Raw genomic sequence first — 57,671 nt, 5'->3', positions numbered from 1 at the left:
CTACGGACTGTCCGAGCTGTCCCGGCAGACCGGCCGGACCGCCGACGCGAAGAGGTTCCTGGACCGCTCGGGCAACTGGACGAACGTCTTCGACGCCAACGCCACCCAGCAGGGCGGCTACATCCGCGACCGGAAGGCCGACGGCACCTGGGCCGGCACCTTCACGCCGGGCACCGGCAGCGGTTTCGTCGAGGGGACCAGCGCGCGCTACACCTGGATGGTGTACTCGGACGTGGCGGGCCTCGCCGGCGCGATGGGCGGTGACGACCAGGCGGTGAAGCGGCTGGACGCCTTCTTCCGCACACCGGACGGGAAGTTCGACTTCTCGGCGAAGGACGACACACGCTACGACGCGACCAACGAGCCGGACATCAACGCCCCTTACCTGTACGACTACCTGGGCGCCCCCTACAAGACGCAGGAGACGGTCCGCGCGGAGCTGGACCAGCTCTGGACCGACACCCCTGGCGGCATCCCCGGCAACGACGACGCGGGGACGATGTCCTCCTGGTACGTCTTCTCGGCTCTCGGCATGTACCCGCAGAATCCCAGCCGGGCCGATCTGACGCTGACCGCACCGCTGTTCCCGCACGCCGTGGTGCACACCGGGCACGGAAAATCGATCACGGTCGACGCGCCCGCCGCCTCCGCGGACAACTCCTACATCCACGGTCTGAAGGTCAACGGCCGCACCTCCACCAAGCCGTGGGTGCCCGCCTCGCTCGTCACGCACGGCGGCAGGCTGGACTACACCCTCGGCTCCGCGGCGGACACCTCCTGGGGCGCGGCGAAGGCCGACGCCCCGCCGTCCTTCCCCGGCGGCGGTCTGAAGTACTTCACCGGCGCCACTCCGGACCAGCTGAAGATCGAGCCGGGCTCCGGAAGCGTGGAGACCACCGTCAAGGTGCAGAGCATAGAGACGAAGGCCACCACGGTGCATTGGACGGCGAAAGCTCCGGCCGGTGTCACGGTGACTCCGGCGGAGGGCGATTTCACCGTCCCGGCGCGCGGTTCGGTGAGCGCCGCGCTCAAGGTGTCGGCCGCAGCGGACACGGCGGAGGGCCACTACACGGTCCCGGTGACGCTCAAGTCATCCACGGGTGAGGAGCTCCCGAAGACCTCGGCCTCCGTGACCGTGGCCGAGAAGAACAGCATGCTGTGGAACCGCAACAGCACGGCCATTTCCGCCGACGACGAGAACCCGCAGGCCAACTTCGACGGCGAGGGCTGGAGCTACTCGGCCAAGGCGCTCGCCGCGGCGGGCGCGGAACCGGGCAGAACGGTCTCGTCCGGCGGCTTCGACTTCGGCTGGCCCGAGGTGGCGGCGGGCGACCCGGACAACATCGAGGTGGCCGGTACCGAACCGCAGGTGCTGAACGTTCCCCCGGCCTCCGGTGACACGAAGCTCAGCCTGCTGGGCAGCGCGGCCGAGGGTTCGGCCTCCGGGCAGGCGACGCTGACGTACACCGACGGCACCACGCAGCAGGCGGAGATCGGCTTCAGCGACTGGACGCTGGGCGGCGGCGCTCAGAAGCCGTCGTTCGGCAACACCGTCGCGGTGCACACCGCGTACCGCGACGTCCAGGGCGGCGGCACGGACCCGGTGGGCACCGAGATCTTCGCCACCGCCCCGATCGCGCTCCAGGCCGGCAAGCAACTGGCGAGCGTGACCCTGCCGTCCACCACGCAGGGCGGAGTGATCCACGTGTTCGCGGTGGCCACGGCCTGACGCACCCGGCACCGGAACGGGCCGTCGCGGCAAGGGGTTCCCTTGCCGCGACGGCCCGTTCGTGGTGATCAGACGAGGTCGAACCGGTCCAGGTTCATGACCTTGTCCCACGCGGCGACGAAGTCCTTCACGAACTTCTCCTTCGCGTCGTCGCTCGCGTAGACCTCCGCGACGGCGCGCAGCTCCGAGTTCGACCCGAAGACGAGGTCGGCGCGGCTGCCGGTCCACTTCACCGCACCGGTGGCGTCGCGGCCCTCGAAGGTGGTGGCGTCCTCGGACGTCGGCTTCCACGTCGTCCCGAGGTCGAGCAGGTTGACGAAGAAGTCGTTGGTGAGCACCCCGGGGGTGTCGGTGAGGACGCCGAGCGAGGACTGCTGGTAGTTGGCACCGAGGACCCGGAGACCGCCGACGAGGACCGTCAGCTCGGGGGCGGTCAGCGTGAGCAGGTTCGCCCGGTCGAGCAGCAGGTACTCGGCCGGCAGCCGGTTGCCCTTGCCGAGGTAGTTGCGGAACCCGTCGGCGGCCGGCTCCAGCTCGACGAAGGACTCCACGTCGGTCTGCTCCTGCGACGCGTCGACGCGGCCCGGAGTGAAGGGGACCTCGATGTCGAAGCCGGCGTCCTTGGCCGCCTTCTCGACGCCCGCGGCACCCGCGATCACGACGAGGTCGGCGAGCGAGACCTGCTTTCCGCCGGACTGCGCGGAGTTGAAGGTCTCCTGGACGCTCTCCAGGAGGCGGATCACCAGCGCCAGCTGGTCCGGCTCGTTGACCGCCCAGCCGTTCTGCGGCTCCAGACGGATGCGTGCACCGTTGGCGCCGCCGCGCTTGTCGCTGCCGCGGAAGGAGGAGGCCGACGCCCAGGCGGCGGAGACGAGCTCCGACACCTTCAGGCCGGAATCGAGGATCTGCGCCTTGAGCGAGGCGACGTCAGAGGCGTCGACGGTCTCGTACGTCCTGGCGGGGAGCGGGTCCTGCCACACCAGCGTCTCGGCCGGGACCTCCGGGCCGAGGTAGCGCACGACCGGGCCCATGTCGCGGTGGGTCAGCTTGAACCAGGCGCGGGCGAAGGCGTCGGCGAACTGCTCGGGGTTCTGGTGGAAGCGCCGCGAGATCTCCTCGTACGCCGGGTCGAACCGGAGCGAGAGGTCGGTCGTGAGCATGGTCGGCGCGTGGGTCTTCGACGCGTCGAACGCGTCGGGGACGGTACCCGCGCCGCCGCCGTCCTTCGGCCGCCACTGGTGGGCGCCGGCCGGGCTCTTGAACAGCTCCCACTCGTACCCGAAGAGGATGTCGAAGAAGCTGTTGTCCCAGGCGGTCGGGGTGTCCGTCCAGATGCCCTCCAGACCACTGGTGATCGCGTCGGCGCCCTTGCCGGTGCCGTACGTGCTCTGCCAGCCGAGGCCCTGCTGCTCCAGCGGGGCGGCCTCCGGGTCGGGGCCGACGTTGTCCGCCGGGCCAGCGCCGTGGGTCTTGCCGAAGGTGTGGCCGCCCGCGATCAGGGCGACCGTCTCCTCGTCGTTCATCGCCATCCGGCGGAACGTCTCGCGGATGTCGCGGGCCGCGGCGATGGGGTCCGGGGTGCCGTTCGGGCCTTCGGGGTTGACGTAGATGAGGCCCATCTGGACGGCGCCGAGCGGGTTCTCCAGCTCGCGGTCGCCGGTGTAGCGCTCGTCACCGAGCCAGGTGGTCTCGGGGCCCCAGTAGACGTCCTCGTCGGGCTCCCACACGTCCGCGCGGCCGCCGCCGAAGCCGAAGGTCTTGAAGCCCATCGACTCCAGGGCGACGTTTCCGGTGAGCACGATGAGGTCGGCCCAGGAGAGGTTCTTGCCGTACTTCTTCTTGACCGGCCACAGCAGTCGGCGGGCCTTGTCGAGGCTCGCGTTGTCCGGCCAGCTGTTGAGCGGTGCGAACCGCTGCTGGCCGGCTCCGGCGCCGCCGCGTCCGTCGCTGATCCGGTAGGTACCGGCGCTGTGCCAGGCCATCCGGATCATGAAGGGGCCGTAGTTGCCGAAGTCGGCGGGCCACCAGTCCTGCGAGGTGGTGAGCACCTCGGCGATGTCCCGCTTCACGGCCGGGAGGTCGAGGCTCTTGAAGGCCTCCGCGTAGTCGAAGTCCTCACCGAGGGGGTTCGCCACGGCGGGGTTCTTGGCGAGGATCTTCAGGTTGAGCCGCTCCGGCCACCACTGGCGGTTTCCGCCGCCCTGGGTCGGGTGCGGCGCGCGACCGTGCGCGACCGGGCAACCGGACACCTCCTCGGGCTTCGGGTCGGTGACGATCGCGTCGTGGTTCTCAGTCATGGAAATCCTTCCGGACGGGGCGGATCACATTGCTTTGGAACTGAGGGTGGTGGAACCGAGGGTGGCGATGGATCCGGGTGTGATGGCCCTGATGGCACTGAGCGTGGTGGCCACGGCGGTGACGGGCTCGCGGGGCGATCGCGGCGGCGCGCGCGTACCGGCGCCCCGAAGGCGATCGCCTCCCGATGGAGGCGGTCACGGTCCGGATGCCGGCGTGAGCGCACCCGTCTCCTGAAGCCACGCACTTTCCCCTGCTGTTGACCTGACCCTTGGCTGTCAGCCGGAACCGATCCTACGATGGACCTAGTCCAAGTCAATACGACAGACGGGTCTGCGCGAATCATTCGCCGGACGACGCACAGTTAGGCTGGTGGGGCATGAGTGACCTGCTGACACGACTCCGTGAACGCGGCTGGCGCATGACCGCTCAGCGCCGGGTGGTCGCAGAGGTCCTCGCGGGCGAGCACGTCCACTTCACGGCCGACGAGGTGCTCGTGCGCGCCGTCGCCCGGCTGCCGGAGATATCCCGCGCCACTGTCTACAACACCCTCGGTGAGCTGGTGGCGCTGGGCGAGGTGGTCGAGGTGGGCACCGACGGCCGGGCCAGGCGCTACGACCCGAACGCCCACCACCCGCACCAGCATCTGGTGTGTTCCGCGTGCGGCACCATCCGGGACGTACACCCCGACGCCGACCCGCTGGCCGGGCTGCCGGACTCCGAACGGTTCGGCTTCACCGTCTCCGAGGTCGAGGTGACGTACCGGGGACTGTGCCCCGACTGCGTCGACGGATGACTCGCACCCGCACGCACCCCAATAGCACGAACATTGAGGTTTAGTCAACTCCCGCATCGCACCCCCTGCGCTACCGGCTGGTGGAGTGGCCACCTCGCGAACGGACCGCCATTGGCGGTCCGTTCGTTTTTCTAAGCTGGTTTCATTTTTGATCGAGTTTGACCACCGAAGCGATTAGGTCGCCTTGCGAGTGACCTCAATACGACAAACACCAAGCAGTTTTGCTCTTCATGCGGTGATCGCGCACGCCGTCACTCCTAGATGCTGCATGGTAGGCAATCCAAGCCGCCGCTCGAAGGGTTCATCTTCATGTCCGCCCCCTCAACTTCGGACCCTTCGGACCCTTCACCGGAGCCTAATTCCAGCTTCGAACCAATTTCCGAACCTAACCTCAATCTCGAACTCTCTCGCCAGTTGCACTCGATCGAGGCAGAGTTGACCAAGCTACGGAAGCAGCAGCGCCTCGGCCAGGCCGCACGAATGGTCAGCCTTCTCGTTGCCGCGCGAGAAGCACTCAATGGAACCGACGGCGAAGTCTGGGCCGTGATGGCGAGGTCGGCACGGCAATTCGCGAAACTGTTCGACTTGTTCGATGAGTGAAGAGGTGTGTGATGAGCGACCATCAGACTTCCGGGCCCTTTAGGTCTCCCGTTTCTATAGAACGTCAGAATACCTGGGTGGAAGCCGCTCTGGCGACCCCGCATGTGAAGTCACCCCGCGCCGCCCTGCAGAACGCGGCTGCATTCCTCGTCGACCCAGAGCACACCCTGAGCGAGCCGGACGTCCACGGTGTTCGCACCCTGAGGGAGGGGGCCCTGCGGACCGTACGCACGGATGCGGGCGAAATGCTCGTAGTCGAAGTACAGATGCACGGAGTGGCGGGGGTCGTATGGGAGCACAACGAACGGATCAGCTCCCTCTGGCACTCAACGGCGGACCCCGCGGTCGTCGGCGCGACCAAACGCTCCCTCACCAGGGTCCGCCCCTGGCCTCGCGAAAATGTCGAGGAAGGTGATCAGCCGTACGCGGCCCTGCTCAGCGACTCCCCCAATCGACAGTGGCTGACCTCGAACACGGAAGAGGCCTCCGACGAACTGGACCGCCGCGACGGCCTTCGTTCATACGACTTGAAGGAAGATCTGGTCCTCAATGGCCAGCAGGAACCGGGCATGTACATCCCTCAACGGTTCTGCCTCGTTGAACAGCCCCAGCTCAATTCCGAGGGCGCGCCGGTACATCCCGCTGAATACGTGGGCTGGATGGCAGTTCGAGGAAATAATCGAACGAAACGACGTCAGGACATCTTTGGGCTGACATCGGCCGAGGTTCTCACCGGTGTTCCTGCAAGCAAGCTCGGTCTGCCCGGTGACGAGGTCTTCTTCGACCCGCAGTTCTGGCTGGAGAAACTTTCCGACCGGCTCAACCAGGAATGGGCCGAAGCCCGGCTCGCGGGTGATGACGAGGCCACGGCGATCCGCGCGACCAACGTGGCGGTGGTGACCGCTCACCTGGTCCTCGGCACACCGACCCCTGAACGCCTCTATCGCATTGTGCAGATGAGCAATCGCCGCGATCACGTGCATCCACCGCTGGAGTTCGTACCAAATGACCGGGGACGGGCCTTGGGGCGCAGCGTGCTCGGAATGTATGTGGCGCGCGGTGTTCTCGACGAGAAGGAATCACAGGTTCTGTCCGGCCTGGCTCCAGTCAGCGAACTGAGTGCTGCCGCCGAGGACGCCACGGTCTCGGAGCTGCGGGATCTCCGCTCCATGATGATCCTGCGAGAACTCTTTCCGACCGATCCACATAAAAAACTGCTGATCCGCCGGGCGCTCAGTGAGTCGCCTCCCTCGCAGCTGAGCAGCCCCGAGATCAACCGGCGTGCCCGCGCCTGGTCCGCACTGACGTCGGAGAGCTACCCGGACCCGTGGAATCCCCGTATCGCCGAGGTGTTCAATGCCGGGGCCGTCCGGGCCGGATTGGAGTTCTCCGGGCGCCCGCTCCGGGAACTGCTGAACGTAGCGGACAAGGACGACGACGCGTTCGAAGAGCTGGTCGCCTACCGGGCGGCCCACTGGCTGGCCGCTTTCGACATCATCGACGCCGACCGGGGCTCGCTCGCCGGCCAGAAGACGGACGACGACGACGGCGCCAAGGCGGCACGGGTCCGGCGCACGGTGAAGAACCATCTCAATGCCCTGCGGAGCAACCGGGTCATGGCCGTGGCCGTGCTGCGCGAGCTGGCGAGGGCCATGGACGAGGGAGACCGCAGGCCCGTCCGGGTCAGCCGTTCCGGGGCGCTGTTGATCGAGGAGATGAGCACGGCCTGGTTCGACAGGGAGTTCCCAAAGGATTCCGGCAAGCGCCGGCCCAAGGTGCCCGCCCCCAGGCAGAGCGGGAACGGCTCTGCCGCAGCGCGGAACGAGCCCGGCGGCGCCGGGGCCTCCACCCCGTTGTTTTCCCCGCACGGGTGGCCCGAGCAGCCCGGGGCCGCCCTGCCCACCCCCGTCCCGTCCCCGTCGGCCGGGGCGAGCACCGCACCGGCCGTGGGGGTGTCGGCCGGGATCGGGGCGACGGTGTCCGGCGCGGCCGTACCGTCCACGGCAGCCGGTTCCGGCCCCTGGCCCGCCGAGCCCACCTTCGAGGAGCAGGTGGACGCGGCGGTGGACCTGACCCGACAGCTGCTGGAGCTGGCGGAACGGGTGGAGGCATCGCTCACCGCGGTGTCGGCCGCGGCGGCGAAGGCCTCGGTCGACCGGCCCCTGGCCGGGAAGGCCGGGGGCGAAGCCGCCCGGAATCTGGCACGGACGCTGCCTTCGGTCCGCACGATGCGGGACACCGTGGAGGACCTGGGCGGGCGCACCGGGCAGTACGGGGCGTAGGGGCGGGGGCAGGCTTCGGTCCCGGCGCCGACATGAAAGCGACTGGACGGGATCAAGCCGGTCCCCGGCACCCGCCACCGCTCAGGAGAACGAGATGTCCGGTTTGTAGAGGTCGAGCCACAGCGCCAGGTCCAGAGTGCGTTCCAGACCGCGCCGGGACGCCTGGGTGATCTGCGGTACGTCGTGCTGCGCCGCGCGTGTGAGCCGGTCGCGGTCGACGAGGTCGAAGACGGGGTGCGAGGGCCGGGCCAGCAGATCCTTGGCGTGTCCCTGCAACGCGAGCGCGTATTTGGGGTCCTGGGTGGACGGATAGGGGCTCTTGACCCGGTCGTAGACCGACTTCGGCAGCACGTCGGCCGTGGCCTCGCGGAGCAGGGACTTCTCCCTGCCGTCGAAGGACTTCAGCGACCAGGGCGTGTTGTAGACGTACTCGACGAGGCGGTGGTCGCAGAAGGGCACGCGCACTTCGAGTCCGACCGCCATGCTCGCCCGGTCCTTCCGGTCGAGCAGGACGCGCACGAAGCGGGTCAGGTGCAGATGACAGATCTTGCGCATCCTGAACTCGAAGTCGCTCTCCCCGTCGAGGCGTTGTATCCCGGCGACCGCCGTTGCGTAGCTGTCCTGGATGTACGACGGGATGTCGAGGGCCGCCGTCAGATCGGGCCTCAGCACATCGGAGTCGTCCCCGAAATGCTGGGCGAAGCGCACAAGCCAGGGAAACGTGTCGGCGCGTCGCGCCTCCTCGTCGAAGAACTGCAGGTATCCGCCGAAGACCTCGTCGGCCGACTCCCCGGAGAGTGCGACGGTCGAGTGCTCCCGGATGGACCGGAACAGGAGGTACAGCGAGGCGTCCATGTCGCCGAAGCCCATCGGGATGTCCCGGGCCCGGATCACCTGGGCCCGCACCTCGGGGTCGGCCAGTGCGTGCGAGTCCAGCACGATGTCCCGGTGATCGGTGCCCGATGACCGTGCGACGTCGTGCACGTACGGCGTGTCCGGGGTGCCGCGCAGCTCGTCGGCGACGAAGTTGTCCGCCTGGCCGACGAAGTCGACCGCGAAGCTGCGCACCGTCTCGCCGTTCTCGGCCAGTTGGCGGGCGGCTATCGCCGTCATGGCGGAGGAGTCGAGCCCGCCGGAGAGCAGGGTGCAGCGCGGCACGTCCGAGACCATCTGGCGTCGCACGATGTCATCGAGGAGCGAGCGCACATGGGCGATGGACTCGTCCTTGCCGTCGGTGTGCGGTCGGGTCTCCAGCTGCCAGTAGACGTGCCGGCGCAGCCCGTTGCGGTCGACGGTGACGACGGTGCCGGGCTCGACCTCGCGCATCCCCTCCCACACCGCGTGGCCGGGTGTCTTGACGAAGGCGAAGAGCTCGCGCAGTCCGTCGAGACCGACGCGGGCGCGGGACAGCGGGTTGGCCAGGATCGCCTTGGGTTCGGAGCCGAACAGGACGCCGTCCGGGGTCTCGTAGTAGTAGAAGGGCTTGATGCCCATCCGGTCGCGGATCATGACGAGCTTGTCGAGGCGGCCGTCCCACAGCGCGAACGCGTACATGCCGTTGAGGCGCTCGGCGACCGCCTCGCCCCACTCCAGGTACCCGCGCAGCACGACCTCGGTGTCGGAGTCGGTGGTGAACCGGTGCCCGCGTCCGGCCAGTTCGCGTCGCAGCTCGGTGAAGTTGTACGTCTCCCCCGAGTAGACGAGGGCGACGGTGCCCTGCGGAGTGTCGGCCGTCATCGGCTGGCGCCCGCCGGGCAGGTCGATGATGGCCAGCCGGCGATGCCCGAGGGCGGCCGGGCCGTTGATCCAGCTGCCGCGGTCGTCGGGGCCGCGGCAGGACATCGTCTCCGTCATCGCGTCCAGAGTCGCGGACTCACTGTGCAGGTCGCGTTCGAAGGAGACCCAGCCGGTGATGCCACACATGCGCTACCTCCTGCGTGCTGTCGTCGACCGGGGCCCGGGAACCACAGCTGAACAGCGGATTCGAGGCCTGCGCCACTCCCGGCCGAACTAGATGTACTGCGCAGTTACGTAACGAGAGTGCGTCGCGCCATTGCATACGGTCAACGTGGCCGTAACACGGCCGGGACCGCCACCCGCACGCTTTCGGCCGCCCGCCGCACGAACCCGCGTCGCGCCGTCCGGGGCAAGCCGCACCGCAGCGGCCCGGACAGGCGGCGAGGAGAAGACGGAGCAACACATTCCGGCCATGGGCAAAGACTTACCCATGGTCGCGAAGCACTCGCCCGTCAGCGATTGCGGGACGGCCTCAGTCCTGCCAGTAGAACAACAGGGTGTCGACGCCGACGGGTTCACGCTCCCCGAAGTAGTAGACGCACAGCCCGGTGACCCGGATCGCACCGGTGGTCTCGTCGATCCAGCGGAAGCCGGCCGATTCGACCGCGTCGCGGGCGGCGGCATCGGTGCCGGACCCCGTGACGAACCGCCCGAGGGTGCTGACCCACACCTCGCTCCCGCCGCACTCGATCACGTGATAGGTCCCACCTCCCTGGTGGTGGTACTCGCCGCACGGGACAGGAGGTCCGGGCGCCTGCCCGGCCGCCGTCAACGCAGCTATCACCCGGCTGAGTCGCCCGTCCTGATCCGGGGGCACGGGCGGCTCGGCGCACAGCGCCTCCACGCGCCAGCGGGGATCGCTCTGCCGTTCGCAGCGCCCCGCGTACTCGTGCACGATCGCACCGCGGAGTTCCTCGTCCAGTCCGTCCACCTCGACCCGGGGGCTCCCCAGCGCCTCGTACGCGGCCCGGGTCTCGTCCACGTCGCCGGTGAGGCGGTGCAAGGCGTACGCGGCCCAGAGCGCGGCGTCCTCCGTCGGCGCCTCGCCCAAATAGCCGCGGAGCCGTACCGGATCGGACAGGAGCGACTGGGCCAGGTACGCGACGCCACGATCGGGGTCCGCCAGCGCGTCGGTCACATCCGCTCCCGCACGATGCCGCATCCGGACGCGAAAGGCGCGGTCCTCCGGCCGCACGACACCGATATCGGCGAGGATCGCCTCGGCCCCGTACCGCGTGACCAACTCGTCCAGCCCGTCCTCCCCGGCTGCCCGCCAACGCGCCCACGGAGAGGCCGCGAGCGTCACCAGCTCGGGCGCGGCCGAACGGTCACCGAACACGCCACGCGCCTTGAGGATCGCCTCCGGCACGCCGTACGAACGCTCGTGCCGACGGTCCTCGTGCCTCAGCCAGGGCAGCAGCTCCGACGCCCGGTCCGTGAGGAGGCCGAGCAGCGCGACGCGTACCTCGGCCACGTCTTCCGGGTCGCATACGCGCGCGATCAGCTCGGCTGCGTACCGTTCCGGCACCCGCCCGGCGAGCGCGAGAACGCAGGATCTGCGCCGCCACCACGGGTGCGCGGGGTCAGCCACGTACCGGGCGAGTTCACCGGCGTCGAACTCGCTCAGGCCGACAGTGTCGGCACGCCCAGCGGACGGCACCAGCGTCTCGATGTTTCGCATGTGCGGATGCTACTGACGGCCGCCGGGGGGAAGTTCGGGGCGGGGTTCTCTCCTGACCTCCGTCCTGGGCAGTCTCGTCGCCCCCGCAGCGGCGCACAGGCAGAGGCCGAGGACCCACCAGAAGGTGTCGCCGAACGCGGCGGGGATGTCCGGGGCGCGGGCCGACAGCCGGTTCTGGAGGACCACCGCGAGGGCCGCGGTGCCGATCGAGCCGCCGACCGTGTTGAGCAGGTTGAGCGCGCCGGAGGCACGGGGAAGATGTTCGGGCTCGATGCGGCTGTAGACGATGTTCATCACGGGTGCGCCGACCATCGCCATGCCGAAGCCACGGACCGCCAGGGCCATGACGATCACGCCGTCCGGCGGGCCGTGGTGGAGCTGGGTGAAGGGGGCGGTGCCGACGAGGATCAGGACGATGCCGGTGACCACGAGGGTTCTTGGCGCGACCTTGCTGATCGTTCGGGTGACCAGTACGGAGCCGGCCGCCGCGCCGATCCCCTGTGGGGCGAGGAGCAGGCCCGCCTCCCAGGCCGACATGCCGCGGCCGGTCTGGAAGTAGAGCGGCAGCAGGAACATCGTGCCGAAGACCGACGCGCCCAGGACGAGCAGGGAGAGGGCGGCGGCGCCGAAGGGGGGCCGGGTGAACAGGCGGGGGTCGACCAGTGGGGTGCCACGGGTCCGCAGGCCGTGCGCGGTGAAGCCGGCCAGCATCGCCAGGCCCGCGACGACGCCCGCGGTGGCCGGGGCGGTGCGGCCGTGGGCGACCTCGGTCAGGCCGAACACCAGGACGGCCAGGCCGGGCGAGAGCAGCAGGGCTCCTCGCAGGTCGAACGGCGTCCGCCGGTTCGCCGGCGGCACCGCCGGCACGTAGCGGCGGGCCAGCAGGGCGGCGGCCAGGCCGATCGGCAGGTTGACCAGGAACAGCCACGGCCAGGGCGCCACCGAGAGGATGGAGCCGCCGGCCAGCGGGCCGAAGACCGGTGACAGCAGCGGGACGACCGCGACGACGCTGATCACCCGCCCGGTGCGGCCCGGCCCCGCGACGCGGGCCAGCAGCGCCTGTCCGGTCGCGGGCAGCAGCCCGCCGCCGAGGCCCTGGATCACCCGGAACACGATCAGGCTGGTGACCGACCAGGCCGACGCGCAGAGCACGGAGCCGAGCAGGAAGACGCCCACGGCGGCGAGCCAGGTCCGCCGGCCGCCGTACCGGTCGGCCAGCCAGCCGGACGCGGGCACGGCGGCGACCACGGCCAGCAGATAGCCGGTGGTGACCCACTGGATCTCGGCGACGGAGACGTCGAACTCGTCGGTGAGGCGGTCGATTCCGACGCTGACGATCGTGGCGTCCAGTGTGGCCATGAAGGTGCCGAGCACCAGGATGAACGCGATCCGCAGCAGTTCCCGGTCGACCCGCTCCCCCGGCGGTGCGGCGTTCGCGCTCATCGGTCCTCCAGCAGGGCGAGGACGTCGTCGTCGAGGCGCTCGTCCATGTCCCTGAGCAGGTCGAGCAGTTCCTCCGCGAGTCCGGGGGCGGCGATCCGGCGGGCGAGTACCCCGGTCCAGCCGTCGCCGTCCGGCATGACGGTCAGGGTGACCGGGTGATGGGTGGCCTCGCGGAAGCGGGTTCCGACGACGGTGAGCCCTGGGGCGGGTTCGCGGAGGCGGTCCGGGTCGACGGGGTAGTTCTCGAACACCACCATGCTGTCGAACAGCCGGCGCCGTCCCGTCAGCCGCTCCAGCTCCGGCAGGGGTACGTGGTGGTGCTCGATCAGCTCCCGCTGCCGGGACTGGAGCCGGGTGAGGGTCTGTGCGAGGGTGCCGTCGAGCCGGGCCCGTACCGGCACGGTGTTGGCCAGCAGTCCGATGATCTCCTCGACCCCCTCCAGTTCCGGCGGGCGGCAGGACACCATGGCGCCGAAACAGACGTCCTGGTGGCCGGACCGGCGGGCGAGCAGCACCGACCAGGCGCCCTGCACCAGGGTGTTCGGGGTGAGGCCGCGCCGGGCCGCGAGGCGGGTGAGGCGGGCCACCAGATCCGCGTCGAACTCGATGGCCTCGGGTTCCTGCCGGGCCGGGCCGGGTTCGCCGCCGCCCAGGTAGTCGCCCTCGGGCAGTCCGTCCAGTTCGGCCGCCCACGCGCCGAGGTCGGGTTCGTGCTCGGCGCTCCAGCGCAGGTAGCCGGCGAACGGCACGGGGGCGGGCAGCTCCGGGGCCCCGCCGCGCAGCCTCGCCGTGTACAGGGCGAACAGTTCGGTGAGGATGCGCGGGGCCGACCAGCCGTCGGAGAGCACGTGATGGCTGGTCAGGACCAGCTCCGCGCGTTCGGGGCCGCACCGGATCACGGTCAGCCGCAGGAGCGGGCCGTGGGCGAGGTCGAACGGCTCGGCCAGATCGGCCGCCAGCACCTGATCGGCGGGCCCGTCCGCCAGCCGGAAGTCCGGCCGGGGCGATCGCGGGATCACCGCCAGATCGGCGGGGAACACGGCGGCCAGGTTCGGGTGGCGGCCCAGCAGGTCGGTGCCCGCTGCGCGCAGCGCGTCGGTGTCGAGCGGGCCGGCGAGGGAGAACGCCGACTGCACGGTGTACGGGTCGGGGCGCTCGGTACGCGAGTGCCGCAGCATCACCTCCTGCAACGGAGTCAGCGGCTGTACGTCGGCGGCCGGGCGGTCCTGGTCGAGTGCGCTGAGCTCGGGGGCGGCGGCGACGCGCAGGAGCGCGTCCCGGATGTGCCCGGCCAGGGCCTCGGTCTCGGCGGTGGTGAACAGCGCGGAGGGCCAGGTGATCCGGATCCCCAGCGCGTCGTCGCGTACCAGGGCGTTGACCATCAGGCTGTACGGCAGGGGCATGGTGTCGGAGCCGTTCGAGCCGAGCGGGTCGGCGTCCGGGGGCGCCTGCCAGGGCGTCTCCCGGTCCGGGGCTCCGGGGTAGCGTCCGAGGTAGTTCCAGGCGATCTCCGGTGCCACCGGGTCCAGCAGGCCCGCGGCGGTGAGGATGCCGTGGCCGAGGCCGTCGCCCTGGGCGCGCAGCCGCTCCCTGACCGCCTTCACGTCGTCGCCCGCTTCGAGCCTGACGGGGTGGACGGCGGTGAACCAGCCGACGGTCTGGGAGAGGTCGACCTGTCGGGGGCGGCCGTGGCTCTCCAGCGCGACCAGTACCTCCGGTGTGCCGCGCCAGTCCCGTACCGCCTGCGCGAGTGCCGTCAGCAGTACGGCGTCCGGCGTGGTGCGGTATGCGGCCGGCAGCGTGGTGATCAGGGCGCGGGTCGGTTCGGGGGCGAGCCGGATCTCGTGGTGCTCGGCGGTGGCGACGGTGTCGCGGGCCGGGTCGAGGGGGCGGGCGAGCGCCGGGGTGGCGGTCATCCGCCGCCAGTGCGGGAGTTCGGAGCTGCGGTCGGCGTCGTGCAGCGAGCGTGCCCAGCCGAGGAACGACTGGCCGTGCCGGGTCAGGGTTCCGCCGGAATGGGCGTGCTCCAGGTCGTCCAGCAGGACGCGCCAGGACACCCCGTCGACGATCAGGTGGTGGGCGATCAGGAGGAGCCGGCCCGGCCGGTCCGCTCCGGCATCCACCCAGACCGCGCGCAGCAGCGGTCCGGTGCGCGGGTCCATCGACGCGCGGGCCGCGGCGATCGCGGCGTCGGACGGGACCCGCAGGTCTCCGGTCGCCGAGACGCGGGTGAGTACGTCGGCGGCGGTCACCGCGCCGGCCGGCGGGATGTGCAGGGTGTCGCCGGTCAGTCGGGCCCGCAGTACGTCGTGGCGGGCGAGCAGCGCGTCGAGCGCGGACCGCCAGCCCTTCTCGTCGCCGCCCGGCGGGACGCAGACTTCCACCCACTGGCAGAAGCCGTCCGCGGCCGATCCCGCCCGGCGCAGCAGGTCGCGCATGAGCGGGGTCAGCGGAGCGTCTCCGGTCGTGGGGGCCTGTCCGGCGTCGAGGGCGGCGGCCCGTTCCGCGATCCCGGCGACCGTCTCCCCCTCGAACACGTCCTTGGCGGTCAGGCCGAGCCCCTGGCGGCGGGCGCGCGAGACCACTTGCAGCGAGACGATGCTGTCCCCGCCGATGGCGAAGAAGCTGTCGTCGGGTCCGATGTCATCGGTGCCGAGGACGTCGCGGAACACGCCGAGCAGGACGGCTTCGGCCCGGTTCGCGGGTTCCCGCCGGGCCGCCGCCCCGGTCTCCGGGGCAGGCAGTGCGGCGGTGTCGAGCTTGCCGCTGGGGCTCAGCGGCAGCCGGTCGATCGGTACGAGCGCCGTCGGCACCATGTGGTCGGGCAGTTCCCCGGCCAGGTACGCGCGGACCCGCGCGGTGTCGAGTTCGGCGCCGTCGACGGGGATGACGTAGCCGACGAGCCTGCCCTCGCGGACGATGACGGCGCAGGCGCGGACGTCGGGGTGGCCGGTCAGGGTGGACTCGATCTCGCCCAGTTCGACGCGGAAGCCGCGGATCTTGATCTGGTGGTCGGCGCGGCCGAGGAACACCAACTGTCCGTCCGGCCGCCACCGCACCAGGTCTCCGGTGCGGTACATCCGTTCGCCGGGCGGGCCGAACGGGTCGGCCACGAACGCGGCGGCGGTCAGCCCCGGGCGTCCCAGGTAGCCACGGGCCAGGCTCGGCCCGGCGAGGTACAGCTCGCCCGTGACGCCGGTCCCGGCCGGCTGGAGTCCGCCGTCCAGGACGTAGGCGCGGACGCCCGGGTCGGGGCGGCCGATCGGCAGCGGTCCGGGGTCGTCCGGGTCGTACTGCCAGGTCACGGAGTTGATGGTGACCTCGGTCGGGCCGTAGGCGTTGAACAGCGCCCGGCGGCCCTCGCCCCAGCGTCGCGCCAGCTCGGGGTCGAGGCGCTCGGCGCCGACGACGAAGAACACGTCGGGGCCGACGGTGCGGTCGTCGGGCATCGCGGCCAGGAACGAGGGCAGCAGGTTCACTCCGGTGACCCGGTGCTCGGTGATGTAGTCGAGCAGTTCGTCGCCGGGTACCCGCACCTCCTCCGGGGCGATCACGGAGGTGCCGCCGGAGAGCAGCGGCACCATGGTCTGCCAGAACGCGACGTCGAAGCCGGTCGAGGCGAAGTGCAGGTACCGGTCGTGCTCGGTGACGCCGACGACGTCCTCCTGGAGGGCGATCAGGTCGGGAACGCCCCGGTGGGTCACGCCGACGCCCTTGGGGCGCCCGGTGGTTCCCGAGGTGTAGATGACGTAGGCGAGCGCGTCCTCCGTGAGCCGGGCGCGTGCGTCGGCGGGGTCGGTGTCGGGGACGGCCGTGAGGGTGGCCGGGTCGTCGAGCCGCAGGACCGGGATGTCGCGGTCGACGGGCAGTTCGGCGCCGGTCGTCACGGCGGCGGCCGGGTTGATGTCGTCGAACATGTAGGCCAGCCGCTCGCGCGGGTAGCTCGTGTCCATCGGTACGTACACCGCACCGGCCTTGGCGACCCCGAAGAGCGCCACCGTCATCTCGATGTCGCGTCCGAGCAGCACGGCGACCGGGTCCTGGGGCCGTACCCCGCGTGCGATCAGTGCCTGGGCCAGGCGGTTCGCGCGCCGGTCCAGCTCTTCGTAGCTGAGGACACGGTCACGGCAGACCAGAGCCTCGGCGCCGGGCTTGCGGCGTACCCACGCGGCGAATTCGTCCAGCCAGTGCCCGCGCTCCCTGGCGGGTACGGCGTCGGTGCCGGTACGCAGCATCAGGGCCCGCTCCTCCGCGTCGAGTGCGGGGAGGCGGAGCGCGGGCCGGGCCGGGTCCTCGACGATCTCCCGCAGGAGGTTGCGCAGCCAGCGGCCGTAGTCGCGTACGGTCCGCGCGGTGAAGGCGTGCGGCTGGTAACCGAGGCCGATGGTGATCTCGTCGTCCGGGATGACGATGACGGTGAGCGCGTAGTGCGTGGCGTCGGTGATGTCCACCCCGGCCAGGTCGAGTCCGGGGGTGAGCGGGGTGCGCTTCCGGCTGGAGAGCGGGAAGTTCTCCATGACGAGCATCGTGTCGAAGAGTTCACCGACGCCGACGGCCCGCTGGATCTCGGGCAGTCCGACGTGGTGGTGCTCGGCCAGGACGACGCTCTCGGCGTGCACCCGGGCCATCAGGCCGAGCGCGGACTCGTCCTGGGTGTGCCGGACGCGTACCGGGATGGTGGTGCCGAGCTGGCCGATCATCGATTCGACGCCGTCGACCTCTGCGGGCCGGCCGGAGACCGGGCAGCCGAACACGACGTCGCGGCGGCCGGTGAGCCGTCCCAGCAGCAGGCCCCACGCGGTCTGGAGGACGGTCGTCAGGGTGACGCCCTGTTCGCGGGCGAACGCGCGCAGCCGGTCGCTGAACTCGTGGCCGAGCCCGATGGTCTCGCGGCCGGGCCGCTCGACGCCGGTCCCGGTGCTCGCGGGTGCCAGCCGGGTGGCGTCGTCCACACCGTCCAGCGCGTCCCGCCAGGCGGCGAGTGACGCCTCCCGGTCCCGGGCGGCCAGCCAGCGGAAGTACTCCGACAGGGGCGGGGCGGCCGGTACGGCGGGGCCGCCGCTCAGTTCGGCGTAGAGGGCGAGCAGGGTGCGGCCGACCAGCGGCATCGACCAGCCGTCCAGCAGGGCGTGGTGGTTGGTGATGACCAGCTTGTGCTCGGCGGGCCCGACGCGGGACAGCAGGAAGCGGATCAGCGGCGGCCTGGCCGGGTCGAAGGGGCGCTCCAGATCGGCGCGCGCCGCTTCGGGGAACCGGTCGTCCTGGCGCCATTCCAGGGCGACTTCGGCGGGGATGACCTGGACGACGTCGTCCCCGGCGGTGCCCAGGTACACCCGCAGGGCGGGGTGGCGGCGCAGCAGTTCGCGGGCGGCCTCCGCCATCCGGTCCGGCTCCAGCTCCCCGGCCAGGGTGGTCACGGCCTGGACGACGTAGACGTCGGTGTCCTGCTCCTCGCGGACCAGGGTGTGGAAGGAGAGCCCGAGCTGGAGCGGGGTGGCGGGCAGGATGTCGGTGATCGGGCCGGTGCGTTCGAGGGCGTCGATGGCGGGCTGGTCGAGGCCGACGAGCGGGAGGTCGGACGGCGTGAGCCCGCCCTCGGTGTGGAGCGCGTGCGCGGCCAGCGCGTCCAGGGCGGCGGCCCAGGCCTCCTGGAGGGCGGACACGGCGTCGGCGCCGAGCACTCCCGTCGCGGCGGTCCACTCGACGGCGAGCCGGGGCACGCCCTCCTCGTGGACGAAGCAGTTGAGGGCGAGGATCTGCTCCAGGGCCTTGGCCGCGGGCTCGATCACCGAGAAGGCGTCGCGTTCCGGCAGGCGCCAGCCGGTGGCGGACAACGGGGCGAACCTGCCGAGGTAGTTGAGCAGTACGTCCGGCGGCGGAGTGGCGGCCAGCTCGGGGCCGGCCTCCGGGTCGAGGTGGCGCAGGACGCCGTATCCGACCCCGCCGTCGGGGACGCCGCGCCGGGCCTCCTTGGCGGCGCGAATCGCCTGCCCGACGTCGTCGCGGACGGGGACGAGCACCGGGTACTCGCTGGTGAACCAGCCGACCGTGCGGGCCAGGTCGAGGTGTTCGCGGCCGTGGCCCTCCATCGAGACGGTCAGCGCGTCGCCGGTCAGGCCCCAGCCGCGCAGGGCGAGGACGAGTGCGGCGAGCAGGACCTCGTCGACCCCGGCCCGGTAGGCGGCGGGCAGTGTGGTCAGGAGCGCCTCCGTGGCCTCGGCCGAGGCGACGGTGACGGACCGGTGGGCGGTGGCGACGGTGTCGCGCCGCTGGTCCAACGGCCTGGCTCCGAGCCGGGCGGCGGCGGCGAGCGCGGTCCGCCAGTGGTCGAGCTCGCCGCGCCGCGCGCCGGATTCCCCCTGTCCGGCGAGGAGCAGCGCGTGCTGCCGCCAGGACGCGCCGACCGGTTCGAGCGTGCCGCCGGTGCAGGCGGTGTGCAGGTCGGGCAGCAGGACGCGCCAGGACACACCGTCCATGGCGAGGTGGTGCACGACGACGACCAGCCGGTCCGGTGTGTCCTGTCCGGTACGGAGCAGGGCCGCCCGCAGCAGGTCACCGGAGCTCGGGTCGAGTTCGGCCGCCAGCCGCTCCGCCAGGGCGGTCACGTCCTGACCCCGGACCTCGTCGACGACCGGCCGCACCGTGCCGCGCGGCAGGACCTCCAGCCCGTCGGCCACCCGCAGCCGCAGTGCGTCGTGGTGGTCGAGCACGGCCCGTACGCCGGTGACCAGGTCGTGGTGGGCGAGTTCACCGACGTGCAGCGCGGTCCACTGGGCGTATCCGGCGACGACGCCGGTGTCCGGGTGCGGGTCGAGCAGGCCGCGTGCGATCGGCGGCGCGGGTACCGGCCCGACCGGCACGTCCACCGCCTCCGGCGCCTGTGCCAGCGGTTCGGCGGAGGCCGCCAGCGCGGCGAAGGTGCGGCGGGCCAGCAGGTCCCGGGGGCGCAGCGCGAGGCCCGCCGCCCGCAGCCGGCTGCTGACGGTGATCGCGGTGATGCTGTCGCCGCCGAGGGCGAAGAAGTCGTCGTCCACGCCGACCCGTTCGACGTCCAGCGCCTCGGCCAGGACGGCGCACAGCAGCCGCTCCCGATCGGTGCGGGGCTCCCGGCCGGTGCCGCCGGACAGCGTGGGCGCGGGGAGGGCGGCACGGTCGAGCTTGCCGTTGGGGGTGACCGGCAGCCGGTCCAGCACCACGACCACCGCGGGCACCATGTGCTCGGGGAGCCGCTCGGCCAGGTGGGCGCGGGCCGCCTCGCCGGTGAGCGAGGTGGACACGACGTAGCCGACCAGCCGGGACGACCGCACTCCGGCGGCCGCCGCGGTGACTCCGGGCAGTGCGGCGAGCGCCGCCTCGACCTCGCCGGTCTCGACCCGGTGGCCGCGGATCTTGACCTGTCCGTCGCCCCGGCCCCGGTACTCAAGGCCCTGGCCGGGCCGCCACCTGGCCAGGTCTCCGGTGCGGTACATGCGGTCGCCCGGTGCGCCGAACGGGTCGGCCACGAAGCGCTCGGCGGTGGCCCCCGGCAGGCCGAGGTAGCCGCGGGCGAGGTGCGGTCCGGCCAGGTAGAGCTCACCGGCCGTGCCGTGCGGGACCGGTTGCAGCGCGCTGTCCAGGACGTAGGTACGGGTGCCCGCGAGGGGGTGGCCGATCGTCGGCCCGTCGCCCTCGATCCGGGCGGTGGTGCTGTCCACGGTGGCCTCTGTCGGCCCGTAGATGTTGCGTGCGGTGACACCCGATTCGCTGACCCGTCGCCACAGCGCGGGCCCGGTGGCCTCGCCGCCGAGGACCAGGAGCGTCGGGCGCAGGTCCAGCAGCCCGCCCTCGATGAGCGGTGCGGCCATCGACGGGGTGGTGTCCACGATGTCGATGCCGTCGCGGGTGTACGCGGCGAGCAGGGCGTCGGCGTCGCGGGCGGTCTCGGTGTCGTAGACGTGCAGTTCGTGTCCGCACAGCAGCCACACCAGGTGGTCGAACGCGGAGTCGAAGGCGAAGGAGTAGGTGTGCGCGACGCGCAGTTGCCTGCCTGCGGCCTGCTCCGCCTCGGCCACGACGGTGGCCCGCTGGTGGTGGAGCAGCGAGGCCAGCCCGCCGGCCCGGCCGAGGACGCCCTTGGGGCGTCCGGTCGATCCGGACGTGTGGATGACGTAGGCGAGGTGCTCGGGGTGCCGGGGCGCGGCCAGTTCACCGGACGTCAGGGGCGCGCCGGACAGCCGGGCCGCCTCGTCGAGCAGGGTCTCCCACGGGAGCCCTTCGGTCGCGCCTGCGGTCAGGACCAGCGCGGGGCGGGTGTCCTCGATCAGTTCACGCAGCCGCTCGGGCGGGTGCGCGACGTCCAGGGGCAGGAAGGCTGCCCCGGCGTCCAGCACGGCCAGCAGCGCGACCACCGAGTCGGCCGAGCGGGGCAGCGCGAGCGCCACGACGTCGTCGGGGCCGATCCCCCGGGCCCGCAGCGCACGGGCCACCCGGTGCACCCGGTCGGCCAGGTCCGCGGCGGTCAGCCGGTCCCCGTCGCAGACCAGGGCGGTACGGCCGGGCCCCGCGGCGGCCATCGCGGCGAACGCGGCCGGTACGTCCAGCGGTGTGCCGGGCAGGGCGGGCGGGCACCACTGGGCGGGCAGCCGGTCCGCGTCGCCGGTCAGGGCGATCCGGCCGACGGGCAGTCCGTCGGTCAGCCCGGACAGCAGGGCAAGCAGCCCGGACAGCAGCGCGTCGACCGCGGCCCGGTCCTTGGACCGGGCGTCGACCTCGAACCCGAGCAGCAGCCCGCCGTCCCGGGTCTGCAGGACGCTGAGGCCCATGTCCTCCGGCGGTCCGCCCGCGACGTTGCGCATCACGCCGCCTGCCCCGGCGAAGTCGATCGCCAGGTCGAACGCCTTGAGGTTGATCCCGCGTCCGTGCAGCAGCGCGCCCGCGCCGGGTGCTCCGAGGTCCCTGGGCAGGTCCTCGCCCCGGTAGCGCTGGTGCTCCCGCATCTCGCGCATGGTGGCGGCGACCCGCCGGCTCAGCTCCCCCAGTCCGTCGCCGCCGCGCACGGTGACCCGCAGCGGCAGCACGTTGACGGCCATGGCGGGGGTGCGCAGCTCGGCCGAGCCCGCCCGGCACATCAGCGGCAGCGCGAACACCAGGTCGGTGCGGCCGAGCATGCGGTGCAGGAACGCGGCGTAGCAGGCGATGAGTGCCTCGCCCCAGGCGACGCCCTCCCGGCCGGCGAACGCGCGCAGTCTGGCCGTCTCCTCGGGGGTGATCACGGCGCGGGCGGTCAGGGTGCGCTCGGGCGAACCGCCTGCCGTGTCGGGCTCGGCCGCGTCGTCGAGTTCGGGCAGCGGCGTGAACCGCTCGACCCAGTACGCGCGGTCCTCGGTGAACCGGTCGCTCTCCCGGTACGCCCGGTCGGCGGCGACGAGGTCCGCGAAACCGCCGAAGGTGGAGACGGGCGGCTCCGTCCCGCGCACCAGGGCGGTGTAGCGGGCGGCGGTGCGGCGGGCGAGCATCGCGGCGGTGTAGCCGTCGAAGACCAGGTGGTGGCCGAGCTGGGTGTACCAGACCTCGCGGTCGGACAGCCTGATGACGGTACGTGCGTACAGCACCCGGTCCGTCATCCCCCGGCACGCCTCACCCGTGCGGGCCCGCTCGGCGTCGACGAGGGCCTGGGCCGCGGCGGCGGGGTCCGCCGCGCCACTGACGTCGACCACCTCCGGCAGCCCGACCGGTTCCCCGCTCACCCTCTGGCGTGGCCCGTCCGGGGTGTCGTACACCCGCAGCCGCAGGGTATCGGCCTCCTCCGTGGTCGCCCGGACCGCCTCGGCCAGCGCGTCCGCGTCGACCGGCTCGCTGCCGGATATCTCGACCACGTCGCCGACCACGTAGTACGGCGAGTCGGGTTCCAGACGCTGCGCGTTCCAGATGCCCAACTGGGCACCGGTCAGGGCGAGAAGACCGTCCGAGGGCGCGCTTGCGGTGCTCAACTTACTCTCCTTGAAGTGTGGGTACGACCATCGGCGTGCCGGTCACCGGATCGGGGACGATGATGCTCGGCAGGTCGAACACGTCCTTGATCAGCGCGGCGTCCACGATGTCTCCGGGAACACCCTCCGCGACCACCCGGCCGTCCCTCATGGCGATCAGGTGGTCCGCGAAGCGGCAGGCCTGGTTGATGTCGTGCAGGACGGCGACCACCGTGCGGCCCTCGTCACGCAGCCTGGCGAGCAGTCCGAGCAGCTGGTACTGGTGGGTGATGTCGAGGAACGACGTCGGCTCGTCGAGCAGCAGGTAGGGCGTCCGCTGGGCGAGCACCATGGCCATCCAGACCCGTTGGCGCTGTCCACCGGACAGTTCCCGCACCGGCCGGCCGTGCAGGTCCTCGACACCGGCTGCGGCCATGGCCTCCGTGACGGCGTCCTCGTCCTCCGCGGACCAGAGCGCCAGCATCGACTGGTGCGGGAACCTGCCCCGGCCCACGAGCTGGCGGACTTTGATGTCGTCGGGCGCCAGGGGGTCCTGCGGCAGGAAGCCGAGCTGTCTGGCCAGCGCCTTGGTCGCGTAGCCGCCGACGTCGCGGCCGTCCAGCTCCACCTGACCGGAGTCGGGGCGCAGCAGCCGGACCAGTGCGCTCAACAGGGTTGATTTCCCGCAGGCGTTGGGGCCCACGACGGCGGTGAACGCGCCGTCGGGGATGTCGAGGCTCAGCCGTGTGGACACGACGCGGTCTCCGTAGCGCAGGGTGATCTCCCGCGCCGTCAGGCGTGCGGTCACGCGCGCCTCACCTCCTTGGTCAGCAGCCAGATCAGATAGCAGCCGCCGATCGCGGTGCTCACCACGCCGACGGGCAGCGCGACGGGCGCCAGCAGCATCTGGGCGATCAGGTCGGCGCCCTGGAGAAGCACCGCCCCGGTCAGCGCGGCGGGGAGCAGCGGCACGCCGGCGGCGCCCGCGAGCCTGCGGCCGATCTGCGGTGCGGCCAGCGCGATGAACGCGATCGGCCCGGCCACGGCGGTCACCGTGGCCGTGCAGCCGACGCCGACCAGCACCATCAGCAACCGCAGCCGGCCGAGACCGACCCCGGTGGTCACCGCGATCGCGTCACCGAGCGAGGCCTGGTGCATGGAGTGCGACCGTGCGGTCATCAGGGCCAGCAGCACGGCGATCACGGTGAACGGAATGCCCAGGTCCGACCAGCCCACGCCGTTGAGCGAGCCGGCGCTCCAGCCGACGGCGGCGATGGCCACTTCGAGTTCGGCGCGCAGCACGATCCAGGAGTTGATCGCGGTCACCATCGCGTTGAAGGCGATTCCGATGACCACCAGCCGCAGCCCGGAGAAGCCGCTGCGCAGCGAGAGCAGGTAGATGGCGGCCGCGACGAGCAGCCCGCCGAGCACCGAGCCGGTGGCCAGTTGCGCGGAGGTGCCGGACAGTACGGTCATGGCGACCAGGGCGCCGGTGTAGGCGCCGGCGTCGAGGCCGATGACGTCGGGGCTGCCCATCGGGTTGCGGGTGAGGTTCTGGAAGATCGCCCCCGCGACCCCGAGGGCGGCGCCGAAGACCAGTCCGGCCAGCACCCGTGGCAGCCGCCAGTCCCGGATCACCACGGAATGGTCCGCGCCGCTCAGTACGGCGAACACCTTGCCGGGGGAGGACCATGACGCCCCGTAGCAGAGGCCGAGCAGGCCGAGGGCGAGCATCAGGGCCGCCATCACGGCGACGAGCAGCACCGTGCGGCGTTCGGCCCTCAGTCCGAGCGCGTTCACAGTGCCCCCGCCCCGTAGCGGCGGACGGCCCAGATCAGCATGGGGCCGCCGAGGAAGGCGGTCACGATGGCCACCGGCACCTCACCGGTGGGCAGCAGGACCCGTGCGCAGATGTCGGCGACGAGCAGCAGGATCGGGCCCAGCACCATCGTGTAGAGGATCAGCCAGGGCACCGAACCCCCCGCCGGTCTGCGGACCAGGTGCGGCACGATCAGTCCGACGAAGAGGATGGGTCCGGCCACCGCGGTGGCCGCCCCGCTGAGCACGGTGATCAGCACCAGGGCCACGGCCCGTACCCGGCCCACCCCGGCGCCCAGGGTGTGCGCCACGTTCTCCCCGAGCGTCAGGGCGTTGAGCGGCCGGCTGAGCAGCAGCGCACCGAGCAGGGATACGCCGATCGCGGTCAACGGCAGTGCCAGGGGCACCTGTTCGCGCCCGGCCAGCGATCCGACCGACCAGAACCGGTAGCTGTCGAAGGTGTTAGGGAGCATCAGCCGCATGCCCAGCGCGACCCCGCCGAGCACCGCGGTCAGGGCGACGCCGGTGAGCACCAGGCGCAGCGGTGAGCGCTGCCCGACCGCGGCGACCAGCAGTGCGGCGAGTACGGATCCGGTGATCGCGAAGCCGAGTTCGCCCGCCTGGCCGGTGGCCAGACCGAGTGCGGAGCCGACGGTGACGGCGAACCCGGCGCCCGCGGTGACCCCGAGGATGCCGGGCTCGGCCAGCGGGTTGCGGGCGAGCGTCTGGATCAGGGCGCCGGACACGGCGAGCGCGGCGCCCACGGCGACGGCCAGCAGTGCGCGCGGCGCCCGGATGTCCCGGACGATCACGTGGTCGTCGTCGGTGGGCCGGAAGTCCAGCAGGGCCCGTACGACGTCGGCGGGCGGAACGTGGCGGGCTCCGACGCCCATGCTGAGGACGGCGACCGCTGCCAGCAGCACCAGTCCGCCGGCGAGCAGGCCGATCTGCGGCATGGCCCGCCCGGATCTCGCCGCCCGGTACGCGCGGCCCGCGACGGTCACCGGTTCAGCAGCGGAGCGAGCGACTTGTCGATCGCGTCCAGGGTCTTCATGGCTTCCCCGTAGGTCGCGGCCTCGGTGTAGCGGAACGGGAAGGCCTTCCCGGCCTTGACCGCGGGGAGGTTCTTCCAGAGCTTGGAGTCCAGGACGTACTGGACGGGCTTGGGGACGCTGCCGTCGGCGTTGACCGAGTACGTCATGACGTCGGCCTCGCGGAACGCGGCCGGGAGTTCCTCGATGGACGGGTACTCGCTCACCGACTGGGAGCCCGGTCCCGCCTTCTTGACCTTGCCGTAGTACTTCGCGCCGATGTCGTCCGCGATGTTGGTGCCCCACGAGCCGTCGAACTCGCGCTGGAAGGTGCCCTTGGCGGTGTCACCGTACGCGCCGACGTGGCCCAGCTTGAGCTGCGGCAGTACGTCCTTGTACGTGGCGGCCAGCGCGGCGGCCTTCTTCTCGTACGCGTTCTTCGCCACGTCGAACTGCTTGAGCGCGCCCGCGGCGTCGGACTGCTTGCGGGACAGCTCGCGCCAGGCGGAGGGAACAGTCGGGCCGATCGCCACGACCGGGGCGATGGACTCCAGGCGCTTGATGTCGATGTCGCCCAGGACCGGGGCGGGGACCCCGATGATGATCAGGTCGGGCTCGGCCTCGGCCACGGCCTCGTAGTTGGTCTCGGCCGCCTGCTCCCCCGCCACCTTGGGGAGCTTCTTGTAGGTGGCGAGGTCTTCCTTGGTCATCATCGGCTCGCCGCGCTGCCACGAGGAGATCCCGACCAGGGGCGCGTCGGCCTCGATCATGGCGGGCACGGCGTAGCCGGTGGCGACGACCCGCTTCGGGTGGGCGGGGATGGTGATCTTGCCGTTGTCCGCGGCGAACACCCGGGTCCCGCTCCCCTTCGAGGTATCGGACGCGCCGTCCGACGACGACCCGCACGCGGTCAGGAGGAGGGCCAGCGACACCGCGCCGACGAGGCCGGACGATCTGCGTATGGACATATAACGCTCCTTGTTACTTAGGTAAGGCTTACCTTAGTTGACGATCTTTGGGCAGAGCAACCGGCCGCCGGGCGCCGAGCCCGCCCGGCCGGCCGTTCGGCCGGCAGGTCAGTGCTCGTCCTCGTCGAAGTCGGCCACGCCGCGCTTCCAGTAGCCGGTGATGTCGTGGTCGGCCTTCGCCAGCCGCAACTCGTCGCGGACCCAGCGGCGCAGCGGTTTGATCTGACCCGCCTCGCCCGCGACCCACACGTACACCCGCTCCCCCTCGGGCACGCTCACCCCGGTCACGGCCCGTACCAGCGCGTCGCCGGTCCCGGCCGGCAGGCCGCCGCGGTGCAGCCAGCGCACCTCGAAGCCCTCGGGCGCCGAAAGCTCGATCTCCTGGGCGGCATCGGCGACTTCGATGAACGCCCAGCCCTTCGCACCCCTCGGGAACTCCTCCAGCCGGCGTGCGATCGCGGGCAGCGCCGTGATGTCTCCGGCGAGCAGGTACCTGTCGTAGGAGTCCGGGACGATCAGACCGCCGGGCGGCCCCGCGATATGCATGACGTCGCCCGGCCGGGCCGCGTGTGCCCAGTCCGAGGCGAGTCCGCCGTCGTGCGGGGCGATGTCGATGTCGATCTCCCGCGCGACCGGGTCGTGGCGGCGCACGGTGTACTCGCGCGAGACGAGTGCCGGACGGGGCCAGCGCAGCATCACCCCGTTCCGCTCGGGCAGCCGCAGCGTGCCGTCCGGATCGGGGAAGATCAGCTTCACGTGTTCGTCGGGCGCGTGGGCCTCGAACCCCTCGGCGCCCGCACCGCCCAGGGTGACCCGCAGCAGGCCGGTGCCGACCATGGCGGTGCGGACGACCTCGGTCGCCCGGATGCCGATCGGGTATCCCACCTTCTCCGCGTGCCGGCCCGTCCGGACCTCCGCGATGCGGTCCAGGTGGCGGTGCCGGTGGTCGGTCGCGCTCATGCCGTACGCTCCGTCAGCAGCGCTGTCCAGTGGGCGAGTTCGGGCTTCTCCGCGAGATCGGGGAATTCCAGGGAGGACGCCCCGGCGGCGCGCCAGCGCTCGACCAGGGCCATGATCCGCATCGAGTCCAGGCCCAGGTCGACGAGGTTCCCCTCGGGCGCGATCTCGGCGGGGTCGCAGTCGAGCAGTTCCGCGACATCCGCGCGGACACGTTCGGGCGACAGAGTCTGGTTCATCGGACGACTCCTGCGGGACGGGCGCCGAGCGCGCGGTGCGCGTCGGCGGCGATGATTACAAGTCCACGTCACAGGGCGGCGCGTGCGCGCACACCCGGCCGTGGCGTTCACGGGACAAGTCGGCTGCTCCGTCGGTCATTTGACCGGCTCCGCAAGGGAGCCCACCGGTTCGCGCGGCCGTTCGGTCCGCTCATGCCGGTGCCGGCGGAGAAGGCCCTCGCGCGTCCCCTCGATGGTTCCGCACGCACGGCCACCCCCTCTCCCGTTCAAGGTCAGGTAAGGCTAACCTAACTCATCCACGCCGGACGGCCGAACGCGATCCCGCCTCGGGCGCCCCGCATTTCCGTAACCGACCGTCACATCGGTACGGGCCGAGCCCCATCGGGCCCATGGTGCCGATAGGCGGTACAAGTTAGGTTACCCTTACCTAACTACCCCGTAGGAGGTTGCTCATGTTTGAGCACATACCGGGCAGAAACGGCGAGTTCAATGGCCGTACTGTCCTGGTGACCGGTGCCGCACAAGGCATCGGGGCGGCGGTCGCCGAGCTGTTCGCCACCCTGGGCGCCCGCGTGGCCGCTACCGACCGTGCCCAGGACGGCATCGACGCCCTGGCCGGACGGTGGAACCGGCCACAGGCCGGGAAGGCGGGGAACGAACACTCGGTGGGCCGGCTGGAGCCGTACGTCATGGACGTCACCGACCGGCCTTCCGTGGAACGCACCGTGGCCCGCGCCGAGCGCGAACTCGGCCCCGTGGACGTACTCGTGAACGTCGCGGGCATCCTGCGCACCGGCCCCGCCACCGAACTCCGCGCCGAGGACTGGTCGGAGACGTTCGCGGTGAACACGACCGGCGTCTTCAACGTCTCGCAGACCGTCGCACCGCTGATGGCCGGCCGGCGCAACGGCTGTGTCATCACCGTCGGTTCCAATGCCGCCGGGATCCCTCGCACCGGCATGGCCGCCTACGCCGCGTCGAAGGCGGCGGCCGCCATGTTCACCCGATGCCTCGGTCTCGAACTCGCCCGCAGCGGCGTCCGCTGCAATGTCGTCGCGCCCGGCTCCACCGACACGGCGATGCAACGCGCCCTGTGGACCGAAACCGGCGCCGAGCAGCGCGTCATCGACGGGGACCCCGCCACCTACCGGACCGGCATACCGCTCGGCCGGATCGCCGCCCCGGAGGACATCGCCGACGCCGTCGCCTTCCTCGCCTCGGACCGCGCCCGCCACATCACCCTCCAGGAGCTGTACGTCGACGGCGGCGCGACCCTGCGCTGAACCGCGCCCCGACCGTACGTACCCCCCACTGACGGAACATCGAGAATGGAGTCCCTGTGCCGACGGCATCCCAGGTCGCCACGCACGTACCCCCGGCCGATCCGGCCCACCCGGCCGTAGGCGCGGCCACCTCGTTGCTGGACGGCTACCGGCCCGGTGACCGTTTCCTCGCCACTCCCGGCCGCACCCTGCTGGCCTCCGGTGCGGCGCGCCCCGTGCCGCACGACAGACGGCCGCTCGACGAGCGGGTGACCGCGACCCTGGCCGAGGCCCGTGCGGCCGGGCAGGAATCGCCGGTGGTCATCGGCGCCGTCCCGTTCGACCACGAGGCACCCGCCGCCCTCGGCGTGCCGGCGGAGCTGCGGATCGCGCCGCCGCTCGCGTCCGACCCGCTGATCGCCCTGCCCGCCGGCGTCCCCGGAACCGCGGACTGGCGGATACGCCCGGTGCCGGGACCCGAGGTCTACGGAGCGGGCGTCGCCGCCGCCGTGGAGCGCATGTGGCGCGGCGAATTCAGCAAGGTGGTGCTCGCCCGCACCCTCGAACTCACCTCCTCCGCACCGCTGGACCTGCCCGCGATGCTCCAGCGGCTGGCCCGCCGCGACCCGGTCGGCTACACCTTCGCGCTGCCCACGGCTCCGGGCCGTACCCTCATCGGCGCCAGTCCCGAGCTGCTGGTCTCCCGGCACGGGCAGCAGGTCGTCGCCAATCCGCTCGCCGGGTCCACCCCCCGCAGCAGCGACCTGGCCGAGGACGTCCGCCGCGCCGCCACCCTGCTGGAGTCCGTGAAGGACCTGCACGAGCACGCCGTCGTCGTGGACGCCGTCCACCAGGCCCTCGCCCCGCACTGCGCCGAGCTGACCGTCCCGGCCCGGCCGACCCTGATCCGCACCGCCACCATGTGGCACCTGTCCACCACGGTGACCGGCACGCTCTCCTCCCCCGGCATCTCGGCCCTTGCGCTCGCCTGCGCCCTGCACCCGACACCCGCGGTGTGCGGCACACCCACGGCGACGGCCCGTCAGGTCATCGCGGAGACCGAGCCGTTCGACCGGGGCTTCTTCACCGGAGTGGTGGGCTGGGGCGACGCCGGGGGCGACGGCGAGTGGGTCGTCACGATCCGCTGCGCCGAGGCCGAGGAGCGCACGCTGCGCCTCTACGCGGGCGCCGGCATCGTGGCCGCGTCCGAGCCGGAGGCGGAGACCGAGGAGACGGCGGCCAAGTTCCGTACGTTCCTCGGCGCTGTGGGGGCCGAGCTGTGAGCCCGCACGACGCACCCACCTGGCCGGCCGAATTCGCCGAGCGGTACCGGCGGGCCGGCTGGTGGCGCGGAGAGACGTTCGGCTCCATGCTCCGGGAGCGCGCCGAGGCGCACCCGGACCGGATCGCCGTGGTCGATCCGGTCGCCGGAACGCGCTGGAGCTACGGGGAACTGGACCGGCGCGCCGACCGGCTGGCCGCGGGCCTCCTCGCCCGGAACATCACCAAGGGCGACCGGGTGGTGGTGCAACTGCCCAATATCGCGGAGTTCTTCGAGGTCGTCTTCGCGCTGTTCCGGATCGGCGCGCTGCCCGTCTTCGCCCTGCCCGCCCACCGCGAGACGGAGATCTCGTACTTCTGCGAGTTCACCGAGGCGGTCGCGTACGTCATCGCGGCCGAGCACGAAGGCTACGACTACCGGGAACTGGCGGCGAAGGTCCGTGCCGGGGCCGGCACGCTGCGGCACGTGTTCGTCGCGGCCGGGGACCCGGGCGAGTTCGAGGCGCTGTCGGAGGTCGGCGAGAATCCGGTCGGCTACGGCTCCCCGCGCCCCGACGAGCTGGCGTTCCTCCAGCTCTCCGGTGGCAGCACCGGCGTCCCGAAGCTGATTCCGCGCACCCACGACGACTACATCTACTCGCTGCGCGGCTCCAACGAGATCTGCGGCGTCGACGAGACGAGCGTCTACCTCTGCGCGCTGCCCGCGGCACACAACTTCCCACTGTCCTCACCCGGTTCACTCGGCACCCTCTACGCCGGAGGCCGCGTGGTGCTGTGCCCCCGGCCCTCTCCGGAGGCCGCCTTCCCGCTGATCGAACGGGAGAAGGTCACCATCACCGGCCTGGTCCCCCCGCTCGCCCTGCTGTGGACCCGGGCCGCCACCACCACCCCGCACGACCTCAGCAGCCTGGCCGTCCTGCTGGTGGGTGGCGCCAAGTTCAGCGAGGAGGCGGCGCGACGGGTCCGCCCGGCGCTCGGCTGCACCCTCCAGCAGGTCTTCGGGATGGCCGAGGGGCTGGTCAACTACACCCGGCTGGACGACCCGGTCGAGACGATCGTCACCACACAGGGGCGGCCCATCTCGCCGGACGACGAGGTCCTGGTCGTGGACGACGAGGACCGCGAGGTCGCCCCGGGCGAGACGGGCCACCTGCTGACACGCGGCCCCTACACGATCCGCGGCTACTGGCGGGCCCCGGAGCACAACGCCCGCTCGTTCACCGAGGACGGCTTCTACCGCACGGGCGACGTGGTCCGCCTCACCGGGAGCGGGCACCTCGTCGTCGAGGGACGCGCAAAGGACCAGATCAACCGGGGCGGCGAGAAGGTCGCCGCCGAGGAGGTGGAGAACCACCTCCTCGCCCACCCGTCCGTGCACGACGCCAATGTGGTGGCCGAGCCCGACCCGTATCTGGGCGAACGCGTCTGCGCGTACGTGATCCTGCACCCCGGCGAGGGCCCGGTGAAGCCGGTGGACATCAAACGGTTCGTACGGGAACGGGGGCTGGCCGCGTACAAGGTGCCGGACCGGGTCGAGTTCGTGGAGACGTTCCCGCAGACGGGCGTCGGGAAGATCTCCAAGAAGGACCTGCGGACCGCCGCGGCCGCCGCCCCGGCCCTCCTCCCCCGAACCTGACGGACCCAGCGGACCCAGCGGACCTGACACACCTGACTCACCTGACGCACCCTCACGAACCTGAACGGAACCCAGCACCATGGCCCTGCCCGCCATCGCCCCGTACCCCATGCCGAGCGCCGGGCGACTGCCCGCCAACCGGGTCGAGTGGACCGTCGATCCCGCGCGTGCGGTACTCCTCGTCCACGATCTGCAGAACTACTTCCTGTCGGCCTACGACCGCCGGTCCTCGCCCGTCCCCGAACTGCTGGCGCATGTGGCCCAGTTGAGGAAGGAGGCGAAGCGGCTCCGCGTACCCGTGCTGTACACCGCGCAGCCCGGCGGGCAGAGCCCCGACGAGCGCGGACTGCAACAGGACTTCTGGGGTCCCGGACTGCCCGACGACCCGCACGCCGCCGCCATCGCGGACGACATCGCACCCGACGAGGACGACGCGGTGCTCACCAAGTGGAAGTACAGCGGCTTCGTCCGCACCGACCTGCTGGAGCGGCTGCGCGAACAGGGCCGGGACCAGATCGTCATCACCGGCGTCTACGCCCACATCGGCGTCCTGATGACCGCGTGCGACGCCTGGATGCAGGACATCCAGGCCTTCGTGGTGGCCGACGCGGTGGCCGACTTCTCCGCCGAGGACCATGCGATGGCGCTGCGCTGGGCGGCCGGGAAGTGCGCCGTCGTCACCAGCACCGGAGCCGTGTTCGAAGGGGCCTGAAAGCGGCGGCCGGGCCGCTACGGCCGCGTGCCGGCGTCGTCGGGCTGTCCGGCGACGCCGGACAGCCCGGTGTGCGTGTCACTGGGCGCCGGACGCCGGGCCGTCGACCAGCAGCACGAGCTTCCCGCGTGCGTGGCCGCGCTCCCCGGCCCGGTGCGCCGCCGCGACCTCGGTGAGCGGGAAGGTCTCCGCGACCGGGAGGGCGAAGCGCCCGGACTCGATCAACTCGCCGATCCCGCCGAGCGCGTGCAGCGCGCGTCCGGCGTCCCCGCTGCTGAACCGCACCCCGTGTTCCCGCGCGCCCACGAAGTCCGCGAGCGTCACGACGTTCCCGGCGCCGCCCGCCAGCTCGATCAGCTCGGGCAGGACACCGCTCCCGGCGACGTCGAGCGCGAGGTCGACGCCGTCCGGCGCGAGCGCCCGAACCCGGTCTGCGAGGCCCTCTCCGTAGGCGACCGGCTCGGCCCCCAGCGAGCGCAGATACGCGTGGTTCGCCGGACTCGCGGTGCCGATCACGCGTGCGCCGCGCACCACGGCGAGCTGTACGGCGGCGCCGCCGACGCTTCCGGACGCGCCGCTGATGAGCAGCGTGCCGCCGTCCCCCCGTCCTGCCCCGGCTGCGGGCCCCTCCCCCACACCCAGCTGGTCGAGCGCACGCGTGGCCGTCTCGACGGCGGCCGGCAGTGCGGCGGCAGCGGCGAAGCCGAGCGACGGCGGGACCGGCGCCCAGGAGGACAGCACCGCCAGCTCCGCCTGGGCCACCCCGTCGGCGCAGAAGCCGAACACCCGGTCACCGACGGCCACGTCCACGACGCCCGCGCCGAGCTCGTCGACGATGCCCGCGGCCTCGTAACCCATGGTCTGCGGGAGCTCCTGATCCATCAGCCCCTGGCGCTTCTTCCAGTCACTGGCGTTGACGCCTGCCGCGCGCACGGCGATCCGGACCTGCCCGGGACCCGGGCGCGGGTCGGGGAGATCCACGATCTCCAGGACCTCCGGGCCTCCGAACCGGCTGAAACGGACTGCCTTCATCGTGCGCTCCGATCTCGACCCACTGTCGCGGCCGCCCGAACCGCCCTGGTCAGGGCTGCCCCGGCCGGTGATGGCGGGACTCCGCGAGAACAGTCGCCAAGGTACGCGACCGGTACCCGCACCACTGCCTCGGCCGGGCGCCGCAGGTGCGGTGCCGCTCCTCCGAACAGCGGCGCCGCGTGTGCGGACCGGGGAATGTCCCACCAGAATCATGCACGTGGCGCATCGCCCGCGTCCGCCGGCCTCGCGGGACGCGGGCCGTCCCGCGATCGCGGCGAAGGGAGCTGACGTGTGGTCCTCCGAGGCCGCTGACGGCCTGCTGGGCGAGTTCCTCGCCGATCCGGCCAACTCGACGCTCGACCTGGCCACCGCCGCCGCGCGCTGCTCGGAGGCGCTGGGGCTGCGGCAGTCCGTGGTCTATCTCGCCGACCTCCAGCAGCGCCTACTGGTCCCGTTGACCCTCAGCACCTCCCAGCTCCCCGTCGACGGCTCCCTGGCGGGCTGGGCCTACCGCACTCAGTCCCTGCGGGTCGAGGACTCCGGCGCCGGGGAGCTGATCGCCTGGCTGCCCCTCCTGGACGGGGCGGAACGGCTCGGGGTCGTCGCCGTGCACTCCCCCGGCCTGGACCCGGTCACTCTGCGCCGCGCCCGCACGCTGGCCTCGCTGCTCGCCATGATGATCACTTCGAAGCGCTCCTACAAGGACAGCTTCGTGCGGCGCACCCGGACCGAACCGATGCGGCTGCCGGCCGAGATGCTGCGGGCGTTCCTGCCGCCCCGGACGATCGGCACGGCGTCGGTCGTCTCGACGGCGGTGCTGGAACCCGCCTACGAGATCGGCGGGGACGCGTTCGATCACGCGCTGACGGAGACGACCCTGCACGCCGCGATCCTCGATTCCATGGGGCACAATCTCGCCTCCGGGCTCACCACGGCCGTCTCCCTCGCCACCTGCCGCAACGCCCGCCGCACCGGTGCCGACCTGCCGCACCTCGTCGAGAGCGTCGATACGGCACTGGCCACCTGGCTGCCCGATCAGTTCTGCACAGGCGTGCTGCTCCAGCTGGACCTGGCCGGCGGAGTGCTGCGCTGGAGCAACTGCGGGCACCCCGCCCCGCTGCTGATCCGGGGGCAGACGCTGGTGCCGGGCGCGATGGAACGCGACCCGGAACCGCCGATGGGACTGCTGTCCACGCTGAGCCCCGCCACTCGCCAGGTGCACAGCGTCTCACTGGAGCCCGGGGACCGGGTTCTGCTGTACACGGACGGGGCGACGGAGTCCCGGATGCGCAACGGCACCGAGTTCGGCCTGGAGCGCTTCGTCGACTACGTCGTGCGGGCCTCCGCGGCCGGTGAGCTGGCGCCGGAGACGCTGCGCCGGCTCATCCACGCGATCCTGGACTCCGGCAGCACGGGGCTGCGGGACGACGCGACGATCCTCATGTTCGAGTGGCGGCCGCCCCTCTCCTGACCGGCCGGCCGGTCACGGGCACACCGGATGTTTGACACCGTTTCCGTGGGTAGGGGCACAGCGATCGCAGCGGACCGCAATCCGTTGGATACTGAGGCAGAACGGCAGATCAAGGAGATATCCATGTCCTCGAAGCGACGTCGCAAGAAGAAGGCCCGCCGCAAGAACAGCGCGAACCACGGCAGCCGTCCGCAGACCTGAGAGCGGGCCGGGGCTCCGGGGGTGGCACGTGCGCGTGCCACCCCCGGAGCCGTTTCTCAGCCCGACTTCGGCGGGTGCTCCGCGTCGAAGGCGAAGAGGGTGTTCTTGTCCGCGGCAACGACCAGCGCCCGCCCCACGAGGGTCACCCGAGGGTCCGCGCCCACCTCGCCGGTGAGGCCGTCGGCCTGCGGGTCCGTCGACCACAGGGCCTTGCCGTCGGACGGTGACAGCGCGACGACCCGCCCGGTGGCCGAGCTGAAGTACAGCCTGCCGGCTCCCGCGACTGGCCCCGAGGCGCCCTCCACGTTCGTCTGCCGCGACCACTTCTTCCGGCCGGTGGCGGGGTCGAACGCGGTGATGAGCCCGGTCTGCCCGCTCACGTAGAGGGCGCCGCCGGCCATGCCGGGCGTTCCCGCGTACGTACCGGCCAGCGGGGAGTACGTGACCTTCCGCGAACGCGGGTCGACCCGCGCCACGCCCCGGTAGCCGGCCGTCTCCGGGCCTTCCCTGCGCTCCTGGAGGAGTACGAGCCCGCCGTCGGCGACACCCATCGGAACGGCCGGGCCGTTGACGTCGATGGGCCTGCCCAGCGTCCCCGAGGCCCGGTCGACCGTGTACAGGGTGGGGTGGCGCACCTCCAGGGCGTCCACCTCCGTGTTCGTCGCGCACATCGCCATCAGGCGCGGGCCGGCCTGGACGGGGGCGCACTGCGTACCCGAGGGGAACCGCGTCGTCCAGACGGTCTGCCCGCTGTGCGCGTCCCGGGCCTCGAAGCGGGAGTTGGACGCGTCGACCGTCACCACGGCGGAGCCGGACACGACCGCGTCCTGAGTACGGCCCGTGACGGCCGTCGACTGGGCGCCGGTGGGTACGGACCACAGCTCGCGGCCGCTGTCCGCGTCGAGGGCCACCACCTCGCGGGGCGGGCCCTGCGGGGCGTCCTGGGCCGCGAAGCGGTATCCGAGCACCGTGTCGTCGGTGGCGCCGACCAGGTGCATGCCCTGGACGGGCACCCCCGGGCTCTTCGCCGTCCACACCCGCGAGCCGTCCTGGACCCGGACGCGGGCCGCGACGACGCCGCCACCACCGCAGAACAGCGCCTCACCGCGCGAGACGCACCGCATCTCGTCCGGGATGTTCGCGCCACCGCTCGGCACCGTCCTGCGCCACGGCCGGAAGCCGGCCGGAAGGGCCGCACCCGGCGCCGCGACGGTGGTGCCCCTGTCGTCCTCGCTGTCGGTGCCGAAGCCGCCCGCGTTCAGTGTGGCGGCTCCCCCGCCGATCGCCGCGACCGCGACGGCGGCCGCGAGCACGGGGCGCCAGTTGCGGCGCAGCCGGCGGGCGACGGGGCTGCCGGTACCGGGGCCCTTGGGACCGGACGGCGCCCCCGTGTCACGCGTCGCGAGGTGGTGCTGGGTGATCATGTCGCGGGTGCGGCCCACGCCGGCCCCGGCCGCCTCGGTGCCACCGAGATCGGCGGGCAGGTCCCGCAGCAGCACGAGGAGCTCGTCCGCCGAGGGGCGCCCCTCCGGGTCCTTGCCCAGGCACGATTCGACGACGGCGCGCAGGGCCGCCGGCACGGCGCCGAGCGAAGGCTCCTCGTGCACCACCTGATACGCCGTCATGTACGGGCTGTCCGCGTCGAAGGGCCCGTGTCCCGTCGCCGAGTACACCAGCAGTGTCCCCAGCGAGAAGACGTCGGAGCGCGGCCCGACCCCGCGCGGGGCCTGGAGCTGTTCCGGCGACATGAAGGGCGGCGTCCCGATGACCCGCCCCGTCATGGTCAGCGTCTGCTGGTCCGCGGCGCGCGAGATGCCGAAGTCGATGACGCGCGGGCCTTCGGGCGAGAGCACGACGTTGGAGGGCTTCAGGTCACGGTGGACGACGCCCACCCGGTGGATGTCGCGCAGCGCCTCGGCCAGCCCGATGGCGAGCAGCCTCAGCTCCGCGCCGTTCAGCGGGCCCTTCTCCGCGATGTGCTGGGCGAGCGTGTGACCCTCGATGTAGGTCGTCGCCATCCACGGCTGCTCGGCCTCCGGGGCGGCGTCGACCACGGCGGCGGTGAACGCGCCGCTCACCCGCCTGGCCGCCGCCACCTCCTGCCGGAAGCGGATGCGGAACTCGTCGTCCCCGGCGTACTGCTGGTGGATCAGCTTGATGGCGACGGGCCGCCCCGAACTGGTACGGCCGAGAAAGACCGTGCCCATGCCACCCGAGCCGAGCCGCGCCTCCAGCGGATAGCCGCCGATCTCGGCTGGATCACCTCCGCGAAGCGACACTCTCCCCGACCTCCCGTCCCCCGTGCACCTCTGCCACCACGGGCCTGCGTACCTGTGCTGCACACAAACTAGTCGCAAGGCGGTCCGCCGGAACAAAGCGGGGGACGAAAGGGGAGCTCAGAGCTGTTTCACAGCCGGGTCCTGGTACGACGGGAGCGCACCGTCAGTGCGGCCTTCAGCAGCAGACCGGCGCCCGCGAGACCGGCACCGGCGGCCAGGAGCGAGGCTCCCGTGCCGGTATCGGCGAGGTGGCCGCCGGGGCGGTGGGTGTCGTGACCCGGCCGCGGGTGCGGCGCGGGACTTGAGGTGTGCGTCGGCGTCGGGGCGGGGGTGGGCTTGTGGCAGTCCTTGCCATGGCACGGATGCGGCTTGTGGCAGTGCTTGCCGTGGCACGGATGCGGCTTGTGGCAGTCCTTGCCGTGGCACGGTTCCTTGCCCTTGACCGGGAGCGTGACGTCGTCGGGTGGCGAGGTGACCTCGGTTCCGCCGGCCTCACCGCGTGCGGCGGCCACGTTGATGACGGTGCCGCGGGCCGCGTCCGCCTCGGTGACGGTGTAGGTACCGGTGCAGGTGGTGGTCGCCCCCGGCGCGAGGGTGGTGGACCGGCAGGTGACGTCCGGTACGAGATCGTCCGTGACCGCGATGTCCGTCAGCGGAGTGTCGCCCGTATTGGTGACGGTATAGGTGTACGTCACTTCGTCACCCACCCGGTACACCCGGGTGTCGTCGGCCGACTTCTCCAGGCGAAGGCTCAGCTCGGAGCCGACGACCACGGTGACATCGTCGGGCTCCGAGACGACCGGGGTCTCACCGGCCTGTCCCTGCGCGGTGGCGGTGTTGGTGACGGAACCCTGCGCCGCGTCCTCGTCCGTGACGGTGTAGGTGCCGGTGCAGGTGGTGCTGTCACCTGCCTGCCCGGCGGGCGCCAGCGTCGTGGCATCGCAGGTCACCTCGCTCACCCGGTCATCGGTGACACCGACCCCGGTCAGTCGCTGGGGCCCCGTGTTGGTGACGGTGTAGGTGTACGTCACCTCGTCGCCCGCCCGGTACACCCGGGTGTCGTCGGCCGACTTCTCCAGCCGCACACCGGGCCCGGCCCGGACCGGCAGCGTGACGTCGTCGGGCGGTGAGACGACCGGGGTATCACCGTCCTTGCCCTGTGCGGTGGCGGTGTTGGTGACGGAGCCCGCCGCGCCGTCGGCGTCGGTGACGGTGTACGTACCGGTACAGGTCATCGTCTCGCCCACACCGAGCGTGGTCTTGGGGCAGGTGATGTCGGTGACCCGGTCGTCGGTCACGTTCAGGTCGGTCAGCGGGACGTTGCCGCTGTTGGTGACCACGTACTCGTAGGGGACCCGGTTGCCCGGGGTCAGCGGGGAGGGCGGCGGCGGCTCCTGGGAAACCTGCTTGACGAGGTTGAGCCGGGGCAGCGCGGCGGCCGGGTGGACCGTGAGGTTGCGGATCAGGTGGACGTCGGTGAAGAGTCCGGTCGACGCGGCGAAGCCGAACTTGTACGTGTCCGGCACGGGTTGCGGGGCCGGAACCGAGAGCACCTGCCGGCTGCCGTCGCCGTCATGGAAATCGATGGACACCGTGATCACCGGATCGGGGGACGGCGAGATCTCCACGGTCACGGTGCGGCGCGACGGCTCCAGCAGGGCCTCCGCCTCGTCCGGGGTGGAGCCGGGCGGGATCGAGGTCGTGGGCCCGTGCAGCTGCCCCGGCAGGGTGGAGGGCCAGGGCCCGGTCGTCGAGTGGTTGCTGGTGGTGGCGTCGAGGAAGCAGTACCCCTCTGTGCCGTCCCCCGGCCCCCGCAGCGTCACCATGTTCTGCCCCGGCGCGGGGATACGGAACGAGGTGCCGGCCGGTGACCGGGTGGCACAGCCGTTGCCGCGGTGCTCCCAGTCCCCGAAGTAGTTGCCGAGGACATCCAGACCGACCCCGAGATAGCCGCGGTTGACGCCCGGCAGGAATGTCGCGCCCGGATTGTCGTCGGGCAGCTTCTGCGCGTAACCGAGGCTGCCGCCGAAAGCTCCCGGCGAGGTCAGTGACGCCGCGCCGTCGATGAGGAAGAAGGAGATTCCGTCGGCGGGAGGGTTGGTCGTTCCGCCGTACTGCCACTGCTCGAAGCTGGTGACCAGCCCCTGGTTGGCGGGGAGTGCGTGGTTGTAGAGGACCGCTGCCGACTGGTCGTTCGACGCGTCGGTCAGGCGCAGGTAGCCCTTCGGTGCCGCGTTGTCCGGTGGCACCGGCCCGGTCGCCCCGGCGGGACATCCCGCGAGCGGATGCGTCCCCGGCCCGGCGGCCGGGGCCTGTGGGGCACCGGTCAGACACGCGGGCCCGAACGCCTCGAACCCCGCCTGCGCGTCCGCTCCTGTGAACGTCTCGTCGATCAGTGGTACGCCCACGGCTTGCGCGGCGGCCGTCTGCCCCGGCAGGCCGAGGCCGGCGGCCGCCAGGCCGAGCACGCCCAGCCCGGTGGCGGCCCACCGTCTCGCCGGAGTACGTCTGGTACCGGTACGCGTCGCGCGGAATGCCCTCAGGCTCAGCCTCAGACTCATATCGAGCAAAGTACGTAAATAATAAGATCGCAGACGTATGCCATCCTTCGAGTCCCCGCGCCGCCACTCCATTGGTTGCACGGACCAAGACCGGCGCCGTCCCCTTCGTGCTCAGCCGCTTCGTTCTCAGCCGCGATAGCTCAGCTGTAGTAGGCGATCTTCCCGTCGAGGACCTCCATGGCCCGGCGCAGCGCCGTCACCCGCCGGTCCAGCTCGGCACGGTGCCCGCGCAGGAAGGCGATCCGGTCCTGCGCGGAGTGCTCGGCGCGCAGGATGGTGACGAACCCCCGCAGGTCCGCGATGCCGAGACCGGCCTCGCGGAAGCAGGTGACCAGGCCGATCCAGAAGACGTCGTCGTCGGTGTACTCGCGGCGCCCGCCGGCGGAGCGCCGGATCGGGCCGATGAGCCCCTCGCGTTCGTAGTAGCGCAGGGTGTCGATGGAGACGCCGGTGCGCTCCGCGGCTGTCGCGGGGGTGAGGGCGGCGGTCATGGACTCTCTTTCCGGCTGCTGCTATCGCGCCTGGGCGAAGCGCTCCACGTGGTCGTCACCGAGCCGCACCTCGCGTGCGGCGAGTGCCTGCTCGATCTGCTCGACCCGGCTCACGCCGACGATGGGGTCGATGCCCTGCCGCATCAGCCAGGCGAGGACGACCTGATTCCGCGATGCCGAGACGTCGTCGGCCGTCTCGGCCAGGACCGAGAGCACCCGGGTGGTGCCGGGGTGATCGTAGGTCTGCGGCAGCGGCTTGTCCGCGCGTACGTAGGAACCCCACATCAGCGCGGTGTACGACCACACGGTGAGCCCCTGCTCCCGCGCCAGGTCCAGGTCGTCCGCGGTGAGCAGGCGGTGACCGGCCTCCGCGAGCGGGGTCAGGGGGCGGGGCTGGAGGAGCGAGTGGCGCAGCTGGAGGGCCGTCCACGGTTCCACGCCCTGCTCGCGTGCGAGGGACCGGGCGCGCTCGACCCGCCATGCAGCGTGGTTCGCCGCGCCGACCCGTAGCGCCGTTCCCTTGGCGACCAGTTCGCCGAAGGCGCCGACCGTCTCCTCCAACGGCACGCTCCGGTCCTCCGCGTGGGCCCAGAGCATGTCGACGTGGTCGACCCCGAGACGCCCGAGGCTCTCCTGCGCTCCGGTGCGGACGGCGTCGGCGGAGAGCCCTTCGGCGCTCTGCGGCCAGGAGTGCGCGACGAGCGGGTTCTGCCGGACCTTCGTGGCGATGCGCACCGCGTCGCGAGCGCCGGGGCGGGCCCGGAGCCATGCGCCGATGACGCGCTCGCTGGCGCCGCCGACGCCGCTGGGGTCGGCCCAGAAGGAGTAGCAGTTCGCGGTGTCGAGCCAGACACCGCCGCCCGCGACGAAGGCGTCGAGGATCGCGAAGGCCTGTTCGGGGGCGACGCGGGTGCCGAAGTCCATGGTTCCGAGGACGATCTGAGGAGCTGTGGTGTTCATGTCCTCCACTCTCGGATCTGGAGTGCGCTCCAGGTCAAGTGCATTTCCGGGAAAGGTTCTGTGCCTCGCCCCCGAGGGCCCACGCCTCGATGTCGCGGTAGCGGATCGGTACGGAGCCCCGGCCGGCGTTGCTGCCGACCAGGTGCAGACGTCTCGCCGGCCACGGGCTGCCGGTGAATCCTTCGAGCCGGGCGGCGATCTCCGCCGTCGAGGACCGGTCGTCCCGGCGCGCGCGGGCCAGCGTGAGGTGCGGTCGCAGGGGCCGGTCCTCGAAGGCGACACCGCACTCCCTGACCAGGGCGCGTACGTCGGTGGCGAGTGTCCGCAGCCCGTCCAGGTCCCCGTCGATGCCGCTCCACAGCACCCGGTCGTCGAACGTCCCGCTGCCGCGCAGTGCCAGCGAGAGGGGCCGGCGGGCCGCCGCGAGACCGGCCAGCGGCGGGCGCAGGAGCGGGACCGTGGAGACGGGGAGCTCCCCGAGGAACGCCAGGGTGATGTGCCAGTCCTCGATGCGGTTCCACCGCATGTGGGGGTGCGTCTCGTAGGCGGGGCGGAGTTCCCGCGCGAGTTCGTCTTTCGCCTGGTCGGGCGGGGCCAGGGCGATGAACACGCGAACGGTCGTGGGCTGAGTCTGTTCGTTCACACCGGACTTCGTACCGCATGCTGACCGGTTGTGGCGAAAGCCGGAACCGGTCGGTCACCAGTGGGAAGCCGTTGTCGCCGGTGCGGTGGAAGCGGACGGGCGCCTGGGCGGCACCCGGTGGGATCTGCCCTCCCGCCGGGGAGGCCGTCGCCGGGTGGGCCTCCTGAGTGGGCCGGTTCCCCTTCCCGGTGTGACCGCGTCCGGGACACGTCCGGATCCTCCCGGCTGTGGCCACGTCGTCGTTGCGTCAGTCGGTCTCGGCCGAGCCCCTCTCCTGCTGGGCGGCCTCGGCGACCAGCGTGGTGGCGACCCAGAAGGCGTCGTAGTTGTGGACGCGGGCGGGCTCGCCGAACGGCTTGTCCAGCGGCGCGGGCCGCGCCGGACGCCGGTTGATCAGGAACGGGACCTGGAGTTCGCCCAGCGCACCGTGGGACCGCAGCGGCGCGTCGAGCCCGCTGAGGTCGTGCCAGGAGGGGTACCGGCCGAGCGCGGTACCGGACTCCGCGAGGACCACGATGTCACCGATGCGGTCGGCGGGCAGGGCGTAGCGCTCCGCGGCCTCCTCACGGCCGTACACCTCCTGCACCCCCTCGATGGCCCGCAGCGCTTCGATGGTGGAGGCGCGCACGGCCCCGGCCGGCAGGTACACGCTCGCGAAGGAGCCGAGGGCGCCGTGGTGCACGGTGTACGGGTCGGTGATCGGGAGAATGACCCGCAGGCCGTCCGGCTGGGCGTCCTCTGCGATCCGGAGAATCGCGCGGACCTCCTCCTCGACGTAGACGACCCGTGCCACGCCCGCGTCGTCCGTCTTGGCGCTCATGCCGTGATCAGCCGTCAGGACGACGGTCGCGCCGAGTTCGGCCAGCCGGCCGGCGTAGTGGTCGATCTTCTCGTACAGGTCGTTGGCCGCCTTGGTGCCGGGCGCGTTCTTGTGCTGGATGTAGTCCGACAGCGACAGGTACATCAGGTCGGCGCCCCGGGTCTCCATGATCCGTACACCCGCGGCCAGGGCGAATTCGCTGAGCTCTGCGGAGTAGACGCTCGGCAGCGGCATGCCGACGAGTTCGAGCACCTGGCCGATGCCGTTGTCCTCGACGGTGGCCAAGTCGGCCTTCTCCGCGGAGAAGCAGATGCCGCGGCGGGACGGTGCGGTGAACTCGCCGGAGCCGTCGGGCGAGGGCCCGTCCTCGACGAGCCCGGCGCCGAGCAGCCTGCGGAGCTTGTCCTTGGCGGTGACGACGACCACGTCGAGGCCGGCCTCGTTCGCCGCTCCGAAGACGGTGGGGACCCGCAGGAACCGCTTGTCGTTCATCAGCACCTCCTCACCGAGCTCGGTGTCGAAGATGTAGTTGCCGCTGATCCCGTGCACGGCCGGCGGGCAGCCGGTGGCGATGGACACGTTGTTCGGATTGGTCAGGGCGGGCATCGCGCAGTGGGCGGGCCACGACGTGCCGTCTCCTCCTTCGAGCACCTCGGTCAGCCAGGGCATGCGTCCGGCCGCCATCGCCTCGATGTGGTAGTCGGGCTCGCTGCCGTCGATGCAGATCACCACCACGGGCCGGTGCGGTTTCGCGTAGGTCCTGCCGTTGACGCCGAACGTCCCTGATGTCACGAAGAGCTCCTTGCTGCGTGTGGCGTGGCCGAAATCCCGCTGCTCCTTGTGCGTGCCCGCAGGAGCGGCCACGAGGAACCCGCCTTCCGGCTATCGCCCCCATGGCCCGTCCGGCGTCGTTCCCGCACTCCCGGCCGGCTCGGGTCCGCGGGACAGCCCGACGGTCCGGCTGCGGGAGCCGGGCCGTCGGGCTGCCGCGCGGTGAGCCGTCGTCAGTTCACCGGCCGACGCGCCGCCACTGCTGGCCCGTGCCGCCGTCGGCTTCCTGCTGCTCGATCAACGCGCCGTTGGCCGTCGAGCCGTCGGCTGTGCCGAGGACCTTGCCGCTGCGGACGCAGGTGATCGTGACGTAGCCGTCGCCCGCGTCGGCGACCGTCCAGCGCTGGCTGGTGCTGTGCTCCGGAGTCCACTGGGTGATCTTCGCGCCGGCCTCGGAGACGCCGCCCCAGACCGCCCAGACCATGGGTGTGCTGCCGTGCGTGGTGTAGATCTCGTACTGCCCCGAGCCCACCGGGATGAACCGGAACTGCTGGTTCACGGCAGAGCTCGGGGTGTACTGGATCAGTCCGGTGCCGTTGGCGGTGGAGGCTCCGGCAACGTCGACCGCCTTGCCGGACCGGCGGTTGACCAGTTGGAAGACGGAGGTCTGGGCGGGCGGCGCGACCGTGACGGACCCGGCGGCGGGGATCGTGACGCGGCTGCTCCACTCCCCGAAGACGACATCGGTGGATCTGCCCGCCGCGCCCCGCAGTGTCGCCTCCGTGACCTGGCCGTCCTTCCATCGCATATCGAGCGTGAAGCCCCCGCGCACCCCGACTCCGGTGATGGACCCGGCGGCGGCCCAGGCTCGCGGGAGGGCAGGCAGCAGCTCCACCCGTCCGGGACGGGACTGCACCAGCATCTGGATCATCGCCACGGGCGTGCCGAAGTTGGCGTCGATCTGGAACACGGAGCTGCTGCCGAAGCTGTACATGTCGAACATGTTGATCGCGCTGCCGTTGCTGAAGTTCACCGACGGCCGCAGCACATCGAGGACGAGTTCGTACGCCAGGTCCGCGTGCTTGAGCTTCGCCCAGCAGATGGCCCGCCAGGCGCTGGCCCAGCCGAAGCTCGCCATGCCGCGCGCCTCAAGCAGTTTCGTCGCCGCCATGACGAGCTCGGCCGGTGAGTCCTCGACGGTGATGCGGTCGCCGGGGAAGAGCCCGGCGAGCGGGGACAGGTGGCGGTGCGTCGTCTCGCCGAGGTTGTCGTCGCTCATCCACTCCTCCAGCCAGCCGCTGGTGGCGCTCACCTCGGGCAGGTACAGCCGGTCCTGGAGCGCGGAGACGGTGGAGGCGTAGGCGGCGTCCTTGCCCAGGGCGGCGGCCGCGGCCCGGTAGTTCGCGAAGAGCTGCCGGACCAGCTCCTGCGCGTAGGTGATCCCGCGTGCGTCCTGCGGCCCGTGTTCCGGCGACCAGTCGTGGTCGTCGACGAGGACCTCCCTCGTTCCGCCGTTCGCGTGGTCGGGCACGGTCGCGGTGACCAGACGCGACTCCCAGAACTCGCAGGCCCCCTTGAGCAGCGGGTAGATCCTGGCGAGATGAGCATCGTCCTGGGTGTACTCGTAGTGCTCGTACAGGGAGTTGCACATCCACGCATTGCCCGCCGGGTGCCACCACCAGCCGTTGCCGCCCCAGATGTTGGTGGAGATGCCCAGGGTCCAGCCCGCCACCTTGCCCGAGGTGTTGCGGAAGCGGTTACGGGAGTCCTGGAAGAGGTTCTCGGTGGCCGCCTGCCAGCCGGGCAGCTGGGCGAGGCAGTACTCGGTGAACGCGTCGAAGCACTCGGGCAGTCCGGCACGGTCGGGCAGCCAGTAGTTCATCTGGACGTTGATGTCGCTGTGGTAGTCGCTCATCCAGGACGGAGCGTTGGTGTCGATCCAGAGGCCCTGGAGGTTGGTGGGGAGGCCGCCGCGGGACCCGCACACCGTCAGATAGCGGCCGAACTGCAGGTAGGACGCCTCAAGTTCCGGGTCGGGCGCGGAGCCGGCGGCGGCCCGTGCCGCGAGCCGCTCCGGCGTGTCCATCGCCCGCTGCGCGGCCGACGACGTACCCAGGTCCACGGCCATCCGCTGCTGCAGACGCTGGAAGTCGGCTACGTGTGTGGCGAGCAGTGCCGTGCCGGTGGCCGCCGCCGCCCGCGACGCCCCGGCGCGGGCGACATCCAACGGCACGAGCGACGCGTCCTTGTACTCCACGGCCGCGTCGGCCTTGTAGTTGGTGCCGCCCGAGACGATCAGGACCACTTCGGTGCAGCCACTGAACGTCACCTTCGCGCCCGACGCCGACACGGTGCCGCCGGTCCCGGCCGCCTTCACCACGGTGGCGTACTTCAGGGTGTTCGGCAGCGCCGCCGAGAACGACACCTCCGCGGCGCCGGGGTTCGCCGAGACGGTCTCGCCCCGGGTCCCGGACAGGGCCAGGGACCCCGTGTACGAGCCGCCGCCGCTCTGCGTCAGCCGGATCACCACCGCGTCGTCGGGGTGGCTGGAGAAGACCTCGCGCCGGTAGGTGACACCGCCCGTCCGGTACGAGGCGGTCACCAGGCCGTTGCTCATGTCCAGCGTCCGGCGGTAGTCGCTGACCGTCCCGAGGCCGTGGGCCGGGATCTCCAGCACCGTCCTGGCCAGCATCCCGAACGTACCGAAGTCGCCCGTGCCGTAAGGGAACTGCCCGTCCGACTGGAGGGCGGCGTTGGCGTGACCGGTCCACAGCGTCGCGTCCGCCAGAACGACCGTGTCGCGCGAGGGGTCGCCGGTCACGAGCGCCCCCAGCCGGCCGTTCCCGATGGGCAGGCCCTCCTCCGTCAGCCGGTTCTCGTCGCCCGGCCGGGAGTACCGGAGGGTCAGCGCCTCCCCCTCCGGTACGAGCGACAGGGCGTCGGGGCGCGATACGGCAGCGGCCCCGTTGGTGAACTCGGGCAGTGACGACAGTGCGACCAGCGCGGTCATCGACGCGGCGGCGCGCAGCAGGCCGCGACGCGACATTCCGGTCTCGTCCTGGGCGGGGTGCTGGGCGGGCGTTCGAGGGGACATGGACTGCGGCTCCTTCTGGGGCAGCGGTGCTCGAATCGTGGGGGCGAGGCGGCTGCGAGGCGGCGCCTCGGCAGAAGTGCAGCGGCAGCAGCACGCCCTGTCAATCCCTTCGACCAAAGTTTCCTATATGATTCTCCGCCGATTGCCTCACTGGCGACGAGCCGGGGACCAGGAGTCGGGCACCGATGACGCGCACGTAGTACGCAGGTATTTGCTGCCAGGGAGGCCTTGACGGGGTGAATGATCTGGTCAACCATCACCTCATCACTTTCCTATCTGATTTCGATGATGGTGTCCCTGGCGTCCGAGCGCCCTGACCGGCGGTCAGGCCAGCCGCTGCCGCACCCATGCCGACAGCCGGTCGACGGCGATGATCAGGACCAGCACGACCAGGATGTGGGTCAGCATCTCGTCGAACTGGAACAGTTTGATCGACTGGTTGATCAGGAAGCCGATCCCGCCCGCGCCGACGAGTCCCAGCACCAGAGACGCCCGCACATTGACGTCGAGCCGGTACAGCAGCAGTCCGATCAGCTGGGGTGTCACGGACGGCAGCAGCGCGTGCGCCGCGACCTGGATCCTGCCCGCCCCCGCCGAGCGAAGGGCCTGCACGGGGCCGGGGTCGGCGTCCTCCAGCGCCTCCGCCCACAGTTTGCCCATCACACCGATGTTGTGGAGGAGCAACGCCAGGACACCGGGAAAGGGTCCGAGTCCGACGGCGGTGACGAAGATGAGGGCGAAGACCACGTCGGGCACGGCGCGCAGGAACGACAGCAGGGAACGCGCGGCCTGGTAGACCCCTGCGGAGGGGGCGGTCCCGCGCGCCGCGAGCAGCGCCAGGAGCAGCGAGAACGGCACGGACAAGGTCGTGCCGAGCAGCCCGATCCACAGCGTGACCAGAGCGCCGTCGAGGCTGGGCCTCAGGACGCCCCAGCTCAGGTCGGGCGGGATCGCGTCACCCAGGAAGTCCGCGATGCCGCCCCAGCCCTCGGCCAGCGCGCCGAAGGACATCTCGGTGGTGTTCCACGCGATGACGTGGACGGTGACCACGACGGCGGCGACCACGGCCCCCACGGCGGTGGCCCGCGGCCGGGCGGGCTTCGCCGGGACGGGAAGCCTCCGGATCTCGTTGAGCTCGGTCATGAGACAGCCTCCGCGGTCGCGGTCCCGTACAGGGCGTCCACGTTCTGGCCGGGCGGCCCGTCCAGGATCACCCGGCCGCTTCGCAGGCCGACCACGCGGTCGGCGTAGCGGGCGGCGAGCGAGGGCTGGTGCAGGACGGCGAGGACGGCCAGGCCCGCGTCATGGGCGAGCTCGGCCAGCAGCGCGAGCACCTGCTCGGACGCGGCCGGGTCGAGCGCGGACACCGGTTCGTCGGCCAGCAGCACGCGGGGGCGCTGGCACAGGGCACGGGCCACCGCGACGCGCTGCTGCTGGCCGCCGGAGAGGCTGCCCGCGCGGTCGTGCGCCCGGTCGGCGAGGCCCACCCGGTCCAGGCAGGCCATCGCCTCCTCCCGCAGAGCGCGCGGGAACAGGGCGGGAAGGAGCGAGTGCCGCAGCCGCAGCCGGCCGAGGGCGCCGGCACACACGTTCTCCAGGACGGTGCGCCGGCGCACCAGATGGATGTGCTGGAAGACCACGGCGGTGTCCAGCGGTGTGCACGGCTTCCCGTCGATGCTGACGCTGCCCGCCGCCATCGGTTCCAGGCCGGCGGCGGCCCGCAGCAGGGTCGACTTACCGGAGCCGTTGGCCCCGAGTACGGCGAGCAGCTCGCCCCCGGCGACGTCGACGTCCACCCCGTGCAGCACCTGCCGCTCCCCGTAGCGCACGGTGATCCCCGAGAGGGCGAGCATCAGACGTCCTTCTCGGTCAGGTTCAGGGCGGCTGCCAGGTCGAACAGCGGCTGGTACGTGGACTTGTCCACGGCGGTCAGCGGCGCCGGCGGGTCGACGTCGAGGAGGGCGCCGATCTTGCCGACCTTGTCCGGCGGCAGCTTCAGCAGGGCGTCGGTGACGGCCTTCTTGAACTCCGCGTCGAGGTCGCCGCGCACGGTGATCGGGTCGTTCGGGATGGGGTCCGATCCCCAGATCTCGCGGAAGTCGGCGGCGTCGAAGGTGCCGGCGGCGGTGGCACCGGCCAGCTGCTGGGAGTTGATCTCGGCGGCGTCGACCGTGCCCTTGGCCAGGGCGAGCAGCGCCTCCGGGTGGCCTCCGGCGTAGTTGACCTTGACGTCGTCCTTCTTCAGGCCCGCGTCGAGCATCGCCTGGCGCGGCAGTGCGTCGCCCGACGTGGAGCCCACGGACGCCAGCGCGAGGGAGTGGCCCTTGAGGTCCGCGACCGACTTGACGGCGGAGTCCTTCGGCACCCAGATACCGGCCGTGTAGCTGGACACCTTTCCCTTGCCGTCACCGAAGGACGCGATGGCCTCCGCCTTGGCCCGCCCACTGGCGAAGACATAGCCGAGGGGGCCGAACATGGCGATGTCGAGCTTGCCGTTCTCCATGGCGAGGACCTCGGCGGAGTAGTCCTCCGTGATGGTCAGCTCCACCTCGCAGTCCAGGCTTTCGCTCAGGGCGTCGGCGAGGACCTCGGCGGCCGGGGTGAGCTTGGCGGGGTCCTCGAAGGGCTCCACACCGAAGCGGATCCTGCCGCCGGGGCAGTCGGCGGACTCGGCCGCGTCCGAACTGCCGCCGCAGGCGGTCAGGGACAGTGCGGAGACAACGGCGAGCGAGGTGGCGAGGACGAAAGGGCGGACGAGCACGGTGAACTCCGGGTTCGAGGGCAGCGCGGGGGAAGGAAGTGGCGGTGCGAGGGGGTGGGGGGAGTCATGCGCCGTGGCGGCTGTGGCCAACGTTTCAGGCACAGCCACCCCGGTCAACACTTGTATCGACAGGTTGCCAACTGTTCATCCGTGAGTCGGCGGGGAGTTGTCCGTCCCGCCCGACCGAGGGGCAGAGGGGATGTGACCGAGTTCGGCAGCGGTGCGGGTCACCTCGAAGAGCCGCTCACCCTCGCGGTTGATCCAGGTCGCCGTGAGGGTCGGCATGTCGAGCGTCGTGTCCGCGACCAGCTTGAGGAAGACGTGCGGCTCGACGGCGCTGTGCACCAGGTAGGGGCTGGGCACGTTGAGGCTCGGGATGGTGCTGTCGTGCATGGGGCTGACGATGAACTGCCACAGGTCGTAGCCGACGCGGGGGCCGTAGCTCAGGGCACGGGAGACGTGGATGTCGCCGCCGATCAGGAAGCAGCCCGGGATCTTCTCGGTGGCGATGAAGTCGTAGATGGCGTCCCGCTCGTAGGAGTAGGTGGCCCAGTCGTCCTTCTCGGCGTTCTCCTTGTCGTCCCAGATCATCCCGGTGGCGATGGCCTTGAACGGGGCCGTGCTCCTGCTCAGTCGCTCGCGGAGCCAGTCCCACTGCACCGTGCCCAGACAGGTCACCCGGGTGCTGTCGGCCCAGCTCGGCGCGGTACGGCTGAACCAGCGCGGGTCCAGCAGGAAGACCTCGATCGGACCCCGGCGGAAGGATGTATAGACACCCTCGCCGTCCGTTCTCTCCTTGAGGATCTTCCCGTCCGCGGTCTGCCCGAAAGTGGGGTTGGCACGGTAGTTGACGAACGCCGTGCGGTTCTGCCGCTTGCTCCTGTAGTCGCCGTGGAAGTCGTTGCCGCCGAAGTCGTGGTCGTCCCAGGTGGCCCAGACCGGCATGGAGGAGATCAGCCGGGAGATCTCCGGCTGCACCAGGAACGTACGGTGCTTCCGGCGGGCCACCTCCAGATCGGCGCTGTCGACGTACGGGGTGTCGCCGAGCATGACGAAGCTGTCGCAGCCCTCATCCATGATCGCCGTCCAGACGTGGTCGGGCACGGACGGACCGCACGAGCCCATCCCCATCGTGACCACGCAGGGCCGGTCCGGGTCGGGCGAGGTGGTGAAGGATCCGGTCATCGGCGTGAAGCCGGCCGCTTCCCTGACCGGGGTGAGGGCGAACTCGTACGCCGTATCGGGTACCAGGCCGCGCAGTTGGGCGATCAGCGTGTTGTCGTTGCCGGGCTCCACGGCGGTGGTGACGGTGCGCCAGGGCTTGGCCCGCTTCCCGCCCAGCTCCCGGTAGGCGCAGTTCCAGCGGGAGTGGAGCGAGGGGTCGAGGCCGGGGCGGGCCCAGATCCGGGCGCTGCCCGGTTCGGTGTGGCCGACCATCGGCCCGACCGGCTGCTCGGGCGGCATCGGCGTCGGCACCACGGTGGGAGCCGTGCCGCCGCGCACCGACGCGACGTAGCCGGCCAGCGCGGTGAAGAACGCCACGCTGTCCGCCACCGCGTCGGTGGGCTGCACGACGGCGCCCGCGCTGTCGCGGATCTTGTCCACGGTCAGGCTGGTGACGAGGAACCGGCCCGCCCCGAACTGGCCCTCCAGCAGCGCGGGCGGGAACCCGGAGGCGGAACAGGCCATCAGGACCCGCATCCCGCTCCACTGCTGGACCGTCTCGTAGCTCACCCGGGGGCTGGCGTTCCGGCCGGTGAACAGCCGGCCGTTGCTGACGCGCAGCCCCTTGACGAGCGGGTGCGCGGCGTCGACCGGGTGGATCGTGTCGTAGTCGGCGTCGGTGCGCACGGCGGACACACCGCTGGGCAGGTAGGCCACGGCGGCGCCGTACTGGTCGGACTGTGCCAGGTCCAGCACGACCCGGTGGCCGGCGGTGAACCGGCGCAGCGAGTCGGCCTGCTCCGCGACGTAGTCGAGGTAGTCGTCGCTGTTGTTGGTGAAGGTGCCGAACGCGATCAGGTCGACCTGTCGCGGCTGCTCGTCGGCCGGCAGCGTCAGGTCGAGCGGTACGACCTCGAAGCCCGCGGTACGCAGCAGTTCGGCCAGGCCCAGGGCCTTGGTCCAGGGGTCCTCGTACTCCAGGACGGCGGCACGCAGCGGGGCGGTGTCGTCCGCGGCGCGGGGTGCGGCGACGGCGGCGGAAGCCGGTCCGGCGACACCGGCCGTGAGAGCCGCGGCGACGCCGCCCGTCAGTATCTTCCGTCTGTCCAGGCCGTTGTCCGGCATGTGTGTCTCCTTCGGAACGTGATCTCGGGACCGAGCTGTGGGGTGCCCGTTCCGGGCTCGTGCCGCAGACGCTGACAGAGCGAGCGACGGGCGGCAATAGCTTGTATCGACAAGTCATTCGGAGTTCATGCGAACCATTGACATGCAGTGCGATGTTCACCCGTGCCGGAAGTCACGCCTTCCGCGCCGGGGTCAGGCGGTCCGCGCCGGGCCGTCGCGGGTGGAGGCCGGTTCGGCGCAGGCCCGGCAGAACGGCCTGGCGCGGGGCGTCCGCTCCCCCGGCGGCCCGCACGGCCGCGTCGAGTTCCGCCAGCGAATGAGCCCCTTCCACCAGCTCGGCGAAGGGGTGGGCGGCGTGCCGGGCGGCGAGGAACGCGACCGCCGCGTCGAGGTCCGCGGGCCGGTAGTTGTGTACGCCGGTGACCGTACGCAGCCCGCGTACCAGCCACTCGGGGTCGACAGGGACGGTCTCCGCCGGGGAGACCGAGCCGGCCAGCACGGCGGTCCCGCCGATGTCCAGGGCGGACAGGCACATCCGGACCGCGTCCGTGCTGCCCGACAGCTCAAGGGCGATGTCGGCCCGGCCCGGCGGTTCGTCGATGTCCAGCACCCGGGCGGCACCGAACCCTCCGGCGCGCGCCCGCCGGGCCGGGGACGGATCGACGGCGGTCACACGGGCGCCCCCGAGGGCGGCCATCGCCATCGCGGTGAGACCGAGCATGCCCGCGCCGGTGATCAGCACCTCGCGCCCGTCCAGCGGGCCGGCGGCCGCGATGGCTGCGGCCACGGTGGCGGTCGCGCAGGACGCCGGCGCGGCGACCGCGTTCGGCAGCCCCTCGGGTACGGCGACGACGGCGGTCCCCGGCAGCAGCACGCAGTGAGTGGCGAACCCGCCGGTCAGGGGGGCCTGTTCATCCAGCGGCTCATGCCCGTACTTCCGCAGGTCCCGGCACTTCTGCGGGTGCCCGCGCAGACAGCGCGGACACGTACCGCAGGAGGCGGTGACCGACCACACCACCCGCTGCCCCGGCACAACCGGAGTCCCGTCCACGCAGGACGGCGCTCCGGGGCCCACCGCCAGCACGGTGCCCACCTGTTCGTGCCCCAGCAGCGCCGGAACCGGGGACGCCCGCCTGCCGTTCACGGTGTGCAGATCGCTGCCGCACACCGTGGCCAGGTCGATGCGTACCAGCACCTCGCCTTCCCCCGGCGCCCCGGGAGTGGTGGTGGTCACCAGCGTGAACGGCAGGCCGACCCCGTCCCAGCGGGCGTAGCGGACGTCGAGAAATTCGTCGGAGATGGTCCCAGGCATCGCTTCAACCCAATCCGTCACGGTCATGGCCAGTGCGTAGACAACCTGTATAGACAGCTTTTCCGCGGCTGGAGCGAAACTCTGGATGAACAGAGGATGCAGAGCCCGTTCACCGACGACACCCAGCCGGTCGCGACCGGTCCGCAGCCGGGCGCACCGGGCCCGCACCGGGCCGCACGACCGGCCGAACTGCGCCTGAAGTGCGGCCGGGGAAGAGCTGTAGGGTCAAGTCCATGGCCGCCACCCCTCCTCTGCACCGGACCATCGCAGCCGAGCTCCGTCATCGAATTCGTTCCGGGAGCCTCGCGGTCGGCAGGTCGTTGCCGTCCGAGTCCCGGCTGTGCGAGGAGTTCTCGGCGTCGCGGGGACCGGTCCGTCAGGCCCTCGCGACCTTGCGGGACGAGGGGCTCATCGGCGGCGGGCAGGGCAGGCGGGCCGTGGTGCTGGACACCGTCGCCACCCAGCCGTTCGAGTCGTTCCTGTCCTTCACCCGCCGTGCGGAACTGACCGGTTACTCCCCCGGTCAGCGACTGCAGGAGATCGCGTTGCGCCGCCCCGAACCGGAGATCGCCGCCGCGCTACAGATCGACCCGGACGATCTCGCGGTCCAGCTCGTCAGACTCCGTCTGCTCGACGGACGCCCCGCGATGCTGGAGCGCATGACATACGTCGAGTCGCTGGGCCGCCCGCTGATCTCGGCGGACCTGGACGCCGGTTCCATCTACGCACTGCTCACCGAGCAGGGAGTGGATCTGCACTCGGCCCGGCACACGTTCGACGCCGTACCCGCCAACGCCCTGGACGCGAAGTTGCTCGAAGTCCCCGAGGGCTTCCCGCTGCTCAGGGAGCGGCGCCTGACGACGGACTCCCAGGGCGCCCCCGTCGAGTGGTCCGAGGACCGCTACCGCTCGGACACCGCGACCGTGACGGTCACCAACACCCGCAGTTCCCGCACCGCGATGCTCTGAGCGCGGCGTCCGCAGCAGCGGCAGTACGCGGTCGGCTCCGTCCGCCATCCCTGAGCCATTCGATCCCCGGAAGCTTGCCATCTTCGAGTGTTCACGTAAACATGACTGGCGTAAGCACCACTGACGCAAGCATGACCGCCGACGGGCTCGCCCGGCCACGCGCCGGCGCACGCACCTCACCTCAGCACAGGAGCACTCGTACATGCCCCTTCTTCAGATCGACGACGGCGGCTTCACGCTCGACGGCGAACCGTTCCGGCTCCTGTCCGGCGGGCTGCACTACTTCCGCGTGCACCCCGGCCAGTGGGCCGACCGGCTGCGCAAGGCCCGGCTCATGGGCCTCAACACCGTCGAGACCTACGTGCCCTGGAACCTCCACCAGCCGAGGCCCGGCGAGTTCAGGACGGACGACGGACTGGACATAGCCCGGTTCCTCGACCTCGCCGCCGCCGAAGGACTGCATGTGCTGCTGCGGCCGGGCCCGTACATCTGCGCCGAATGGGAGGGGGGCGGTCTGCCGTCCTGGCTGCTGGCGGACCCCTCAATCCGGCTGCGGACCCGCGACCCGCGCTTCCTCGCCGCCGTCGACGACTACTTCGACCGGCTGCTGACCCCGCTGAGCCGCTACCTGGCCACCCGGGGAGGCCCGGTGCTCGCGGTCCAGGTGGAGAACGAGTACGGGGCGTTCGGCGACGACACCGCCTACCTGGAGCATCTCGCGGACTCGCTGCGCCGCCACGGGGTGGACGTACCGCTGTTCACGTGCGACCAGCCCGACGACCTGGCGCGGGGCAGCCTGCCCGGGGTACTGGCCACGGCCAACTTCGGCAGCCGCTCCGCGCAGGGCATGGCCGAACTGCGCGCCCAGCAGCCGGCCGGGCCTCTGATGTGCACCGAGTTCTGGATCGGCTGGTTCGACCGCTGGGGCAGCCGCCACGTGATCCGGAACGCCGCCGACGCGGCCCGGGAGCTGGACGAACTGCTGGCCACCGGCGCCTCCGTGAACTTCTACATGTTCCACGGCGGCACGAACTTCGGCTTCACCAACGGCGCCAACGACAAGCACACCTACCGCCCCACCGTCACCTCGTACGACTACGACGCCCCGCTCGACGAGGCCGGCGACCCGACCGAGAAGTTCACCGCCTTCCGCGACGTGATCGCCAAGTACGCGCCGGTCCCGGCCGAACCCGTCCCTCCGCGCGGTCCCAGGCTCGCGCCGGGAACGGTCGCGCTCACCGGGAGCGCCGGACTGCTGGAGTGCGCCGAGGCGCTCGGCACCGCCGTCGCCGCGCCGAGGCCGCTGACCATGGAGCAGCTGGGTCAGGACTTCGGCTTCGTCCTGTACGAGACGGTCCTGGTGGCCGAGGGGCCCGCCCTGCTGGAGGTGGAGCAGGTCCGGGACCGTGCCCAGTTCTTCGTCGACGGGGTCCCGGCCGGTGTGCTGGAACGGGAGAGCCACGAGCACGCCCTGACGGTCACCGCTCCCCGCGCGGGCGCCGTCCTCAACGTGCTGGTGGAGAACCAGGGAAGGGTCAACTACGGGCCGGGCATCCACGACCGCAAGGGCCTGCTGGGCAAGGTCACACTGGACGGCGACGACATCACCGGGTGGACCAGCCGGCCGCTCCCGCTGACCGACCGGAGCGCGCTGCCGTTCACGGCGGGACCGGTACCGGCCGGCCCCGCGTTCCACCGGGGCACCTTCGAGGCCGGCACCCCCGCGGACACGTTCCTGCACCTCGACGGCTGGACGAAGGGCAGCGCGTGGATCAACGGATTCGCGCTCGGGCGGTACTGGTCGCGCGGCCCGCAGAACTCCCTCTACGTCCCGGCGCCGGTCCTGCGCACCGGAACCAACGAGATCGTCCTACTGGAGCTGCACGCCGGTCACCGCGCCCGAACCGTCGAACTCCGGGAGAGCGCCGACCTCGGCCCCACCGATGAGTAGCCTCCGGCAGCGGACGCGGAGGAGCCGGGCCCGCGGCGGCGCCGCGGGCCCGGTCGGTCAGGCCGCCGCGCGGTCCCACTTCTGGTTGTCGCCGGAGTTGCAGGTCCACTGGTCGAGAGCGGTGCCGTCGGACCTGGACTGGTTCACGACGTCCAGGCACTTCCCGCTGTGCCGGGCGACGAGTTCGACGGAGCCGGCCACGTCCGTCGTCCGTACCTTCCACTGCTGGGAGGCCGATCCGTCGCAGGTGTTCTGCACCGCGTAGGCGCCGTCCGCCGTCGACGCGGCGGCGATGCCGAGGCACTTCCCGCTGTGCCGGGCCATGATCTGGACGTAGCCGGTGCCCAGGTCCTTCATCCAGAAGTCCTGGTTGACGCCCGCGCCGCATCCCCACTGGATGAGCTGGGCGCCGTCCGCCGCGTCGTAGTCCGACACGTCGGCGCACTTGCCGCTCTGATGCCCGGTCAGCGTCTCCCAGGTGACGTCCATACCGGCCACGGTCCCGGCGGCGGTGTCGACGGTGACTTGCGGGGAGTAGTCCATCGTCATGCTGGTGGGGCTGGGGAACGTCAGCGGCAGCCAGACGTACTGGGAGTCGGAGACCGTGCCGCCCATGGCGTTGCCCCAGCGGTCCCCCATGTAGAGGTAACCGGTGCCCGCTGTGCCCTGGACCGGCAGGACGTACGCGGTCTGGCTCCGGTAGGCCGTGGCGTCGCCCACGTCCTTCAGGTCGCTCCAGGTGCCGGTGATGCTGGTGGCGGTGGCGTACTTCTGCTGGTTCGGGGACCAGCCGGTGGCGCCGGAGGTGAGCAGGAAGTAGACGCCGTCGCGCTCGAACATGGCGGGAGCCTCACGCGACTGCCCCGCCCAGAGCTTCTGGACCTGGGACTCGACCGCCGTGTAGTCCGCGGTCAGCCGGTACACGTGCAGGTCGGCGTTCTCGTTGGCGGCCGAGATCATGTAGCCGGTGCCGTCCTTGTCGACGAAGGTCGTGATGTCCCTCGACATGTTGCCCAGCGGCCGGAAGCTGCCGCGCCAGGTGTAGTCGCCGTCCACCGTGGCGGACACCGCGACCGCGGCTCGGGCCTCGCCGTAGTCGGAGGCGTTCTCCTTGTGCATCCACATCACGAACTGCTTGGTGGAGCTGTTGTAGACGACTTTGGGGCGCTCGATGTTGGCCTGGTCCAGTTCCGGGTCCGAGGCCTCCGTCAGGACGTTGTTGCGGAACTCCCAGGTCTTGAGGTCGGTCGAACGGTAGGCGGAGACGTACCGGAAGGTGTTGTCGGCGTTGCGGTTCTCGCCGAACCAGTAGTAGTAGGCGCCGACCTTGAGCACGCCACCGCCGTGGGCGTGCAGGGGACTGTTGTCGGATGCGGTGAACCGCGTCCCGTTGGCGATGGTCACCTCGGCGGCGTGGGCGGTGCCCACGGAGGTGAGCAGGGAGAGGAGAAGGGCGGAGAGGGCGGAGAACAGGGCCGCCCTCCTGGAGATCCTGAGTCGCATACGGCGATACCTCGTGGTGTTCGTCGGACCGGGCGCTCCGCGCGGCCTGCGAGATCTCGGACCGCGTGGGGCCCGGAGCGTGGGGGAGTC

Annotated in this window: 37 protein-coding genes (1 of these 37 only partly in view); 12 read left to right on the top strand and 25 right to left on the bottom strand. The window is 71.6% G+C overall.

Going from position 1 to position 57,671, the window contains the following annotated elements; all coding sequences use genetic code 11:
- Nucleotides 1–1,729 carry the 3' portion of a GH92 family glycosyl hydrolase gene (locus tag ACFVQ0_RS24360; protein ID WP_390091366.1) on the top strand. It extends 1,553 nt beyond the left edge of the window, so 1,729 of the gene's 3,282 nt are visible here — the last part of the coding sequence; its start codon lies beyond the left edge, outside the window; its stop codon occupies nucleotides 1,727–1,729.
- Nucleotides 1,730–1,797: 68 nt separating this feature from the next.
- Here the strand turns inward: ACFVQ0_RS24360 and katG are convergent, their stop codons facing one another.
- Nucleotides 1,798–4,026, bottom strand: coding sequence for a catalase/peroxidase HPI (gene katG, locus ACFVQ0_RS24355; protein WP_390091307.1), 2,229 nt, complete (start codon nucleotides 4,024–4,026; stop codon nucleotides 1,798–1,800).
- A 377-nt stretch (nucleotides 4,027–4,403) separates the two neighbouring features.
- On the opposite strand from katG, the gene ACFVQ0_RS24350 reads away from it, so the two are divergent.
- From ACFVQ0_RS24350 to ACFVQ0_RS24340, 3 genes are all read left to right on the top strand, one after another.
- A complete protein-coding gene (locus ACFVQ0_RS24350; RefSeq protein ID WP_390091306.1) occupies nucleotides 4,404–4,820 on the top strand; it encodes a Fur family transcriptional regulator in 417 nt (138 codons plus the stop codon).
- A gap of 309 nt (nucleotides 4,821–5,129) precedes the next feature.
- Nucleotides 5,130–5,420 carry a hypothetical protein gene (locus ACFVQ0_RS24345; protein ID WP_390091304.1) on the top strand — a complete coding sequence of 97 codons (291 nt, stop codon included), beginning with the start codon at nucleotides 5,130–5,132 and terminating at the stop codon, nucleotides 5,418–5,420.
- A 77-nt stretch (nucleotides 5,421–5,497) separates the two neighbouring features.
- Complete coding sequence (locus ACFVQ0_RS24340) at nucleotides 5,498–7,702, top strand: hypothetical protein (protein ID WP_390091302.1); 2,205 nt, start codon at nucleotides 5,498–5,500, stop codon at nucleotides 7,700–7,702.
- Nucleotides 7,703–7,783: 81 nt separating this feature from the next.
- On the opposite strand, the gene asnB is transcribed toward ACFVQ0_RS24340, so the two are convergent.
- From asnB to ACFVQ0_RS24290, 10 genes are all read right to left on the bottom strand, one after another.
- On the bottom strand, nucleotides 7,784–9,625 hold the full coding sequence (gene asnB, locus ACFVQ0_RS24335) for an asparagine synthase (glutamine-hydrolyzing) (protein WP_390091300.1): 1,842 nt from the start codon (nucleotides 9,623–9,625) through the stop codon (nucleotides 7,784–7,786).
- Between the two features lie 346 nt (nucleotides 9,626–9,971).
- Nucleotides 9,972–11,180: a hypothetical protein gene (locus ACFVQ0_RS24330; RefSeq protein ID WP_390091298.1), complete on the bottom strand. Its 1,209-nt coding sequence runs from the start codon at nucleotides 11,178–11,180 to the stop codon at nucleotides 9,972–9,974.
- A gap of 9 nt (nucleotides 11,181–11,189) precedes the next feature.
- On the bottom strand, nucleotides 11,190–12,623 hold the full coding sequence (locus ACFVQ0_RS24325; protein ID WP_390091296.1) for a DHA2 family efflux MFS transporter permease subunit: 1,434 nt from the start codon (nucleotides 12,621–12,623) through the stop codon (nucleotides 11,190–11,192).
- Nucleotides 12,620–22,591, bottom strand: coding sequence for an amino acid adenylation domain-containing protein (locus ACFVQ0_RS24320; protein ID WP_390091294.1), 9,972 nt, complete (start codon nucleotides 22,589–22,591; stop codon nucleotides 12,620–12,622). Before ACFVQ0_RS24320 ends, ACFVQ0_RS24325 begins: the two co-directional genes overlap by 4 nt.
- A gap of 1 nt (nucleotide 22,592) precedes the next feature.
- Nucleotides 22,593–23,378, bottom strand: a complete 786-nt coding sequence (locus ACFVQ0_RS24315; protein ID WP_390091292.1) for an ABC transporter ATP-binding protein — start codon at nucleotides 23,376–23,378, stop codon at nucleotides 22,593–22,595.
- Nucleotides 23,375–24,316 carry a FecCD family ABC transporter permease gene (locus ACFVQ0_RS24310; protein WP_390091365.1) on the bottom strand — a complete coding sequence of 314 codons (942 nt, stop codon included), beginning with the start codon at nucleotides 24,314–24,316 and terminating at the stop codon, nucleotides 23,375–23,377. The genes ACFVQ0_RS24315 and ACFVQ0_RS24310 overlap by 4 nt, the downstream gene beginning before the upstream one ends.
- Before the next feature lie 50 nt (nucleotides 24,317–24,366).
- Nucleotides 24,367–25,392, bottom strand: a complete 1,026-nt coding sequence (locus ACFVQ0_RS24305; protein WP_390091290.1) for a FecCD family ABC transporter permease — start codon at nucleotides 25,390–25,392, stop codon at nucleotides 24,367–24,369.
- Nucleotides 25,389–26,387, bottom strand: a complete 999-nt coding sequence (locus ACFVQ0_RS24300; RefSeq protein ID WP_390091288.1) for an ABC transporter substrate-binding protein — start codon at nucleotides 26,385–26,387, stop codon at nucleotides 25,389–25,391. Before ACFVQ0_RS24300 ends, ACFVQ0_RS24305 begins: the two co-directional genes overlap by 4 nt.
- Before the next feature lie 108 nt (nucleotides 26,388–26,495).
- On the bottom strand, nucleotides 26,496–27,347 hold the full coding sequence (locus ACFVQ0_RS24295; protein ID WP_390091286.1) for a siderophore-interacting protein: 852 nt from the start codon (nucleotides 27,345–27,347) through the stop codon (nucleotides 26,496–26,498).
- A complete protein-coding gene (locus tag ACFVQ0_RS24290) occupies nucleotides 27,344–27,583 on the bottom strand; it encodes a phosphopantetheine-binding protein (RefSeq protein ID WP_390091284.1) in 240 nt (79 codons plus the stop codon). The genes ACFVQ0_RS24295 and ACFVQ0_RS24290 overlap by 4 nt, the downstream gene beginning before the upstream one ends.
- Before the next feature lie 452 nt (nucleotides 27,584–28,035).
- On the opposite strand from ACFVQ0_RS24290, the gene ACFVQ0_RS24285 reads away from it, so the two are divergent.
- The 4 genes from ACFVQ0_RS24285 to ACFVQ0_RS24270 all read left to right on the top strand — a co-directional run bounded on the left by ACFVQ0_RS24285 (nucleotide 28,036) and on the right by ACFVQ0_RS24270 (nucleotide 32,474).
- Nucleotides 28,036–28,866: a 2,3-dihydro-2,3-dihydroxybenzoate dehydrogenase gene (locus tag ACFVQ0_RS24285; RefSeq protein WP_390091282.1), complete on the top strand. Its 831-nt coding sequence runs from the start codon at nucleotides 28,036–28,038 to the stop codon at nucleotides 28,864–28,866.
- A 56-nt stretch (nucleotides 28,867–28,922) separates the two neighbouring features.
- Nucleotides 28,923–30,128: an isochorismate synthase DhbC gene (gene dhbC, locus ACFVQ0_RS24280; protein WP_390091280.1), complete on the top strand. Its 1,206-nt coding sequence runs from the start codon at nucleotides 28,923–28,925 to the stop codon at nucleotides 30,126–30,128.
- Nucleotides 30,125–31,762, top strand: a complete 1,638-nt coding sequence (locus ACFVQ0_RS24275; RefSeq protein WP_390091278.1) for a (2,3-dihydroxybenzoyl)adenylate synthase — start codon at nucleotides 30,125–30,127, stop codon at nucleotides 31,760–31,762. Before dhbC ends, ACFVQ0_RS24275 begins: the two co-directional genes overlap by 4 nt.
- Nucleotides 31,763–31,841: 79 nt before the next feature.
- Entirely contained in the window at nucleotides 31,842–32,474 is a 633-nt protein-coding gene (locus tag ACFVQ0_RS24270; RefSeq protein ID WP_390091276.1) for an isochorismatase family protein, read from the top strand.
- A 78-nt stretch (nucleotides 32,475–32,552) separates the two neighbouring features.
- Here ACFVQ0_RS24270 and ACFVQ0_RS24265 read toward each other — a convergent pair whose 3' ends face one another.
- A complete protein-coding gene (locus tag ACFVQ0_RS24265) occupies nucleotides 32,553–33,506 on the bottom strand; it encodes an NADP-dependent oxidoreductase (protein ID WP_390091274.1) in 954 nt (317 codons plus the stop codon).
- 217 nt (nucleotides 33,507–33,723) lie between these two features.
- Here ACFVQ0_RS24265 and ACFVQ0_RS24260 point away from each other — a divergent pair, with 217 nt between their 5' ends.
- Both ACFVQ0_RS24260 and ACFVQ0_RS24255 read left to right on the top strand, forming a co-directional pair.
- A complete protein-coding gene (locus tag ACFVQ0_RS24260; RefSeq protein ID WP_390091272.1) occupies nucleotides 33,724–34,977 on the top strand; it encodes a PP2C family protein-serine/threonine phosphatase in 1,254 nt (417 codons plus the stop codon).
- Nucleotides 34,978–35,061: 84 nt separating this feature from the next.
- Nucleotides 35,062–35,178, top strand: coding sequence for a 50S ribosomal protein bL37 (locus ACFVQ0_RS24255; RefSeq protein ID WP_371632074.1), 117 nt, complete (start codon nucleotides 35,062–35,064; stop codon nucleotides 35,176–35,178).
- Nucleotides 35,179–35,234: 56 nt separating this feature from the next.
- Here the strand turns inward: ACFVQ0_RS24255 and ACFVQ0_RS24250 are convergent, their stop codons facing one another.
- The 12 genes from ACFVQ0_RS24250 to ACFVQ0_RS24195 form a co-directional block, all read right to left on the bottom strand.
- The gene (locus ACFVQ0_RS24250; RefSeq protein WP_390091270.1) at nucleotides 35,235–37,457 is read right to left on the bottom strand and encodes a serine/threonine-protein kinase; all 2,223 of its coding nucleotides are present in this window, start codon (nucleotides 37,455–37,457) and stop codon (nucleotides 35,235–35,237) included.
- Between the two features lie 128 nt (nucleotides 37,458–37,585).
- Nucleotides 37,586–40,018 (bottom strand): hypothetical protein, encoded by a 2,433-nt coding sequence (locus ACFVQ0_RS24245; protein WP_390091268.1) that lies wholly within the window; start codon nucleotides 40,016–40,018, stop codon nucleotides 37,586–37,588.
- Nucleotides 40,019–40,158: 140 nt separating this feature from the next.
- Nucleotides 40,159–40,509 (bottom strand): MerR family transcriptional regulator, encoded by a 351-nt coding sequence (locus ACFVQ0_RS24240; protein WP_390091266.1) that lies wholly within the window; start codon nucleotides 40,507–40,509, stop codon nucleotides 40,159–40,161.
- A gap of 21 nt (nucleotides 40,510–40,530) precedes the next feature.
- On the bottom strand, nucleotides 40,531–41,469 hold the full coding sequence (locus tag ACFVQ0_RS24235; protein WP_390091264.1) for an aldo/keto reductase: 939 nt from the start codon (nucleotides 41,467–41,469) through the stop codon (nucleotides 40,531–40,533).
- 34 nt (nucleotides 41,470–41,503) lie between these two features.
- On the bottom strand, nucleotides 41,504–42,112 hold the full coding sequence (gene thpR / locus ACFVQ0_RS24230; protein WP_390091262.1) for an RNA 2',3'-cyclic phosphodiesterase: 609 nt from the start codon (nucleotides 42,110–42,112) through the stop codon (nucleotides 41,504–41,506).
- A gap of 247 nt (nucleotides 42,113–42,359) precedes the next feature.
- Nucleotides 42,360–43,724, bottom strand: a complete 1,365-nt coding sequence (gene phnA / locus ACFVQ0_RS24225; protein WP_390091260.1) for a phosphonoacetate hydrolase — start codon at nucleotides 43,722–43,724, stop codon at nucleotides 42,360–42,362.
- A gap of 217 nt (nucleotides 43,725–43,941) precedes the next feature.
- Nucleotides 43,942–46,797 carry a glycoside hydrolase N-terminal domain-containing protein gene (locus ACFVQ0_RS24220; protein ID WP_390091259.1) on the bottom strand — a complete coding sequence of 952 codons (2,856 nt, stop codon included), beginning with the start codon at nucleotides 46,795–46,797 and terminating at the stop codon, nucleotides 43,942–43,944.
- Between the two features lie 324 nt (nucleotides 46,798–47,121).
- Complete coding sequence (gene phnE / locus ACFVQ0_RS24215; protein WP_390091257.1) at nucleotides 47,122–47,940, bottom strand: phosphonate ABC transporter, permease protein PhnE; 819 nt, start codon at nucleotides 47,938–47,940, stop codon at nucleotides 47,122–47,124.
- Complete coding sequence (locus tag ACFVQ0_RS24210; RefSeq protein WP_390091255.1) at nucleotides 47,937–48,650, bottom strand: phosphonate ABC transporter ATP-binding protein; 714 nt, start codon at nucleotides 48,648–48,650, stop codon at nucleotides 47,937–47,939. The genes phnE and ACFVQ0_RS24210 overlap by 4 nt, the downstream gene beginning before the upstream one ends.
- A complete protein-coding gene (locus tag ACFVQ0_RS24205; RefSeq protein WP_390091253.1) occupies nucleotides 48,650–49,558 on the bottom strand; it encodes a phosphate/phosphite/phosphonate ABC transporter substrate-binding protein in 909 nt (302 codons plus the stop codon). The genes ACFVQ0_RS24210 and ACFVQ0_RS24205 overlap by 1 nt, the downstream gene beginning before the upstream one ends.
- A 144-nt stretch (nucleotides 49,559–49,702) precedes the next feature.
- Nucleotides 49,703–51,847: an alkaline phosphatase D family protein gene (locus ACFVQ0_RS24200; protein WP_390091251.1), complete on the bottom strand. Its 2,145-nt coding sequence runs from the start codon at nucleotides 51,845–51,847 to the stop codon at nucleotides 49,703–49,705.
- Nucleotides 51,848–52,019: 172 nt separating this feature from the next.
- A complete protein-coding gene (locus ACFVQ0_RS24195; RefSeq protein ID WP_390091249.1) occupies nucleotides 52,020–53,159 on the bottom strand; it encodes a zinc-binding dehydrogenase in 1,140 nt (379 codons plus the stop codon).
- Between the two features lie 233 nt (nucleotides 53,160–53,392).
- Here ACFVQ0_RS24195 and ACFVQ0_RS24190 point away from each other — a divergent pair, with 233 nt between their 5' ends.
- Nucleotides 53,393–54,127, top strand: coding sequence for a GntR family transcriptional regulator (locus tag ACFVQ0_RS24190; protein WP_390091247.1), 735 nt, complete (start codon nucleotides 53,393–53,395; stop codon nucleotides 54,125–54,127).
- Between the two features lie 202 nt (nucleotides 54,128–54,329).
- The gene (locus tag ACFVQ0_RS24185) at nucleotides 54,330–56,078 is read left to right on the top strand and encodes a glycoside hydrolase family 35 protein (RefSeq protein ID WP_390091245.1); all 1,749 of its coding nucleotides are present in this window, start codon (nucleotides 54,330–54,332) and stop codon (nucleotides 56,076–56,078) included.
- Between the two features lie 57 nt (nucleotides 56,079–56,135).
- Here ACFVQ0_RS24185 and ACFVQ0_RS24180 read toward each other — a convergent pair whose 3' ends face one another.
- Nucleotides 56,136–57,581, bottom strand: coding sequence for an RICIN domain-containing protein (locus ACFVQ0_RS24180; RefSeq protein WP_390091243.1), 1,446 nt, complete (start codon nucleotides 57,579–57,581; stop codon nucleotides 56,136–56,138).
- Between the last annotated feature and the right edge of the window lie 90 nt (nucleotides 57,582–57,671).

Source organism: Streptomyces sp. NPDC057900, from assembly GCF_042887885.1.
In the GTDB taxonomy this organism is placed as follows: Bacteria; Actinomycetota; Actinomycetes; order Streptomycetales; family Streptomycetaceae; genus Streptomyces.
The sequence above is the reverse complement of the archived record's forward strand: the minus strand, read 5'-3'. Positions and strand labels throughout refer to the sequence as shown.

What these genes read in the sequence shown, in the direction of transcription:
- katG (WP_390091307.1), bottom strand. Translation starts at nt 4,026, where the DNA reads ATGACTGAGAACCACGACGCGATCGTCACCGACCCGAAGCCCGAGGAG.
- ACFVQ0_RS24350 (WP_390091306.1), top strand. Translation starts at nt 4,404, where the DNA reads ATGAGTGACCTGCTGACACGACTCCGTGAACGCGGCTGGCGCATGACC.
- ACFVQ0_RS24345 (WP_390091304.1), top strand. Translation starts at nt 5,130, where the DNA reads ATGTCCGCCCCCTCAACTTCGGACCCTTCGGACCCTTCACCGGAGCCT.
- asnB (WP_390091300.1), bottom strand. Translation starts at nt 9,625, where the DNA reads ATGTGTGGCATCACCGGCTGGGTCTCCTTCGAACGCGACCTGCACAGT.
- ACFVQ0_RS24330 (WP_390091298.1), bottom strand. Translation starts at nt 11,180, where the DNA reads ATGCGAAACATCGAGACGCTGGTGCCGTCCGCTGGGCGTGCCGACACT.
- ACFVQ0_RS24325 (WP_390091296.1), bottom strand. Translation starts at nt 12,623, where the DNA reads ATGAGCGCGAACGCCGCACCGCCGGGGGAGCGGGTCGACCGGGAACTG.
- ACFVQ0_RS24310 (WP_390091365.1), bottom strand. Translation starts at nt 24,316, where the DNA reads ATGGCGGCCCTGATGCTCGCCCTCGGCCTGCTCGGCCTCTGCTACGGG.
- ACFVQ0_RS24300 (WP_390091288.1), bottom strand. Translation starts at nt 26,387, where the DNA reads ATGTCCATACGCAGATCGTCCGGCCTCGTCGGCGCGGTGTCGCTGGCC.
- ACFVQ0_RS24295 (WP_390091286.1), bottom strand. Translation starts at nt 27,347, where the DNA reads ATGAGCGCGACCGACCACCGGCACCGCCACCTGGACCGCATCGCGGAG.
- ACFVQ0_RS24290 (WP_390091284.1), bottom strand. Translation starts at nt 27,583, where the DNA reads ATGAACCAGACTCTGTCGCCCGAACGTGTCCGCGCGGATGTCGCGGAA.
- ACFVQ0_RS24285 (WP_390091282.1), top strand. Translation starts at nt 28,036, where the DNA reads ATGTTTGAGCACATACCGGGCAGAAACGGCGAGTTCAATGGCCGTACT.
- ACFVQ0_RS24270 (WP_390091276.1), top strand. Translation starts at nt 31,842, where the DNA reads ATGGCCCTGCCCGCCATCGCCCCGTACCCCATGCCGAGCGCCGGGCGA.
- ACFVQ0_RS24265 (WP_390091274.1), bottom strand. Translation starts at nt 33,506, where the DNA reads ATGAAGGCAGTCCGTTTCAGCCGGTTCGGAGGCCCGGAGGTCCTGGAG.
- ACFVQ0_RS24245 (WP_390091268.1), bottom strand. Translation starts at nt 40,018, where the DNA reads ATGAGTCTGAGGCTGAGCCTGAGGGCATTCCGCGCGACGCGTACCGGT.
- ACFVQ0_RS24240 (WP_390091266.1), bottom strand. Translation starts at nt 40,509, where the DNA reads ATGACCGCCGCCCTCACCCCCGCGACAGCCGCGGAGCGCACCGGCGTC.
- ACFVQ0_RS24235 (WP_390091264.1), bottom strand. Translation starts at nt 41,469, where the DNA reads ATGAACACCACAGCTCCTCAGATCGTCCTCGGAACCATGGACTTCGGC.
- ACFVQ0_RS24220 (WP_390091259.1), bottom strand. Translation starts at nt 46,797, where the DNA reads ATGTCCCCTCGAACGCCCGCCCAGCACCCCGCCCAGGACGAGACCGGA.
- phnE (WP_390091257.1), bottom strand. Translation starts at nt 47,940, where the DNA reads ATGACCGAGCTCAACGAGATCCGGAGGCTTCCCGTCCCGGCGAAGCCC.
- ACFVQ0_RS24210 (WP_390091255.1), bottom strand. Translation starts at nt 48,650, where the DNA reads ATGCTCGCCCTCTCGGGGATCACCGTGCGCTACGGGGAGCGGCAGGTG.
- ACFVQ0_RS24200 (WP_390091251.1), bottom strand. Translation starts at nt 51,847, where the DNA reads ATGCCGGACAACGGCCTGGACAGACGGAAGATACTGACGGGCGGCGTC.
- ACFVQ0_RS24195 (WP_390091249.1), bottom strand. Translation starts at nt 53,159, where the DNA reads ATGCCTGGGACCATCTCCGACGAATTTCTCGACGTCCGCTACGCCCGC.
- ACFVQ0_RS24190 (WP_390091247.1), top strand. Translation starts at nt 53,393, where the DNA reads ATGGCCGCCACCCCTCCTCTGCACCGGACCATCGCAGCCGAGCTCCGT.
- ACFVQ0_RS24185 (WP_390091245.1), top strand. Translation starts at nt 54,330, where the DNA reads ATGCCCCTTCTTCAGATCGACGACGGCGGCTTCACGCTCGACGGCGAA.
- ACFVQ0_RS24180 (WP_390091243.1), bottom strand. Translation starts at nt 57,581, where the DNA reads ATGCGACTCAGGATCTCCAGGAGGGCGGCCCTGTTCTCCGCCCTCTCC.